Annotated in this window: 51 protein-coding genes and 1 tRNA gene (1 of these 52 running past the window's edge); 26 read left to right on the forward strand and 26 right to left on the reverse strand. The window is 68.7% G+C overall.

What is annotated here, in order from left to right; genetic code table 11:
* Positions 1-159: 159 nt before the first annotated feature.
* Together B2515_RS08775 and B2515_RS08780 are read right to left on the reverse strand one after the other, a co-directional pair.
* Positions 160-1,119, reverse strand: coding sequence for an IS481 family transposase (locus tag B2515_RS08775; protein ID WP_293875836.1), 960 nt, complete (start codon positions 1,117-1,119; stop codon positions 160-162).
* 57 nt (positions 1,120-1,176) lie between these two features.
* Positions 1,177-2,757, reverse strand: a complete 1,581-nt coding sequence (locus B2515_RS08780; protein ID WP_293875837.1) for a lysine--tRNA ligase — start codon at positions 2,755-2,757, stop codon at positions 1,177-1,179.
* A gap of 55 nt (positions 2,758-2,812) precedes the next feature.
* On the opposite strand from B2515_RS08780, the gene B2515_RS08785 reads away from it, so the two are divergent.
* The 4 genes from B2515_RS08785 to B2515_RS08800 all read left to right on the forward strand — a co-directional run bounded on the left by B2515_RS08785 (position 2,813) and on the right by B2515_RS08800 (position 8,062).
* Entirely contained in the window at positions 2,813-3,379 is a 567-nt protein-coding gene (locus B2515_RS08785) for a Uma2 family endonuclease (protein ID WP_293875838.1), read from the forward strand.
* Between the two features lie 163 nt (positions 3,380-3,542).
* A complete protein-coding gene (locus tag B2515_RS08790; protein WP_293875839.1) occupies positions 3,543-6,275 on the forward strand; it encodes an ATP-dependent DNA helicase in 2,733 nt (910 codons plus the stop codon).
* Positions 6,272-6,811, forward strand: a complete 540-nt coding sequence (locus tag B2515_RS08795) for a SixA phosphatase family protein (protein WP_293875840.1) — start codon at positions 6,272-6,274, stop codon at positions 6,809-6,811. The genes B2515_RS08790 and B2515_RS08795 overlap by 4 nt, the downstream gene beginning before the upstream one ends.
* A gap of 135 nt (positions 6,812-6,946) precedes the next feature.
* A complete protein-coding gene (locus B2515_RS08800; RefSeq protein ID WP_293875841.1) occupies positions 6,947-8,062 on the forward strand; it encodes an AI-2E family transporter in 1,116 nt (371 codons plus the stop codon).
* 54 nt (positions 8,063-8,116) lie between these two features.
* Here B2515_RS08800 and B2515_RS08805 read toward each other — a convergent pair whose 3' ends face one another.
* Together B2515_RS08805 and B2515_RS08810 are read right to left on the reverse strand one after the other, a co-directional pair.
* Positions 8,117-8,638, reverse strand: coding sequence for a DUF177 domain-containing protein (locus B2515_RS08805; protein ID WP_293875842.1), 522 nt, complete (start codon positions 8,636-8,638; stop codon positions 8,117-8,119).
* Positions 8,635-9,189: a ubiquinol-cytochrome C chaperone family protein gene (locus tag B2515_RS08810; protein WP_414711378.1), complete on the reverse strand. Its 555-nt coding sequence runs from the start codon at positions 9,187-9,189 to the stop codon at positions 8,635-8,637. The genes B2515_RS08805 and B2515_RS08810 overlap by 4 nt, the downstream gene beginning before the upstream one ends.
* 73 nt (positions 9,190-9,262) lie before the next feature.
* Here B2515_RS08810 and B2515_RS08815 point away from each other — a divergent pair, with 73 nt between their 5' ends.
* A complete protein-coding gene (locus tag B2515_RS08815) occupies positions 9,263-9,751 on the forward strand; it encodes an outer membrane protein assembly factor BamE (protein ID WP_293875843.1) in 489 nt (162 codons plus the stop codon).
* 190 nt (positions 9,752-9,941) lie between these two features.
* Here the strand turns inward: B2515_RS08815 and pbpC are convergent, their stop codons facing one another.
* Together pbpC and B2515_RS08825 are read right to left on the reverse strand one after the other, a co-directional pair.
* Positions 9,942-12,062, reverse strand: coding sequence for a penicillin-binding protein 1C (gene pbpC, locus B2515_RS08820; RefSeq protein ID WP_293875844.1), 2,121 nt, complete (start codon positions 12,060-12,062; stop codon positions 9,942-9,944).
* Between the two features lie 234 nt (positions 12,063-12,296).
* Positions 12,297-18,026, reverse strand: coding sequence for an alpha-2-macroglobulin family protein (locus B2515_RS08825; protein WP_293875845.1), 5,730 nt, complete (start codon positions 18,024-18,026; stop codon positions 12,297-12,299).
* Positions 18,027-18,267: 241 nt separating this feature from the next.
* On the opposite strand from B2515_RS08825, the gene B2515_RS08830 reads away from it, so the two are divergent.
* The 5 genes from B2515_RS08830 to B2515_RS08850 all read left to right on the forward strand — a co-directional run bounded on the left by B2515_RS08830 (position 18,268) and on the right by B2515_RS08850 (position 24,146).
* A complete protein-coding gene (locus tag B2515_RS08830) occupies positions 18,268-19,656 on the forward strand; it encodes a glycosyl transferase family protein (protein WP_293875846.1) in 1,389 nt (462 codons plus the stop codon).
* Entirely contained in the window at positions 19,653-20,675 is a 1,023-nt protein-coding gene (locus B2515_RS08835; RefSeq protein ID WP_293875847.1) for a hypothetical protein, read from the forward strand. The genes B2515_RS08830 and B2515_RS08835 overlap by 4 nt, the downstream gene beginning before the upstream one ends.
* A 47-nt stretch (positions 20,676-20,722) precedes the next feature.
* On the forward strand, positions 20,723-21,637 hold the full coding sequence (locus tag B2515_RS08840) for a sulfite exporter TauE/SafE family protein (RefSeq protein WP_293875848.1): 915 nt from the start codon (positions 20,723-20,725) through the stop codon (positions 21,635-21,637).
* 35 nt (positions 21,638-21,672) lie between these two features.
* On the forward strand, positions 21,673-22,395 hold the full coding sequence (locus B2515_RS08845; RefSeq protein ID WP_293876030.1) for a TIGR02186 family protein: 723 nt from the start codon (positions 21,673-21,675) through the stop codon (positions 22,393-22,395).
* Between the two features lie 68 nt (positions 22,396-22,463).
* A complete protein-coding gene (locus B2515_RS08850) occupies positions 22,464-24,146 on the forward strand; it encodes an ATP-binding protein (RefSeq protein ID WP_293875849.1) in 1,683 nt (560 codons plus the stop codon).
* Positions 24,147-24,283: 137 nt separating this feature from the next.
* Here B2515_RS08850 and B2515_RS08855 read toward each other — a convergent pair whose 3' ends face one another.
* Complete coding sequence (locus B2515_RS08855) at positions 24,284-25,777, reverse strand: M23 family metallopeptidase (protein ID WP_293875850.1); 1,494 nt, start codon at positions 25,775-25,777, stop codon at positions 24,284-24,286.
* A 441-nt stretch (positions 25,778-26,218) separates the two neighbouring features.
* Between B2515_RS08855 and B2515_RS08860 the strand changes: the two genes are divergently transcribed.
* The 7 genes from B2515_RS08860 to B2515_RS08890 all read left to right on the forward strand — a co-directional run bounded on the left by B2515_RS08860 (position 26,219) and on the right by B2515_RS08890 (position 32,668).
* On the forward strand, positions 26,219-28,699 hold the full coding sequence (locus B2515_RS08860; RefSeq protein ID WP_293875851.1) for a helicase-related protein: 2,481 nt from the start codon (positions 26,219-26,221) through the stop codon (positions 28,697-28,699).
* A complete protein-coding gene (locus B2515_RS08865) occupies positions 28,692-28,985 on the forward strand; it encodes an RNA-binding S4 domain-containing protein (protein ID WP_293875852.1) in 294 nt (97 codons plus the stop codon). The genes B2515_RS08860 and B2515_RS08865 overlap by 8 nt, the downstream gene beginning before the upstream one ends.
* Before the next feature lie 83 nt (positions 28,986-29,068).
* Positions 29,069-29,410, forward strand: coding sequence for a ferredoxin FdxA (fdxA, locus tag B2515_RS08870; protein ID WP_163957239.1), 342 nt, complete (start codon positions 29,069-29,071; stop codon positions 29,408-29,410).
* Positions 29,411-29,628: 218 nt separating this feature from the next.
* Positions 29,629-30,162: a CarD family transcriptional regulator gene (locus B2515_RS08875; protein ID WP_038664094.1), complete on the forward strand. Its 534-nt coding sequence runs from the start codon at positions 29,629-29,631 to the stop codon at positions 30,160-30,162.
* A gap of 157 nt (positions 30,163-30,319) precedes the next feature.
* Entirely contained in the window at positions 30,320-31,045 is a 726-nt protein-coding gene (locus B2515_RS08880) for a head GIN domain-containing protein (RefSeq protein ID WP_293875853.1), read from the forward strand.
* Positions 31,046-31,110: 65 nt separating this feature from the next.
* On the forward strand, positions 31,111-31,845 hold the full coding sequence (locus tag B2515_RS08885; RefSeq protein WP_293875854.1) for a head GIN domain-containing protein: 735 nt from the start codon (positions 31,111-31,113) through the stop codon (positions 31,843-31,845).
* Between the two features lie 121 nt (positions 31,846-31,966).
* Entirely contained in the window at positions 31,967-32,668 is a 702-nt protein-coding gene (locus B2515_RS08890) for a GIN domain-containing protein (RefSeq protein WP_293875855.1), read from the forward strand.
* 7 nt (positions 32,669-32,675) lie between these two features.
* On the opposite strand, the gene B2515_RS08895 is transcribed toward B2515_RS08890, so the two are convergent.
* A complete protein-coding gene (locus B2515_RS08895) occupies positions 32,676-33,077 on the reverse strand; it encodes a DUF1489 family protein (RefSeq protein ID WP_293876031.1) in 402 nt (133 codons plus the stop codon).
* 187 nt (positions 33,078-33,264) lie between these two features.
* Positions 33,265-34,668: a magnesium transporter gene (gene mgtE / locus B2515_RS08900; RefSeq protein ID WP_293875856.1), complete on the reverse strand. Its 1,404-nt coding sequence runs from the start codon at positions 34,666-34,668 to the stop codon at positions 33,265-33,267.
* Between the two features lie 128 nt (positions 34,669-34,796).
* Here mgtE and B2515_RS08905 point away from each other — a divergent pair, with 128 nt between their 5' ends.
* Complete coding sequence (locus B2515_RS08905; protein ID WP_293875857.1) at positions 34,797-35,255, forward strand: peptidylprolyl isomerase; 459 nt, start codon at positions 34,797-34,799, stop codon at positions 35,253-35,255.
* Between the two features lie 155 nt (positions 35,256-35,410).
* On the opposite strand, the gene B2515_RS08910 is transcribed toward B2515_RS08905, so the two are convergent.
* Positions 35,411-36,295, reverse strand: a complete 885-nt coding sequence (locus B2515_RS08910) for a LysR substrate-binding domain-containing protein (protein ID WP_293875858.1) — start codon at positions 36,293-36,295, stop codon at positions 35,411-35,413.
* Positions 36,296-36,552: 257 nt separating this feature from the next.
* Between B2515_RS08910 and B2515_RS08915 the strand changes: the two genes are divergently transcribed.
* Together B2515_RS08915 and B2515_RS08920 are read left to right on the forward strand one after the other, a co-directional pair.
* Positions 36,553-38,844 carry a CDC48 family AAA ATPase gene (locus B2515_RS08915; protein ID WP_293875859.1) on the forward strand — a complete coding sequence of 764 codons (2,292 nt, stop codon included), beginning with the start codon at positions 36,553-36,555 and terminating at the stop codon, positions 38,842-38,844.
* 114 nt (positions 38,845-38,958) lie between these two features.
* A complete protein-coding gene (locus B2515_RS08920; protein WP_293875860.1) occupies positions 38,959-40,041 on the forward strand; it encodes a metallophosphoesterase in 1,083 nt (360 codons plus the stop codon).
* On the opposite strand, the gene B2515_RS08925 is transcribed toward B2515_RS08920, so the two are convergent.
* Both B2515_RS08925 and B2515_RS08930 read right to left on the reverse strand, forming a co-directional pair.
* A complete protein-coding gene (locus B2515_RS08925) occupies positions 40,038-41,327 on the reverse strand; it encodes an MFS transporter (protein WP_293875861.1) in 1,290 nt (429 codons plus the stop codon). The genes B2515_RS08920 and B2515_RS08925 overlap by 4 nt on opposite strands.
* Positions 41,324-41,647 (reverse strand): antibiotic biosynthesis monooxygenase family protein, encoded by a 324-nt coding sequence (locus B2515_RS08930; protein WP_293875862.1) that lies wholly within the window; start codon positions 41,645-41,647, stop codon positions 41,324-41,326. Before B2515_RS08930 ends, B2515_RS08925 begins: the two co-directional genes overlap by 4 nt.
* A gap of 183 nt (positions 41,648-41,830) precedes the next feature.
* Here B2515_RS08930 and B2515_RS08935 point away from each other — a divergent pair, with 183 nt between their 5' ends.
* Together B2515_RS08935 and B2515_RS08940 are read left to right on the forward strand one after the other, a co-directional pair.
* A complete protein-coding gene (locus B2515_RS08935) occupies positions 41,831-42,442 on the forward strand; it encodes a class I SAM-dependent methyltransferase (protein ID WP_293875863.1) in 612 nt (203 codons plus the stop codon).
* Positions 42,443-42,531: 89 nt separating this feature from the next.
* The gene (locus tag B2515_RS08940) at positions 42,532-43,017 is read left to right on the forward strand and encodes a MarR family winged helix-turn-helix transcriptional regulator (protein WP_293875864.1); all 486 of its coding nucleotides are present in this window, start codon (positions 42,532-42,534) and stop codon (positions 43,015-43,017) included.
* Between the two features lie 10 nt (positions 43,018-43,027).
* On the opposite strand, the gene B2515_RS08945 is transcribed toward B2515_RS08940, so the two are convergent.
* Positions 43,028-44,197, reverse strand: coding sequence for a phospholipase D-like domain-containing protein (locus tag B2515_RS08945; RefSeq protein WP_293875865.1), 1,170 nt, complete (start codon positions 44,195-44,197; stop codon positions 43,028-43,030).
* Between the two features lie 134 nt (positions 44,198-44,331).
* On the opposite strand from B2515_RS08945, the gene rpoZ reads away from it, so the two are divergent.
* On the forward strand, positions 44,332-44,676 hold the full coding sequence (gene rpoZ / locus B2515_RS08950) for a DNA-directed RNA polymerase subunit omega (RefSeq protein WP_254288973.1): 345 nt from the start codon (positions 44,332-44,334) through the stop codon (positions 44,674-44,676).
* A gap of 387 nt (positions 44,677-45,063) precedes the next feature.
* On the opposite strand, the gene B2515_RS08955 is transcribed toward rpoZ, so the two are convergent.
* Together B2515_RS08955 and B2515_RS08960 are read right to left on the reverse strand one after the other, a co-directional pair.
* A complete protein-coding gene (locus tag B2515_RS08955; RefSeq protein WP_293875866.1) occupies positions 45,064-45,735 on the reverse strand; it encodes an RlmE family RNA methyltransferase in 672 nt (223 codons plus the stop codon).
* Between the two features lie 49 nt (positions 45,736-45,784).
* On the reverse strand, positions 45,785-46,819 hold the full coding sequence (locus B2515_RS08960; protein ID WP_293875867.1) for a Ppx/GppA phosphatase family protein: 1,035 nt from the start codon (positions 46,817-46,819) through the stop codon (positions 45,785-45,787).
* 173 nt (positions 46,820-46,992) lie between these two features.
* On the opposite strand from B2515_RS08960, the gene B2515_RS08965 reads away from it, so the two are divergent.
* Positions 46,993-47,066 (forward strand) — tRNA-Gln (locus B2515_RS08965).
* 118 nt (positions 47,067-47,184) lie between these two features.
* Here B2515_RS08965 and B2515_RS08970 read toward each other — a convergent pair.
* Genes B2515_RS08970 through B2515_RS08980 form a run of 3 tightly spaced genes read right to left on the reverse strand, consistent with a single transcriptional unit; the run spans position 47,185 to position 47,878 of the window.
* Positions 47,185-47,382: a hypothetical protein gene (locus B2515_RS08970; RefSeq protein ID WP_293875868.1), complete on the reverse strand. Its 198-nt coding sequence runs from the start codon at positions 47,380-47,382 to the stop codon at positions 47,185-47,187.
* Positions 47,379-47,573, reverse strand: a complete 195-nt coding sequence (locus B2515_RS08975) for a hypothetical protein (protein WP_293875869.1) — start codon at positions 47,571-47,573, stop codon at positions 47,379-47,381. Before B2515_RS08975 ends, B2515_RS08970 begins: the two co-directional genes overlap by 4 nt.
* Positions 47,570-47,878, reverse strand: coding sequence for a hypothetical protein (locus B2515_RS08980; protein WP_293875870.1), 309 nt, complete (start codon positions 47,876-47,878; stop codon positions 47,570-47,572). The genes B2515_RS08975 and B2515_RS08980 overlap by 4 nt, the downstream gene beginning before the upstream one ends.
* 448 nt (positions 47,879-48,326) lie before the next feature.
* On the opposite strand from B2515_RS08980, the gene B2515_RS08985 reads away from it, so the two are divergent.
* Positions 48,327-48,488, forward strand: coding sequence for a hypothetical protein (locus B2515_RS08985; RefSeq protein ID WP_293875871.1), 162 nt, complete (start codon positions 48,327-48,329; stop codon positions 48,486-48,488).
* A gap of 4 nt (positions 48,489-48,492) precedes the next feature.
* On the forward strand, positions 48,493-48,669 hold the full coding sequence (locus B2515_RS08990; protein WP_293875872.1) for a hypothetical protein: 177 nt from the start codon (positions 48,493-48,495) through the stop codon (positions 48,667-48,669).
* 203 nt (positions 48,670-48,872) lie between these two features.
* Here B2515_RS08990 and B2515_RS08995 read toward each other — a convergent pair whose 3' ends face one another.
* The 8 genes from B2515_RS08995 to B2515_RS09030 all read right to left on the reverse strand — a co-directional run.
* Positions 48,873-51,026 carry a hypothetical protein gene (locus B2515_RS08995; RefSeq protein ID WP_293875873.1) on the reverse strand — a complete coding sequence of 718 codons (2,154 nt, stop codon included), beginning with the start codon at positions 51,024-51,026 and terminating at the stop codon, positions 48,873-48,875.
* Positions 51,026-51,691, reverse strand: a complete 666-nt coding sequence (locus B2515_RS09000) for a hypothetical protein (protein WP_293875874.1) — start codon at positions 51,689-51,691, stop codon at positions 51,026-51,028. The genes B2515_RS08995 and B2515_RS09000 overlap by 1 nt, the downstream gene beginning before the upstream one ends.
* Positions 51,692-51,700: 9 nt before the next feature.
* The gene (locus B2515_RS09005; protein WP_293875875.1) at positions 51,701-51,967 is read right to left on the reverse strand and encodes a hypothetical protein; all 267 of its coding nucleotides are present in this window, start codon (positions 51,965-51,967) and stop codon (positions 51,701-51,703) included.
* A gap of 4 nt (positions 51,968-51,971) precedes the next feature.
* The gene (locus tag B2515_RS09010) at positions 51,972-52,658 is read right to left on the reverse strand and encodes a hypothetical protein (RefSeq protein WP_293875876.1); all 687 of its coding nucleotides are present in this window, start codon (positions 52,656-52,658) and stop codon (positions 51,972-51,974) included.
* A gap of 6 nt (positions 52,659-52,664) precedes the next feature.
* Complete coding sequence (locus B2515_RS09015; protein ID WP_293875877.1) at positions 52,665-52,982, reverse strand: hypothetical protein; 318 nt, start codon at positions 52,980-52,982, stop codon at positions 52,665-52,667.
* Positions 52,979-54,451 carry a hypothetical protein gene (locus B2515_RS09020; RefSeq protein WP_293875878.1) on the reverse strand — a complete coding sequence of 491 codons (1,473 nt, stop codon included), beginning with the start codon at positions 54,449-54,451 and terminating at the stop codon, positions 52,979-52,981. Before B2515_RS09020 ends, B2515_RS09015 begins: the two co-directional genes overlap by 4 nt.
* Positions 54,448-54,846: a hypothetical protein gene (locus B2515_RS09025; protein ID WP_293875879.1), complete on the reverse strand. Its 399-nt coding sequence runs from the start codon at positions 54,844-54,846 to the stop codon at positions 54,448-54,450. The genes B2515_RS09020 and B2515_RS09025 overlap by 4 nt, the downstream gene beginning before the upstream one ends.
* Before the next feature lie 171 nt (positions 54,847-55,017).
* On the reverse strand, positions 55,018-56,966 hold the 3' portion of the coding sequence (locus tag B2515_RS09030; protein WP_293875880.1) for an AAA family ATPase. 181 nt of this gene lie beyond the right edge of the window; 1,949 of the gene's 2,130 nt are visible here — the last part of the coding sequence; the start codon falls outside the window, past its right edge — the gene reads right to left on this strand; it ends in the stop codon at positions 55,018-55,020.

Consider the following 56,966-nt stretch of genomic DNA (forward strand, 5'->3'; position numbering starts at 1 on the left):
AGAAAGTGTCTGTGGGAGAAAGAATGAAAGTTCCTAACTGATAGGTGCAATAGTGATGCCAACTAAAGCGGCTAGACTCGCTCTCCTCCCAAAAAGAGAACCTAGCCGCACAGTCTCAAGTCAACGGTGACGAAACTGCTAACGCCGTATTCCTTGAGGTTAGGTGTTTAGTCCCGGCATCTGGTGGATCGGGTTGACGATGAACCGGTCTGGCTCTGACGTCCAGATCTTGGCGATGTATTCGTAGGGTGTGAGGCCGCTGAGCGTCTTGAGCCGGCGGGCAAAGTTGTAGGCAGCCATGAAGTCGGAGAGGTGCGTCCGCAGCTGGTCGTGGCTCTCGTAGTGGAAGCGTTTGACGGTCGCCTCCTTGATGGTGCGGTTCATCCGTTCGACCTGTCCGTTGGTCCAGGGGTGGTTCGGCTTCGTGAGCCGGTGCTCGATATCGTTCGCCTCGCAGATCATGTCGAAGCGCATCTGGCGCGACCAGGCGGTGTTGCGATTACGCGGCTGCTCGGCGAACTGGATTCCATTATCGGTGAGGATCGTGTGGATGCGGTAAGGCACAGCTTTCAGCAGGTGTTCCAAGAACTCCCACGCTGTCCGCCTGTCAGCCTTCTCAACCAGTTGGGTGACCGCGAACTTGCTGGTGCGGTCGATGCCGACGAATAGGTACAGTTTGCCTTCGGCGGTCTGCACCTCGGCAATATCGACGTGGAAGAAACCGATCGGGTAGCGCTTGAAGCGTTGCCGCTTCGGTTTGTCGCCTTCGATATCCGGCAGGCGGGAGATGCTGTGCCGCTGGAGGCAACGATGCAGCGCTGAGCGCGTCAACTGCGGGATCGACGGCTGCAAGGCGTAGAGGCAGTCGTCGAGAGGTAGTAATGTGTGGCGCCGGAACGCCACTACCATCGCCTCCTCCGCTTCGGACAAGGTCGTTGAATGAGGGGCCTTCGGCCCGGTCTTCAGATCCTCGACCGTCGCCCTTTTACGCCACTTCGCCACCGTCTTCGGGTTGATCCCCAGCTCACGGCTCAGCGTCGCGAGCGAAGCTTGCGATCGCTGTATTGCTGCTCGGACGGCGTGCGTGGTCGTGGCGCACCCATGACGAACCTGTCCCATACGGCTTCCTTCCATTCCAACGAAAGGATCGCACCATCAAACCGTGGGATCAAACACCTAGGCGGCTTTCGCCAGCGCCTCGCCGATCAGCGCGCGGCTGTTCGCCACGCCGTACAGCGCGATGAAGCTCCCCATCCGCGGCCCCTGTTCGGACCCGAGCAGCGTCTCGTACAGCGCCTTGAACCAGTCGCGCAGATTGTCGAACCCGCCGGTCTTGCCGATCTCGTAGACGATGTTCTGGATATCCTCCGCGCCCGCCCCGTCCGGCAGAGCGGCGAGGTCCGCGTCCAGCCGCCGCAGGGCCTCGACCTCGACACCCTCGGGCGCACGACGGTTCAGCGTCGGCGCGACGAAATCGCGGGCATAGGCGAGCGCATAACCGATCAGCCGGTCGAGTTCGGGATCGCGCTCGGGCGTCGCATCGGGCACGTAGTTGCGCAGATAGCCCCAGACCTGCTCCTTGCTCGCCTCGCCCATCACGCCGACGAGGTTGAGCAGCAGCCCGAACGTCACCGGCAGCGTCGCCTCCGGCACCGTGCCGTCGTGGATATGGTGCACCGGATTGCCGAGCCGCTGCTTGACGTCCTGTCCCGCATAATTGCCGCGGAACTGCCAGTAATCGTCGACCGCGCGCGGAATGACGCCGAAGTGCAGCGACTTGGCCTTCTTGGGTTCGCGATACGCGAAGAAGGCGAGGCTCTCTTCCGGACCATAGGTCAGCCACTGGTCGAGGCTGAGGCCGTTGCCCTTGGACTTGGAGATCTTCTCGCCCTTTTCGTCGAGGAACATCTCGTAGTTGAACCCCTCGGGTGGGCGCCCGCCGAGCACGCGCGCGATCTTCGACGACTGCGTCACCGAATCGATCAGGTCCTTGCCCGCCATCTCGTAATCGACGCCGAGCGCGACCCAGCGCATCGCCCAGTCGACCTTCCATTGCAGCTTGCTGAGGCCGCCGAGCGCCGACTGGACGATCCGCTCGCCGCTTTCGTCCGTGAAGGCGATCGTCCCGGCGTCGGCGTCGACCACCTCGACCGGCACCTGCAGCACGACGCCCGTCACCGGGCTGACCGGCAGCACCGGCGAATAGGTCCCGCGCCGCTCCGCGCGCAGCGTCGGCAGCATCACGTCGAGGATGCCCTGATAGTGGCGCAGCACGCCCTTGATCGCATCGTCGAACCGGCCGCCCTCGTAATAGTCGGTGGACGAGGCAAATTCATACTCGAACCCGAACCGGTCGAGGAACTGGCGCAGCATCGCGTTGTTGTGCGCGGCGAAACTGTCGAACTTGCCGAACGGATCGGGGATGCGGGTCAGCGGCTTGCCGAGGTGTTCGCGCAGCATGTCGCCGTTGGGAACGTTGTCCGGCACCTTGCGCAGGCCGTCCATGTCGTCGCTGAACGCGATCAGCCGGGTCGGCTGGTCGGACAGCGCATGGAAGGCATTGCGCACCATCGTCGTGCGCAGCACCTCGTTGAACGTGCCGATATGCGGCAGGCCGGAGGGGCCGTAGCCCGTTTCGAACAGAACGGGCGCGCCGCCGGGCTTGCCGTCGGGATAGCGCTTCAACAGCTTGCGCGCCTCCTCATAGGGCCAGGCCTTGGAGTCGAGGGCGGCGGAGCGCAGGTCGGTATCGGTCATAGTCCCGCGCATCTGCCGCTTCGCGCGCCGAAGCGCAAATGCTATAGGTGGGCCCATGAACATGCTGGCGCCCGAAGACCTGCGGCCGTTCAAGCTGCGTATCGAGGATTACGAACTGCTCGACGGGGCGGGCGCGTTCGCGATGCAGCGCGTCGAACTGATCGAGGGGGTCGTCGTCACCGTGAATTCGGAGCATTTGCCGCACACCCGCCTGAAGAACGAACTGATGTTCCGGTTGCGGATCGCGCTGCGGGACCAGACGATGGCGTTCGACGCCTTCGTCGAGGCGAGCCTCGCACTGCCGCCGTATGACATGCCCGACGCCGACATCGTCGTGGCCGACAGCGGCGCGCGCGGCACCTATCTGGGCACGGCGGATGTCGCGATCGTCATCGAGGTGGCGGCCTCGTCGCTGCGCACCGATCTGGGCGTCAAGAAGCGCCTGTATGCGACGCACGGCATTCCCGAATATTGGGTCGCCGACGTGACGGGCCGGCAGGTGCACCAGTTCTGGGCGCCGCACGACGGCGACTATCGCGACACCCGCATCGTGCCGCTCGCCGGCCCGATCGCGAGCGTGACGCAGCCCGACCTCGTCATCGACGGCACCGGCATCCTCTAGAACCACGATCCCGTGCCGGTGTCCTGCACGGCCGATCGACACAGATAGCGAAACGACCGGAGCCGATCGCTTCCGCCAGAGTGCTCCTGTCGTCCATGTCGCGCGCCTCTGCCGTCGGACATCGCGCTGGCGTATCCGGTTCGTTCCGCGGTAAGGAGGCGGCGTGATCCCCTATCCCGCCATCCACGCCAGCCATGGCGGCATCTGGATCGCCACGGCGGACGGGACGCGGCCGATCGGGCGGGGCGAGGCGATCCGCATCGCCGCCGATACCCCGGTGATCCTGCTCAACGCGCCGCTGGTCGGGCTGCGGCTGGGCTATCCCGAACTGTCCGGGCTCGACCTGCTCGAACTCTTCGCCTTCCTCTATCCGGCGCGCTTCGCGGTGCCGACGCCGGGCGGCCTCGCCCGCGCGGTCGACCTGTCGCCGCCGGACAAGGATGAGGATGTCGCCGCCTTCCTGCGCGAAGCCGCCGCCGCCTTGCTGGCGGTGCCGGCGGGCGATTGGCCCGAGCGCGAGGGGGCCTGGACCGCGGTGCAATCGCTCGGCCGGCTGCGCTGGCCGTGGGCACCCGCGATCGGGCCATTGCTCGCCAAACCGCAGGTCAACGAACGCTGGCTGTTCGCGCGGCTGCCCGAATGGGAGGAGCAGGCGCCGCGCCCCGCGCCGCTGACCGCGGTGATCCCGCCCGCCGATGCCGAGGCGCGGCTCGCCGAGCTGACCGGCCATGGCGCCGAGGAGCGGCTCGGCCAGCGCGCCTTTGCCGCCGCGGCGACCCATGCCTTCGCGCCGCGCGCGATGCGCGATTCGCCCAATCTCGTGCTGGCGGAGGCGGGCACCGGCATCGGCAAGACGCTGGGCTATCTCGCCCCCGCCTCGCTCTGGGCGGAGCGCGCCGGCGGCGCGGTGTGGATCAGCACCTATACCAAGGCGCTGCAACGCCAGCTGTCGCGCGAGACCGAGCGCGTCTATCCCGACGCCGCGGTCCGCCGGCAGAAGGTCGTGACGCGCAAGGGCCGCGAGAACTACCTGTGCCTGCTCAACCTCGAGGATGCGTTGCAGGGCGGCTTCGCGGGCCGTGCCGCGATCCTCGCGCAGCTGGTTGCGCGCTGGGCGGCGTATAGCGCCGACGGCGACATGGTCGGCGGCGACCTGCCCGGCTGGCTCCCCACATTGTTCCGTCGCAACGGCCCCGCCGCGCTTACCGACCGGCGCGGCGAATGCGTCTATGCCGGCTGCCCGCATTACCGGAAATGCTTCATCGAGCGCGCCGCCCGCGCCAGCGCCGAGGCGGACGTGGTGATCGCCAACCACGCCCTCGTCATGGTCAATGCCGCGCGTGGTCGCGAAACCACGACCCGCCCGACCCGCTACGTCTTCGACGAGGGCCATCACCTGTTCGAGGCCGCCGATTCGATGTTCGCGACCGCGCTGACCGGGCAGGAGACGATCGAGCTGCGCCGCTGGATCCTGGGTCCCGAAAGCGGCGGACGCGGCCGCCGTCGCGGTTTGCAGGCGCGGCTGTCGGACGTCGCCAGCTATGACGAACAGGGCGGCATCGCGATCCAGGACGCGGTCGAGGCGGCGCGTCACCTCGCCGCCGACGGCTGGCTGGGGCGGATCGCGGAGGGCGCGCCGTTCGGGCCGATCGAGCATCTGCTCGCCGCCGTCCGCGGCCTCACCTATGCGCGCGCCGAGCAGCCGGGCGATGCCGGCTATGGCCTCGAAACCGAACTCGCCGAACCGACGCCCGAACTGATCGAGGCCGCCGCCCCCGCCGCCGCCGCGCTCGATGCGCTGGTGCGGCCGCTGGTGACGCTCGGCCGGCGGCTGGAGGCGGTGCTGGCCGAGGCGCCCGACTGGATGGACGCACCGGCGCGCGCGCGCGTCGAGGGCGCGATCGCCTCGATCGGCTGGCGGGCGGAGACGGTCGCGGCATGGCTGTCGCTGCTCGCCCGCGTCGGCGGGCCGGTCGATCCCGCGCATGTCGACTGGCTCGCGGTCGACCGCGTCGAGGGGCGCGAATACGATATCGGCCTGCACCGCCACTGGCTCGACCCGACCCGGCCCTTCGCCGAGATCGTGCTCAAGCCCGCGCATGGCGCACTGGTCACCTCCGCGACGCTGACCGGCGGCGGCGCCAATGAGTCGGAACGATGGGAGACGGCGGAGGCGCGCGTCGGCGCGCCGCATCTCGCCCGCGCGCCGTCGCGGTTCGAGGCGAAGAGCCCGTTCGACTATCCCGCGCATGCCGAGGTGCTGATCGTCACCGACGTCAAGCGCGGCGACCTGCCCGCGCTCGCCAATGCCTATGCGCGGCTGATCCTCGCCGCGGGTGGCGGCACGCTGGGGCTGTTCACCGCGATCCGCCGGCTGCGCGGCGTCCACGGCCGCATCGCCGACCGGCTGGCGCGCGAGGGGCTGCCGCTCCACGCCCAGCATGTCGATCCGATCGATACCGGCACATTGGTCGATATCTTCCGCGACGATCCCGCCGCCAGCCTGCTCGGCACCGACGCGCTGCGCGACGGCGTCGACGTGCCGGGAACCTCGCTGCGGCTGGTGGTGATGGAGGGCGTGCCCTGGCCCAAGCCGAGCGTGCTCCACGCCGCGCGGCGGCTCGCGGGCGGGGGCTCGGCCTATGACGACCGGATCGTGCGGGCGCGGCTGGCGCAGGCGTTCGGGCGGCTGATCCGCCGCGCGGACGATCGCGGCGCGTTCGTCATGCTGTCCGCGGCGATGCCGTCGCGGCTGCTCACGGCCTTTCCGGCCGGGGTGGGGATCACGCGGGTGACGCTCGACGAGGCGGTGGCGCGGGTGCAGGCACGGCTTTCCTTCTCCCGGACGATCGGGCAAGAGGCGCCTCTCGCGATCGATCACGGAGACGCCGGTTGAAGACGCTGACGCTGCTGCGCCACGCCAAGTCCGGCTGGGACGATCCGGTGACCCGCGATTTCGACCGCCCGCTCAATGCCAAGGGCAAGCGCGCCGCACAGGCGGTCGGCCGCCACCTGCGCGACCTCGGGCTGGAATTCGACCATGTCGTCGCCTCCCCCGCGATCCGCGTCGGCGAGACGCTGGACGCGGTGACCGCCGGCTATGGGCGCAAGCTCGCGCCGGTCTGGGAGCGCCGCATCTATCTCGCCTCCGCCGCGACCCTGCTCGACGTGGTGCACGAACTGCCCGCCGATGCGGAGCGGGTGCTGATGGTCGGCCACAATCCCGGGCTCGAGGATCTGGTGCTGATGCTGGTGCCGGAGGCGGCGGACGGCCTGCGCATGCTGGTCGAGGAGAAATATCCGACCGCGACGCTCGCGGAGATGACGCTGGCGGGCGAAAGCTGGGATGCGGTGGCGACCGGCGCCGCGACGCTGACCCGCTACATCCGCCCGCGCGACCTCGACGCGACGCTGGGGCCGGACGAGGAATGATCGCGGCGTTTCCCTCGCCGCGAGGGAAGCGTGTCGGGTTCGGACCCGAAACGGCTCCGATGTGTTCTGCCCTCGCCACGCGCATCGGCGCGCGCGGGGGCTGGACACGCGCATCGCGCGCGAGGGGGAAATGACGTGATCGACAGACGACGGCTCGAATCGGGCGGGCTTATCCTGTTCCTGGCGCTCGTCACGCTGGGGCTGATGCTGGTCGTGTCGTCCTTCGCCGGCGCGCTGCTGTGGGCGGTGCTCGCGGCGATCCTGTTCCAGTCGCTGTTCCAGTGGCTGCTCAAGCGCTGGCCCGGCCGGCGCAACGCCGCCGCGGCGGCGACGTTGCTCATCATCCTCGTCGCGGTCATCATCCCGGCGCTGGCGATCGCGGGCATGGTCGTCGACCAGACCGCCGGCGTCTATGCCAAGGTGCAGACCGGCCAGATCGACTTCGCGACCTATTTCCAGCAGGTCCACGACGGCCTGCCTGAATGGGTGCAGCGCCCGCTCGACCGGTCGGGACTCGGAAGCTTCGACCGGGCGCAGGCGCGGATCGCCGAAGGTTTCCGCAACAGCTTCCGTTCGATCGCCAGCCAGGCGCTGTCGATCGGCCGCAACGCCGCGGCGTTCCTGCTCGCGTTCGGCGTCGGCCTGTACGTCACCTATTTCCTGCTGCGCGACGGCGAGAAGCTGGCGCCCGCGCTGCGCGACGCGCTGCCGCTGGACCGCGACGTCGCCGACCGGCTGCTCGGCAAGTTCGTCTCGGTCGTCCGCGCGACGATCAAGGGATCGGTGGTCGTCGCGCTCGTCCAGGGTGCGCTCGGCGCCGTCACCTTCTGGATCGTCGGCGTCCCCGCGGCGCTGCTCTGGGGCCTGTTGATGGCGCTGGTCGCGCTGCTGCCCGCGGTCGGGCCAGCGCTCGTCTGGGTGCCGGTCGCCATCTATCTGCTCGCGACCGGCGCGGTGTGGCAGGGCGTCGTCGTCATCGTCTCGGGCGTCGCGGTGATCGGGCTCGCCGACAATATCCTGCGCCCGATCCTGGTCGGCCGCGACACCGGCATCCCCGACTGGCTGGTGCTGGTGACGACCCTGGGGGGGATCGAGGTCGCCGGGCTGAGCGGCATCGTTGTCGGCCCGCTGGTCGCGGCGCTGTTCATCGCCGGCTGGCAGATCCTGACCGAACAGCGCGCGGGCCGGCGCATCGCCAACCCAGATGCGGACGATGCGCCGCCCGAGGACGCCGGGACGCCCGCGGGCTGACGCCTGTTTCTTTTCCAGCCCTGTTTCTTCTCGAGCCCTGTTTCTTCTCCAGCCCTATTTCTTTTCCAGCATCGCCTTCAGCCCGTGCAGCGCGCCGAGCGGGCGGTGCTCGTCCTCGCTGACGACGCCCGCCGCGCGCAGCACCGCCTCCGCCTCGGGACTGCGCGGGAAGGGATCGAGCGCCAGCGCCATCGTCTCCGCCGCCGCCTCGCCGAGGTCGACCGCGCCGCCCTCGATCTCGACCGTGTCGAGCGCGCCCGCGTCGAGTTCGATCTCCTCCTGCTCGTCGAGCGTTTCGACGAACAGCAGCGCGACCGGCTCGTCGATCGTCGCGTCGAGCGGCACGCCGGTGACCGAACAGGCCTGCACCACCGCACCGGTCACCCGGCCGCGCACCGCGATGCCGGCAGCCTCCTTGCGCACGGCCACCACCGCCTCCAGCCGTTCGACCGACAGCACACCGAACCGCGCGGCAAGCGCCGTCCGTTCGGCATCGGTCGCGGCGACCCGCACCTCGCGCTCGCCCGCGCCGATCGCGTCGAGCCGCTCCGGGCGGCTGAATTCGGGTGGGGTCATGGCAGCTCTCCCGCAGTGAGCCGGTCGAGCGGCATCGCGTCCAGATCGGTGCGCAGTGCGGTCAGCGCCGCCGCGACATGGGCGGTCGCCTCACCCGCGGGCGCGTCGCCGCGGTAGAGGTTGCGGACCAGCGCCGGCATCAGGTCGCCCGCGGCGAGCCCGTCGCGATACGCGCCCAGCCGCCCGCCGAGCATGCTCATCATCTTGCCGATATGCTTGCCGACGACGATATCGCCCATCCCCATCTGGCGCAGCTGCCCGTCCATGTCGTCGACGAAGCGCTCGGTCAGATGCGCCGACAGCGCCGCCGCCTCGGGCTGCGTCTCCAGCCGCAGCAGCACCATCGCCAGCACCGCGGCGATCATGTCGAACCGGCCGTCGACCGTGTCCGGCACCGCGCCCGCCACGTACCAATGCTCCGCGCGACCGCGCGTCACCACCGCATTATAGAGCGGCAGCGCCTCGTCGCGCCTCTCGCCGAACAACCGTCCCCACCAGCCCACGTCGCGTCCCCGTCCTGTGCGCGGCGACAGCCGGCGCTTGATGCTCATCCGTTCCTCGCATATCGAGGCGATCGGCGGGCGATGCAATCGACCATGCGCGCCGATGCCGCTGGAGATAGTGATGAGCGTATCCTTTGCCCGTGCCGGCCTGCTGTTCGGCCTCGGGCTGACCATCGCGAGTGGCGCCTGCGCGCCGCTGCGCTCGCACCAGGGCTATATCATCGACGCCGATCTGGTGAATTCGGTGCAGCCGGGCGTCGACAACCGCCAGTCGGTGGCGCAGGTGCTGGGCCGTCCGACGATCGCCAGCCAATTCGGTGCGGAAGACTGGTATTATGTCGCGCGCGACAGCCGCAACCTCAATTTCCAGAAGCCCAAGCCCAAGGACCAGATCACGCTGAAGATCAGCTTCGATCCCAACGGCACGGTGAAGTCGGTGACGCGCACCGGCGTCGAGCAGATCGCCAAGGTCGACACCTATGGCAAGACCACACCGACGCTGGGCAAGAAGCGCGGCTTCTTCGAGGATCTGTTCGGCAATATCGGCACCGTCGGCGCGGCAGGCGCGGGTGGTCCGGGCGGCGGCGGCGGCGGTCGCGACACGCCGTAAGACGGTTTCCGCTACACGAACGCTTCTTCCCGGCGCGGTTGGCCGCGCCGCATGCTACGCATCGACGCGGCCGTGCCGTGCTTGGACCGGCACTGATCCCGAAAGGGGAAGGGATCAGTGACGGCAAACGCGCCGCCGCAGGAATGGTTCTGGTCGTCGCACCGATTTTCGCGCGACGGCGGCGGGCGCGTCAGCGAACGGTGAACATCACCTGATCCACCACCCGTCCGGCGAGGTCGACCAGCCGCAGCCGGTGCACGCCGGGCCCGGGCAGGATCAGCGGCGCATGGTCCGCCGGGCCGAGGTCGCGGGCGTCGAGCAGCACGCGATACGCCGCCGCCGCGCCGCTGACGCCGATGCCGAGCCGCTGGCGATCGATCGGGATATCCGGGTCGAGCGCATAGACGCTGCCAGCGACCGGCGTGGTGAAGCGCGGCCGCCGCGCGGCGGCGGGCGCGGCGGCGATCAGCGTCTGCGCGGTGCCGCGCAGGAACCAGTCGCGACGCGGCTCCTCGGTGCCGTCGGCGAAGGCGATGCGGACGGCCTCGACGTTCGCCGGCGGCGCGGGCTCGCGGCTGGGGCTGCGGGCATGGAGCGCCATCATGATGTCGCGCCACACCGGCGCCGCGCCACTGGTGCCCGACACTGCGCGCATCGGGTCGCCCTCGGCATTGCCGACCCAGACCGCGACGGTGAAGCGATCGGAATAGCCGACGCACCAATTGTCGCGCATCGCCTTCGACGTCCCCGTCTTCACCGCCGCCCAGAACGGCAGGCGCAACGCCGAATCGAGGCCGAAGGTGGCGGCGCGGGCGTTGGGATCGGCGATCATGTCGCCGACGATCCATGCCGCCGCCGGCGAGACGATCGCGCGGGACGACGCGGCGGGCTGGTCGTGCGTCAGCCGCAACGGGCGCCACCAGCCGCCCTGCGCGAGCGCGCGATAGGCGGCGGCCTGTTCGAGCAACGTCACCTCCGCCGAGCCCAGCGCGAGCGAGAAGCCGTAATAGGCGCCGTCTTCGACCAGCCCGCGATAGCCGAGGTCCCACAGGCGGTCGCGGAACGGTTCGACCCCGACCAGCAGCAGCGTGCGCACCGCCGGCACGTTGAGCGATCCGGCGAGCGCGGTGCGCGCCGACACCGGCCCCTTGAAGCCCCGGTCGTAATTCTGGGGGACGTAGAGGCCCGAGGCGGTGTCGAGCTGCACCGGCGAATCGTCGAGGATCGAGGCGGGGGTGAGATAACGGCGCTCGATCGCCTGCGCGTAGAGGAAGGGTTTGAGCGTCGAACCGGCCTGGCGGTAGCTCGCGGCATTATCCACCGCGGGCGCGGTGGAGGCGCCGCCGATACCGCCGACATAGGCGAGCACGTCGCCGCTCGCATTGTCGACGACCACCGCGGCACCGTCGCGCGCGCGCGTGCCACCGAGGCCGAGCAGCTGGCGACGCAGCGCCGCGGCGGCGAGCCGTTGCAGCCCGGCGTCGAGCGTGGTGGTGACGCGCAGCCCCGCTCTGGTCAGCAGCCGGTCGGACAGGTGCGGCGCGAGCCCGGGATCGAGCGCAAGACTGCGTGCGGGGCCGAGCATCGCCGCGACGGCGGCGGGAAAGCGCGCGCAGTCCCGCCGGCCGGCGAGCGCGCAGGCGCGGCGGGCGAGCGTCGCGGCGTCGGCGCGCGGATCGGGCAGCAGCGCGGCGAGCAGCAGCGCATCGTCGCGCGACAGGCTGGCGGGCGTCTTGCCGAACAGGCCAAGCGCGGCGGCGCCGATCCCCTGCGCCTCGCCGCGATAGCCGGCGAGGTTGAGATAGGCTTCGAGAATCTGGTCCTTGCTCCACCGCTGCTCGAGCGCGCGGCCGGCACGGATCTGGCGCAGCTTGTCGAACCAGCCGCGCGCGCCGGGGCGGGCGAGGCCGGGGGACAGAAAGGCGGCGAGCTGCATCGACAGCGTCGACGCGCCACGCGGACGATGGCGCGCGATCCGGTCGCGTGCGGCGCCGCCGAGCGCGAGCCAGTCGACGCCGGCATGGTCGGGGAAGCGATGGTCCTCCGCGGCGACGATCGTGTCGCGCGCGGCGGGGGCGATCGCGGCGAGCGGCGTCCAGGCGAGCCGGCGCACGGCGAAGTCGACGCGGGCGCTGTCGATCAGCGCGCCGTGGCGGTCGTAGAGCCACGCTTCGGACGGATGCCACCGGCTGCGGACGGCGGCATAGTCGGGCAGAGGCGGTGGCCGGGTGACGTAATCGAGCGCACCGCCCGCCACCGCGACGACGCCGACGAGCGCCAGGGCGCGGCGGGGGGTGAAGCGAAACGCCATGTCAACGCTTCGGGGCGGCACACTCGCGGCACCGCCACACCGCGCGCCCTGAACATATCGTCATCCCGGACGTATTCCGGGTGCCACGCCGTGCCGAGGCGCGCCGCTGTCGATGCGCATCGCTCCTCCAGCCCGACAGCAGGCCCCAGAACGAGCCCGGGGTAACGGGGAGATCCCGTCCGGTCGCACCACGCCGCATCAGGCGCCGCCGTCCGCGCGCGGACACCGCCCCCCTCACCGCTGCGCCACCACCATCGGCTGGTTCGGCACCTGCGCGCGGATCGCCGGCGCATACATCGCCTCGACCCGCGTCGGCGGCAGGCTGAAGCGACCGGCGCCGTTCAGCCGCACCGCATAGCTGACCGTGAACCGCCCGCGCGGCACCCAGGCGAAATAGCCGCGCCAGCCGTCGTTGCCGCGCTCGACATAGGAGGGCTGGACGCCTTCGTTCGCACCGCCCTCGCCCAGCATCTGCGACTGGTTGGCGAGGTCGCCGATGATCGTCGCGCCCGCCGGGATCGGATCGTCGACCACCACCCAGTTGCGCTCCGCGGTGGCGTCGACGGTGATCGTCACGCGCAGCACGTCGCCGCGGGTGAGCTGCCCCGCCTTGCGCACCTGCACGGGGGTGACGCTGCGCGTCGCGCGATAGCCGGCGAACAGCGACGCTTTCAGCGGCACCGCGGCGCGCACCGACACCATCGCCCACGGGCCGCTGCCGCCGCTCTGGCGAAGCAGCAGCGGCGTCGCCGCGGCGGGCAGCGGCAGGCTGACCGACCGGGCCTCGGCGGCGAGCGGCCACGCCCGCGACACGCTGGTCGCACCGAGTTGCAGCATGGTCGTGCCGGCGATCGCCTGCGCCGGATAGAGGCCGGCGAACCGGCGAACCGCGACCGCGCCCCAGGCGTTGGCGGTGGTCGTGTCCCAATGGCCGCGCGACTGGCGTGAGCCGACGCCAACCATCATCCTCGCCGCCTCGTCCTGCCAGCCGGGACGGCCGAGCGTCACCAGCAACGCCTTGATCGACGCCTCGTCGCCCGACGACATCAGCCACCACGACTGGTTCGCCGCATCCGACAGGTCGAGCCGCGTGCCCTCATAGACCAGCCGGCTGCGCAGCACGCCCTCCGCCTGCCCCTTCAGCGCGGCGGCGTTGGCGAGGGGGACGCGGTCGAGCGCAGCGATGTAATCGCTCAGCAGCGCGGTCGGCATGTCCTGCGCCGCCAGCCCGACCTGCCCGAGCATCGCCGGCGTCGCCTCGCCGGCGCGCGCGAGCGCGGCAAAGGCGACCAGCCGCTGCTGCCGGGGATCGCCGTAGGTTTCGTGGCGGACGCGGCCGTCGAGCACCGCCTTCAGCCCCTCCACCATCCGCGCACGCGGCGCGGGCGGCAACGGCAACCCGGCCTCGCTGGTCAGCGACAGCACGTAGGCGGTGAGCGCCTCCGACCCCTCCAGCGATTCGCTCGGCCAGTAGCGGAGCAGGCCGTCGGGCGCCTGATAGGTCGGGATCGCTCCCGCCAGCGCCGCCCAGCGCGCCGTATCGCCGAGCGCGACGATCCGGCTCAACTGCTGTTCGAAGCAATTGTACGGATAGTCGCTCATGTAGCGCCGCACGCCGGCAAGCGGCGGCGCGAGCGTGTCGGTGAGCTGCACGTCGACCGATCCGCGTCCCGGCAGCGCTCCCGCGGGCGGGGCGATCGGCAGGTTGGTGTCGCCGACGCGGGTCAGCGCCGCCGCCCATGTCTCGACCGGCACCGCCGGCACCACCTCCTGGCTGACCGTCAGGCGATCGGTCGCCTTGCCGTCCGCGCTGCGCGCGGTGACCTGCCAGCGGAGCGTGCCGCTCGCCTGTGGCGCGGTGAGGTTCCACGCGACCGGCGCGGCGCCGCCCGCCGGGATCGTCACGGTCAGCGGCTTGCCTTGGGCAATGCGGGGGAAGACCGCGACCTCGGCGGTGACGGTCATCGGCCGGTCGCTGCCGTTGCGCAGCGTGAAGCCCGCCGCATACCAGTCGCCGCTGCGCACCAGCGGCGGCAGGCCGGCGTAGAGCGAAAGGTCCTGCGCGGTGCGGATCGCGGTGCTGCCGGTGCCGAACAGGCCGTCGCCATCGGTGGCGATCGCGACCAGCTTGAACGACGACAGCGCATCCGACAGCGGCACGGACAGGCGCGCGCGGCCCTGTGCGTCGAGCGCGACGCGACCCTGCCACAGCAGCACCGGCTGGAAATTCTCGCGGTTGAGCGCCGCCGCGGCATCGCCGCCGCCGCCGCCGGCCTCCACCGCCTTGCGGCCGTAATGGCGCTTGCCGACCACCTGCATCTGCGCGGTCGCGGTCAGCACCGACAGCGGCCGGTCGCCCATCATCGCAGGCAGCACGTCCCAGCTGGCGTTGGGCGCGAGCTGCAGCAGCGCCTCGTCCACCGCGGCGAAGGCGACGTCGGCACTGGCGGCGGGGCTGCCGTCGGGGCGGCGGACCTGCAATGCGACATCGGCGGTGCCGCGCGGGCTGAACCGTTCGTGGTCCGCCTTCACCGTCACGCCGAGCGTGTGTCCCTCCCAGCCGACCTTCACCCGGGCGATGCCGAGGCGATAGGCGGGCTTGGACAGGTCGACCAGCGCGGTCGGTTCGGGCGCAGGCTCCGCCTTCACCAGCCCCAGGCTCCGGCCGATTCCGCGCAGCCAGCTGGTCCAGCCGCTCTCGATCCGCCCGCGCACGACCATCACCGAGACATAGACGTCGGGCGCATAGCTGCCCGGCATCGGCACCTCGACGACGGGATCGGTGCCGGAGAGTTGGGTGACGAAGCTCGACAGCACGCCCTCGCGCTCGACCGTCACCAGCGCGGTGGCGGACCGGAACGGCATGCGCACCTGAAAGCGCGCGGTCTCGCCCGCCTTGTAGGCGGTGCGTTCCGGCACGACGTCCATCCGGTCGCCGTTGTCGCCGCCGAACCACCAGGCGTCGTTCCCGGCCAGCCACACCGACCGCACCGCGCGCGCGACATGGCCGTCCGCATCCGCGCTGGTCGCGACGACATAGACCTCGCCCGACACGCCGGGATCGACCGCGCACTGCGCCAGCCCCTGGGCATCTGTCGTCGCAGTGCAGGTGGCATCGAGCTTCGTCGTGCGCATCTGGTTGTCATAGGCGTAGAAACCGCCGATCAGCCGCCGCCGCGCGGTGAGGATCTGGCGGCTGTACAGCGCGACGCTGATCGTCTGGTTCCTGATCGGCTTGCCGTCGGTGTCGAGCGCGACGAAGCGCAGGCGCAGATCGTCCTGCTTCATCAGCCAGCCGTCGGTCCTGACCCCCAGCTGCACCGCGGAGGCGAAGATCGGCACGTTGCGGCTGGCGGTCAGCACCTCGCCGTTAGCGTCCTGATAATCCATCTCGACGCGCATGTCGGCGAGGCCGTCGAGCGCGGGCACGTCGACGCTCGTCCGCGCCGTGCCGCCCGCCCCCAGCGTCACCGGCAGCGTCTGCGTCGGCGGCAGCGGCGTCTGCTGGTCGTCGCCGTCGCCGTTCATCGGCCTGACGCCCTCCTCCACCTTCGCGCCGCCGAAGGTATAGCCGTCATAGCCCTCGGGCGTCGCACTGTGCGCGAACCAGCCGACGCGGACGTCGACCGGCAGGCCGCCCGCACCGCCGCCGGACAGATAACCGACATAGAGGTCGAGCGGCAGCGACTTCGGCCGCACCGCCGCCGCCTTCGGCCCGGTGACGCTCGCGCGCATCGTCGGCAGTTTGTATTCGTCGACCTTGAACGACTGGTCGGTGTAGGTGACGTCCTCCCCCCGCACGATGCGCAGGTCGTAATCGCCCATCGGCGCCCCCTGCGGCGCGGTCCATGTCGTCTCGCCGGTCCCGCGCGCGTCGATGCTGAGCGGCAGGTCGAACTGCGTGTCCGATCCGCGGTGCGCGAGCCGCAGCGTACCGGTGAAGCCCGCGGGAATCGCGAAGCCGCTGCCGTTGGGGCGGCGGACGATATGCTTCATGTGGATCGTCTCGCCCTGCCGGACGAGCGCGCGATCGAAGACGGTGTGGAACGTCTCGGCCGGGGCGGAATAGCCATAGGGCAGCTCGAAGTCATAGGGCCGGATGCCGTCGCCCCAGCTGGTCAGCGCGAAGCTGAAATCGTCGCCGCTGCGCGCCGAGATCATCAACGGATGCGCGGTCGATCCGTCCTGACAGCCGCCATAGGTTTCTGGTTCGGGCAGACCCGCGGGGATCATCAGCCCGCCGCTGCGATCGGTCGCGCCGCGCGCCAGCAGCCTGCCCGTGCAGCTGTCGCTGATCTGCACGGCGGCATTGGCGACCGGCTTGCCGGAGCCGAGCGAGGTTACCCAGGCGAGGCTGCGCTCGCGGCCCCATTTGAAATGCACCGCCATGTCGGTGACCAGCGCCGCGGTCGCGACATAGCGCGGCGCATTGCGTCCCAGCAGCGCGCGCCCCAGCGCGGGGCTGGCGAGTTCGACGACATAGAAGCCGGGCTTGCCCAAGGGGATGCCGACGACCTCGAAATCGCGACCCTTGCCCGGCAGGCCGATCGTCATGCCGGCGCCCTGATTGCCGAGGATCGAGCGGTCGCCGGTGTGGTTGATCCGGCGGATCACCGCGTCGCCGCGCTTCACCTCCTCGACATCGGCATCGTCGGCGGCATCGACGGTGCGCAACCATTCGGCGACCGTCGCGTCGCTGTCGCCGACCTTGAGCGTCCGCCCGCCGATCGGCAGGCTCTTGCCCTGCAACGCGGGTTCAACGTTGCGCACGGTGACCGGCAGCACGCCGCCCTGCGTCGCTTCGAGGATGCCGAAGCCGGCCGCGAACTTCACCAGCGGCGGTGCGGCGTCGACGCGCACGTCGAGCGGGAAGCGTTCGGCGTTCGACAGGCCGCGGCCGCTCTCGTCCTTCAGGCCCGCGGGCAGCGTCAGCTTTGCGGTGGTGTCGTAGGGCAAGGGCGCCTTGAAGGTGACGTCGGCGATCGTCGCCTTCTTCCTCTCGTCCTCGTCGAAGGTCGGTGCGATCTGCCTGCCGTCCGCCAGCGTCAGGCGGATCGCCGCCGCCTGGCTCATCGGCACCGGGGCGGTGAAGCGCACATAGGCCGGCTGGACCGGGCTGCACCCCGCCTGCGGGTTGGTACGGCTGCATTCGAAGCGCGCCGCGAACGGCTTGCGGACGGTATAGTCGAAGCGCTGGTCGCTACCGGCGAGGCGGCCGGACGCCGACGCGATCCCCTGCGGCCAGACCAGCGCCATGTCGCGCCCCGGCGGCAGCGCGCGGCGGCATTTCAGCGCGGTGACGCCGGCATAGAGCGCCTGCCGCTCGGCGGGTTTCTCCGGAATCGTCTCGGGCAGGCCGGCGCTGTCGAGGAAGCTGCGCACCGACCAGGTCTGCGTCCCCATCCCGCCGATCAGCCTGCCGGGCAGGTCGGCGGGCAGGACGTCGACCGGGATCTTCTCGCCGATGCCGTCGACCGCGCAATAGGCGTTGGCGGCGACCGAGGCGCGCGTCGGCGCGAGGGTCGCGGCGACGAGGAAGACCTGACCCTCCTCGATCTCGTCGCCATCGCCCGACGGCAGCACCGCCCGCGCCGACGGACCGCCGGCATCGACGGTGTAGCGGGCGCGGCCGTTCAGCGCATAGCCGGCGACGCTCTTCAGCCCCTTGGCCGCATCGAAATGGCATGTCGTGTCGCCCGACAGCGGTGCGGCGAAGTCGAACACCCAGGTCTGCTGATCGACCCAGCGCCCGGTGCCGGTGCAGGCGGTGGTGAAGGGGGCGGGGCTGCGAGGGTCGCCAAGCGGCACCATCGGCTGGTTGAAGCGGATGGTATAGCGCTCGACCGCACCCGCCGCGCCGCCGACGCCGGGCTGGGCAAGCACGACCTGCGGGCTGTTGTCGCCGAACGCCGCCACCGGCGCGAGGGCCAAGGCCAGCACCGCCCACCGCATCGCCCCACGCATCCGCCGTCTCCCCGTAACGTCGGCGAGGTTAGGCTGGCGCTGGCCGCGAATCCAGCGCGCAGATGTCCGGCGTCGCCCCGCGCCGGAACTTCAGCCCTTCTGTCCGATTCGGCCTGAATCGGGCGAAGACTGGTCCGGGCGGCGCGACAATGGCGCAGGACGCCCGCCGCTTAGCGGAATCGACTTGTCCGATTAAATCCGTTTCGGACATGATGGCGATGAACGGGGCGGGGGGCTGCTCATGGACGTGCTGACGCTGGGCCTCGATGCGGCCGCACGGGAAACGATGCTGTTCGCGGCGACCGGATTGCTGATCGGCGGGATCGACGACCTGCTGATCGATCTGTGCTTCATCGGGCATCGCCTGTCCGGTCGCGACGACCGGGGCCTGCGCACCGACACGCTGCCGGTGCCGGCGACGCCCGCCACCTTTGCGGTGTTCGTCGCCGCCTGGGACGAACAGGCGGTGATCGGCGGGATGCTGTCTGCGGCGGTCCGCCGGTTCGAACATCCCGATTACCGCATCTACGTCGGCGTCTATCCGAACGATCCGCGGACGATCGCCGCAGCGCGGGCGGTCGCGGCGACCGACGCGCGTATCCGCGTCATCGTCGGCGCGCGCGCCGGCCCGACGACCAAGGCGGACTGCCTCAACACCCTGTGGACGGCGCTGGTCCGCGACGATCGGGCGGAGGGACGGACGACGACCGCAGTGGTGCTGCACGACGCCGAGGACGTGGTGCACCCGGCGGAGCTGATCGTCTTCGATTCGCTGATCCGCGGGCAGGCGGTGGTGCAATTGCCGGTGCTGCCGCTGATCCGGCGCGGATCGCTGGTGTCGGGTCATTATGCGGACGAGTTCGCCTATGCGCACAGCGTCCAGCAACCGGTGCGCGCGATGCTGGGCGCGGCGATGCCGCTCGCGGGCACCGGCTGCGCGATCGCGACGGCGATGCTGGCCGGTATCGCCGCCGAACGGGGCGGGGCGCCCTTCGACGCGAGCAGCCTGACGGAGGATTACGAGCTCGGCCTGCACGTCGCCGCGCGGGGCGGGGCCAGCCGCTTTGCCCGCGTCCGCGATTCCCGCGACGGCAGCCTCGTCGCGGTCCGGGCCTATTTCCCCGATACCCTGACCACCGCGACCCGGCAGAAGGCGCGCTGGATGACGGGGATCGCGCTCGCGGGATGGGACCGGACCGGCTGGGGGGAAACCGGCGCGCTGGCCGATCACTGGATGCGGATGCGCGACCGCCGGGCGCTCGTCTCTGTGCTGGTGCTCGCCGTCGCCTATGCCGCGGTGCTGCTGTGGCCGCTGGCGGCGGGGTGGCGCTGGCTGCGGTCGATGCCGCCGGCGGACGACCGGCTGGCGGACTGGCTGTTGCTGACCACCTCGCTGCTGCTCGGCTGGCGGCTGATGATGCGAATCGTCTGCACCGCGCGGGCCTATGGCCGGGCCGAGGCTTGCTGGTCGCTGCCGCGATTCTTCATCGGCAACCTCGTGTCGCTGATCGCCGCGCCGCGGGCGTTGCACCGTTACCTCAAACTGCTGCGCGGCGAGACGCTGGTCTGGGACAAGACGGCGCACGTCTTTCCCGATCTGGTCGATCCCCGGACGTCCGTGACCGCGTGAGGGGCGGCAGGCCGTTACGCTTTCTGGCGATCCTGCTGTGCGGCTGGTCGGGGGCGCGCAGCCTCGACCTCTATCGACGCAGCGGGGACGTACCCGGGGTCGGGGTCGGAGCCAGGACCGCAAGCGGGCCGATCGACCACCTCGCCGCCGCGATCGGCGTGCCGAAAGCCGCAGCGGCCGCGCGGTCGTTCGTCGCGCCCGTCGCGCCCGCGCACGCCATGATCGCGATCCCGACCGCCGTCGCATCGCATCAGTTCGTCCGTCCGCCGACACCGGCCGGGTTCGCGCAGGCGACGGTGCGGGAGCCGGAACGACATCAGGACCCCGCCCCGGCGGCGATGCCGGCGCCGCCGCTGTCCCCCGCGGTCCTGCCGCCGCCGGTCAGACGGACCGGCGGGCGGCTGACCGGCAGCGCGTGGCTGATCGCACGCGACGGCGCCGCGGCCGGCATATCGAACGGCCAGCTCGGCGGATCGCAGGCCGGCGCGCGGATCACCTATGCACTCGGCACCCGCCGCCGCCTCGCGCTCGCCGCGCGGGTGTCCGCGCCGCTGTCGGGGCGCGGCAGGGAGGCGGCGATCGGGTTCGACTGGCAACCGACGCGGGCGCCGGTCCACGTCATCGCCGAACGGCGCATCGCGCTGGATGGCGGGCGCGGCGGGCCGACCCTCGGAATCGTCGGCGGATACGGTCCGGCGGAGGTCGTGCGCGGCGTCCAGCTGGAGGGATACGGTCAGGCCGGCGTGATCGCGCGCGATGGCGGCGAAGCCTTTGCCGATGGCGCGGTGCGCGTCGCGCATCCGCTCGGGCGGGTCGGCGCGCTGCGCATCGACGTCGGCGCGGGGCTGTGGGGCGGCGCGCAGCGTGGCGCGGCGCGGCTCGACGTCGGGCCTTCCGTGGGCGTCGTCGTGCCGGTCGGCCAGACCGCGTTCCGCCTGACCGCCGACTGGCGCGAACGGATCGCCGGGGATGCGCGGCCGGGATCGGGCCCTGCGCTGTCGCTCGGCACCAACTTCTAGGATCGGCGGTCTAGCCGGTCGCTGCCAGCGGCCTATAACGCTGCCCCGTGGACCTGTACCTTCCCATCGCCAATCTGTCGGTCAACGCGCTGGTCATCATCCTGCTGGGCGGCGGCGTCGGGCTGCTGTCGGGGATGTTCGGGGTCGGCGGCGGGTTCCTGACGACGCCGTTGCTCATCATCTACGGCATCCCGCCGACCGTCGCCGCGGCCTCGTCGGCGAGCCAGGTGACGGGGGCGAGCGTGTCGGGGGTGATCGCGCATTTCCACCGCAACGGCGTCGATACCAAGATGGGCGGCGTGCTGGTCGCCGGCGGTATCGTCGGCAGCTTCGCTGGCGCGTGGATCTTCCGCCTGCTCCAGGCCAGCGGGCAGATCGATACCGTGATCGGCGTCGTCTATGTCGTCATGCTCGGGTCGATCGGCACGCTGATGGCGCGCGAATCGATCGCCGCGATCGGCGTGTCGCGCGGGCGCCGCGTCGCCCGGCCGCGCAAGCGCCGCCACCATCCGCTGGTCGCCGCGCTGCCGCTGCGCACGCGCTTCTACGCCTCCGGGCTCTACATCTCGCCGCTGGCGCCGTTGCTGCTCGGCTTCGGCACCGGCATCCTCACCATCCTGCTCGGCATCGGCGGCGGCTTCATCCTCGTGCCCGCGATGATCTACCTGCTCGGCATGGCGACCAGCGTCGTCGTCGGCACCTCGCTGTTCCAGACGCTGTTCGTCACCGCGGTGGCGACGATGGTCCACGCGACCACCACCAAGGCGGTCGACATCGTCCTTGCGGGCCTGCTGCTGATCGGATCGGTGATCGGCGCGCAGCTCGGCGCGCGCTTCGCGACCAAGGTGAAACCCGAATATCTCCGCCTCGCGCTCGCCGTCATGGTGCTGCTCGTCGGGTTGCGCATCTTGCTCGGCCTCGTCTGGCGCCCCGAAGACATCTTCACGGTCGAGCTGACGTGACGCGGGCGGCCGTCCTGCTGCTCGCGCCGCTATTGATGGCGCAGGCGCCGAAACCGGTGCTCGTCCCCGACGTGTCGCAACGCGATATCGAGATCGCCTACAGCTTCACCGGCGCCGAACTGCTGCTGTTCGGGGCGATCCTCTACCCCGGCGGGCGGTTGCCGCGCGGCGAGGCGCCGACCGACATCGTCGTCGTCGTCAAGGGGCCGACGCAGCCGGTGCTGGTGCGCGAGAAGCAGAAGGTCGCCGGCATCTGGGTCAATGCCGAGCATCAGCGCTACAGCTCGGTGCCGAGTTTCTATGCGCTGGCGTCGTCGCGGCCGATCGGGCGGATCGTCGACGCGCGGACGCGTGCGATCTACGAACTGGGGCTCGACAGCCTGCAATTGTCGCCCGGTTCCAGCGCGATCAGCGCGGTCGAGCATCGCTTCCAGCAGGGTCTGGTCGGGCTGAAGCGGCGCACCGGGCTGTACGTCGAGGCGCCGCATGCGGTCGAGATCACCGATGGCGTGCTCTATCGCGCGCGGCTGACGATCCCGGCGCGCGTGCCGGTCGGGCGATTCACCGCGGAGACGTTCCTGATCCGCGACGGCCGCGTGCTCGCCGCAGCGGTGCGCGACATCGACATCCGCAAATCGGGGTTCGAGCGATTCGTCGCGCGGGCGGCGGATCGCGATTCGATCGCCTACGGCCTCGTCGCGGTCGCGCTCTCGGTCGGGCTGGGGCTGGCGGCGGGATGGATCGCGCGCCGGCTTTAGTCCAGCGCTGACGGTATCTTAACCGCTCCCGCCTAGATCCCGGCGGCTATGGACAGGAATCTGCCGTGATGACCGATATGCCGGTACCGGGTGCGTTTGCGGGCGCGACGCCTATCGCCGCGGGGCAGATCGCCGGGCTGGACCTCGGTCCGACGCCGGTCGGCTGCGTGCTGGCGGTCGCCGGCGGCAGCAGCCGCGTGCTGTTCGACCGCCACGCGCTCGACCTCGTCGCGCAGGATGCCGACCCGGTCGTCGCCGCCGCCGGGCAGGTCGGCGGACAGATCAAGATGCGCGTCGGCGGATCCTGGCTGATCGCCAACATCCGCAGCCTGGCGTTGCAGGACGGCCAGAGCGACTGGATCGCCGCCGACATCGATTTCCTGGGCGAGGGCGACGAGGAGCGGCTGACCGGCAAGCTGTACAATTTCCGCCGCGGCGTGACGCGCTATCCGCTGCCCGGCTGCGAGGTGTTTCCGATCGCGACGATCGACCTGAAGCAGATCTATTCCGCCGCCGACCAGCCGCATATCCAGATCGGCACCGTCTATCCGACCCGCGACGTGCGCGCCTCGCTGTACGTCGACGCGATGCTCGGCAAGCATTTCGCGCTGGTCGGATCGACCGGCACCGGCAAATCGACCAGCGCCGCATTGATTCTCCACCGCATCTGCGAACTGGCGCCGCAGGGCCATGTCGTGATGATCGACCCGCATGGCGAATATGCCGCGGCGTTCCGCGGCAACGGCGCGATCTACGACGTCAACAACCTGCAGATGCCCTATTGGCTGATGAACTTCGAGGAGCATTGCGAGGTCTTCGTCACCTCCAGTGGCGCCGAGCGGCAGAAGGATGCCGACATCCTCGCCAAATGCCTGCTGATGGCGCGCGCCAAGAACCGGCTGGGGCAGGAAATCGCCAAGCTGACCGTCGACGCGCCGATCCCCTATCTGCTCAGCGACCTCACCAACCTCATCAACCTCGAGATGGGCAAGATGGACCGGGCGGGGGATACCGCGCCCTATCTGCGCCTCAAGACCAAGATCGACGAGATCAAGGCCGATCCGCGCTACGGCTTCATGTTCTCGGGCATGCTGGTCGCGGACACGATGGCCGATTTCCTCGCCCGCATCTTCCGCATGCCGGGCGACGGGCGGCCGATCTCGATCGTCGACGTATCGGGTGTGCCGTCGGAGATCACGTCGGTGGTCGTCGCGGTGCTGAGCCGGATGACCTTCGACTTTGCGATCTGGTCGCGCAACGAACCGCAGCGGCCGATCCTGCTCGTCTGCGAGGAGGCACACCGCTACATCCCGAGCAGCGCCAGGACCGAGGGGCGCAGCGCCTCGGTCGGTCGAATCCTCAGCCGGATCGCCAAGGAAGGGCGCAAATACGGCGTCAGCCTGGGTCTCATCACGCAGCGGCCGTCCGATCTGGAGGAAGGCGTGCTGTCGCAATGCGGCACGATCATCGCGATGCGCCTCAACAACGAACGCGACCAGGCGTTCGTACGCGCGGCGATGCCGGAGGGCGCGCGCGGGTTCCTCGATGCGATTCCGGCTCTGCGCAACCGCGAATGCATCATCTGCGGCGAGGGCGTCGCGGTGCCGATCCGGGTGAGCTTCGACGGGCTCGACGAGAGCAAGCGGCCGGCCTCGGGCGATCCGCTGTTCTCGACCCTGTGGCGCGACGTCGGCGGCGAGGATGCGATCATCCAGCGCACGATCATGCGGTGGCGCGCGCAGGGCCGGTAGCCCGACCGATCTCAACGAGATTAACACGTGTGTGGATACGCGGGGCCTTGTCCCTGCGCAGCACGCAGGACGGACGATGCTAGCTTGGCCTGCGCCGTCAGCGACCTGACGCGCGGTCGATCCGGCACACCCGGCGGTCAGCCGCCGTGGCCGACCTTCACCGCGAGCAGGCCCGACACCCGCGCCTTGAAGCGGCGCAGCGATTCGCCCGACAGCGCCGCGACGCTGGCGAAGCTGATCGAGCGCGGGTTGATCGTCTGGCCGTTGCGCCAGACCTCCCAGTGCAGATGCGGCCCGGTCGACATGCCGGTCGACCCGACATAACCGATCACCTGTCCCTGCCGGACGTGCGCGCCGCGCGCCACCGCGATGCGGCTCATATGGCCATAGCCGCTGGCGAGGCCGCCGCCGTGCACCAGCTTGACGAAATTGCCGTAGCCGCCCGAACGCCCCGCGCCCTGCACGACGCCGTCGAGCGCGGCATAGATCGGCGAGCCGTAGGGCGCGGCGATATCAAGCCCCTTGTGCATCTTGAGATAGCCGAGCAGCGGGTGCATGCGATAGCCGAACGACGAGGTGATGCGGCCGGCGACGGGCATGCCCATGAAGCCGCGGCGTTCGCTCTGCCCGCTGGCGTCGAACCACGCCGCCTTGCCCGCATCGTCCCAGCGGACAAGCTGCACCTTGCGACGGCCCTGGTCGATGCCGGCGAACAGCAGGTCGCCGATCCGGGTTTCGCCGGTCGCGGCGCGCTGCTGTTCGACGATCAGGTCGAAACTGTCGGCGGCGGTGACGTCGCGCCCGATCGACAGCCGGGTCGCCAGCGCCTTGATATAGCTTTCGACGACACGCGCGGGCGCGCCCGCCGCCCGCGCGGAACGGTAGAGGCTGGAGCCGACGAGGCCCTGGATGCGCAGCGGCGTCGCGTCGATCGCGATCGGCTGGCGCGTCATCACCAGCCCGTTGCCGACGCGGTCGAGGCTGAGCGCGAGATCGAACCGGGCGCGCAGCGCGAGCTTGTCGAGCGGGCGCGCCACCGTCTTCGCCGGGCGACGGCCGAGCGTCAGCGCGATGCGGGTCCCGGGTTTGATGTCGCCGAGCGACACCGCCTGCGCGACCAGACCGGCGGCGGCACGCGCATCGCCACGGCCGACGCCGGCGCGCAGCAGGACATGGTCGAGATCGTCGCCCTCGCCCAGCGTCGCGCTGAGATCGACGATCGGGCGTTCGGGCGCCTCGGCGAGCGGCGCGACGAGGTCGTTCGCCGCCATCCGCCGCCCGGTGTCGCCGCCCCAGGCGAGCGGGGCGATCGCCTGTCCGCGCGCTTCCTCCCAGGCGATGCCGTCGAGCGGCGCGGGGGTGGCGCCGACCAGCGGCGGCAGGCCCGGCGCCAGCGCCCAGACGGCGCCGCACAGAACGGTGACGGTGGCGACGCCGCGCCACCAGTCGCGGCTGCCGATCTGCGCGCCGAGATCGGGCGCCCAGTCGATCGCCGCGGCGGCGCCGCGCAGCCGGTCGATGCGGCCGAGGTCGGGTTTTACCACGGGCGCGCGGCCGAACGGGCGCGCGCCGAGGCCGCGTGCGGCACCGCCGCCGGCCAGCTCCAGACCCTGATCGTTGCGCAGGAACACGCGGTACGGCGCCTCTTCGTTATCCGCCGTCTTCCCCCCGGCGCTGGGTGGCAGCGTTGTGGGGGACAAAATCTAAAGTCAAATTAACCGGAGGGGCCGGTGGGTTACGCTGCGACGGGGCGTTTTGCCGGTGCGGTGGTCGGTCGGGTCGGGTTGGATTCACGCGAAGGCGCGACGAGAAGGAAGAAGGGGGGGTCGCGCGGAGACGCGGAGACGCGGAGGGGGTTACGCTCCGGGCCGGAGGCCTTTTTCCCCCGACACGGACGTTGCCCGCTGCCGGCGTGATCGGACGATACGGCTGCGCCGAACGCAACTCTCCGCGTGCCACCCCTTCTTCTCTTCGCGTCTTCGCGGCTTCGCGTGAACCAATCCGGCCAGCCTGCGACGAACGTGTTGATTCAACGCATTGCGTCCAGCGGCGGCAGACCCGATGTTGGCGTCATGAAAGCGGCGGTCACCGCGGTCCTCGGGCCGACCAATACCGGGAAGACGCATCTCGCCGTCGAACGGATGTGCGCCCATTCGAGCGGGATCATGGGCTTTCCGCTGCGGCTGCTCGCGCGCGAGGTCTATGATCGCGTCGTCCGGCTGAAGGGGCCCGAGCAGGTCGCGCTGGTCACCGGCGAAGAGAAGATCATGCCGCCGAACGCGCGCTGGTTCCTGTGCACCGCCGAATCGATGCCCGAGCACGATGCCGCCTTCGTCGCGCTGGACGAGGCGCAGCTGGGGACCGATGCCGAGCGCGGCCATGTCTTCACCGACCGGCTGCTGCGGCGGCGCGGGCGCGAGGAGACGATGATCCTGGGATCGGAGGCGCTGCGGCCGATGATCCGCGATCTGGTGCCGGATGCCGAGATCGTCGGGCGGCCGCGCTTTTCGAAGCTGACCTATGCCGGCGCGAAGAAGATCAGCCGCCTGCCCAAGCGATCCGCGATCGTCGCGTTCAGCGCCGAGGAGGTCTATGCCGTCGCCGAGATGCTGCGGCGGCTGCGCGGCGGTGCGGCGGTGGTGATGGGCGCGCTCTCCCCGCGCACCCGCAACGCGCAGGTCGCGATGTTCCAGGCGGGCGAGGTCGACTATCTCGTCGCGACCGACGCGATCGGCATGGGGCTGAACATGGACGTCGCGCATGTCGCCTTCGCCGGGCTCCACAAGTTCGACGGGCGGCGCAACCGCCGGCTGACGGTGGCGGAAATGGCGCAGATCGCCGGCCGCGCCGGGCGCCACCAGCGCGACGGCACCTTCGGCGGGGTGGTCGAGGAAGGGCCGGGCGCGTTCCTGCCCGAGGAGGTGTTCGCGATCGAGGAGCATCGCTTTCCGCGGATCGAGCACCTCTACTGGCGCAACGGCGAGCCCGATTACGCCAGCATCGACGCGCTGATCGCCAGTCTCGAGCGACGCCCCGAACCGGGCGTGCTGCTCGCCGCGCCGCAATCGACCGACCTTGCGGTGCTGAAGCGGTTGGCGGACGAGCCATGGGTGCGCGACCGGGCACGCGCGCCGGCGATGGTCAAGCGGTTGTGGGCGGCGTGCGGCCTGCCCGATTTCCGCAAGCTCGGGATCGACCCGCATGCGCGCTTCGTCAGCCGCGTGTTCGGCTATCTGTCCGAAGGGCGCGGGGTGGTGCCGAACCAGTGGTTCGCCGACGAGGTGTCGCGGCTCGACACGATCGCTGGCGATGTCGAGACGATCGCTGGCCGCATCGCCGCGATCCGCAGCTGGGCCTATATCGCGCAGCGGCCCGACTGGCTCGCCGACCCCGCGCACGGCGCCGAACGCACCCGCCAGATCGAGGAGCGGCTGTCCGACGGCCTCCACGCCAGCCTGACGCAGCGCTTCGTCGACAAGCGCACCACCGCGCTGATCCGCCAGATCGGCGCCGATGCCAGCCTGTTGCCGGTGGTGATCGGGCCGGAGGGCGAGGTGCTGGTCGAGGATCATCCGATCGGGCGGCTGGACGGATTCCGCTTCACCGTCGATCCGGCAGCGCGCGCGGGCGACCGCCGGCTGCTGCTCGCCGCGGCGGAGAAGCGGCTGACCGGCGAACGCACCCGGCGCGCCGAGGCGCTGGTCGCGGCGGAGGATGCGGCGTTCGCGCTCGATGGGCCGCGGATCGTGTGGAGCGGGCATGCGGTGGCGCAGTTGACGCCCGGACCGTCGCTGGCGCGGCCGCAGCTGAAGCTGGACCGCGATCTCGATTGCCTCGGCAAGGCGCAGCGCGAGGCCGTGCAGGCGCGGCTGGCGCGCTGGCTGGCGGCGGCGATGGCGCGCCATGTGCCGGCGCTGGCCGCGTTGGCCGAGGCGGCGCGCGATCCGCAGGCGACGCCGGCGCTGCGCGTCGTCGCGGGCGAACTGGAGGCGGCGGGCGGGCTGTTCGCGCGGCTTGCCCTGCGCGACCCGCTCGACGCGCTGGATCATGACGAACGTAAAAGGCTACGGCGGATCGGCATCACGATCGGCGCACTCGACCTGTTCGATCCGCGGCTGCTCAAGCCCGGTGCGGCGCGCTGGCGGCAGGCGCTGCTGGCGATCCGCGGCGCGGTGCCGCCGCTGCCGCGCGAGGGCGCGAGCGTGCTGCCGCGCGGTGCGCCGGGGGCGACGCTCGCCACCGGGTTCCGGCCGCTGGCGGCGCAGGCGGTGCGCGTCGACCTGATCGAGCGGATCGCGCGCGCGGCACATGACGCGCGCCAGGGCCGCAAGCCGTTCGCGCCCGATCCGGCGCTGGCGACGTCGATGGGCGTCGAGCCGGCGACGTTCGAGCGGCTGATGGCGGAACTGGGGTTCCGCACGATCCGCGGCGACGGCCAGGCGGCGCCGGCCTGGGTCTGGCACGGCCGCCGTCCGCCCAGACGCGACGAACGACCCGCGCCGCGGCCGACCGGGGCATTTGCGGCGCTAGCGGGCTGGAACCGCCATGGCTGAACCAAGCATGCGGCTCGACCGCTTCCTGTGGTTCGTACGGATCGCCAAGACCCGACAACGCGCGCAGGAGATCGCCTGCGACGGCCGCATGCGGATCGACGGCCGCGTCGTCGACCGTAGCGCGGCACCGGTGCGGATCGGCAATATCCTGACCTTTGCAGACGGCAACCGCGTTCGCGTGCTGCGGGTCGAGGCGCTGCCGACCCGGCGCGGCCCCGCCCCGGAAGCGCAGGCCTGCTATCAGGAGCTGGTCGCAAACGTATCGCAATCGCCCCCTATCGATTGACGTGGAGGGGAACGGGGCATAGCAGCCTCGCGTTCATACCCGGCCTCGCGTGAGGTCGCGCTATAAGGCCGCAAGGAACCCGCATGACCTACGTCGTCACCGATGCCTGCATCCGCTGCAAGTATATGGACTGCGTGGAGGTGTGTCCGGTCGATTGCTTCTATGAGGGCGAGAATATGCTCGTCATCAACCCCAGCGAATGCATCGACTGCGGCGTGTGCGAGCCGGAATGCCCGGCCGAGGCGATCCTGCCGGATACCGAATCCGGGCTGGAGCAGTGGCTGGAGCTCAATACCACCTTCTCCGCGCAATGGCCGAACGTCACGCGCAAGCTGGACCAGACCCCGCCCGACGCGGATGCGATGAAGGGCGTCGAGAACAAATACGACCAGTTCTTCTCCCCCGAACCCGGCGCGGGCGACTGAGGGCCGGAAATCTGCGGGAAAAAGCCGATCTGCGTCAGTCTGACTGACCGATCCGCGCTGGTAATTTTATTGCGAGTGTGTTAAAAGGGTCCATGACGGGCATGACGAGTCATGCCTGCTCAGGAGACACTCGTACCAACCATCCTCGTCGGTCCCGACCAGCGCTGTGCCGCCACGGACCGTCCACGACGAGCGATGCGACCCAGAAAGGCCCGTTCATGGCTGCCAAGGCATTGTCCTTCGATGTCGGTGATTACGTCGTTTATCCGAAGCATGGCGTGGGCCGTGTGATCGAGCTGCAGAAGCAGGAGATCGCCGGAACCAGCCTCGAGCTGTACGTGCTCCGTTTCGAAAAGGAGCGCATGACGCTCCGCGTCCCCACCAACAAGGCCGAGTCGGTTGGCATGCGCAAGCTGTCGTCGGACAAGACGATGCGCGAGGCGATGGAGACGCTGAAGGGCAAGCCCAAGGTCAAGCGCACCATGTGGTCGCGCCGCGCGCAGGAATATGAGGCGAAGATCAATTCGGGCGACCTCGCGTCGATCGCCGAAGTGGTCCGCGACCTGTTCCGGGCCGACGACCAGCCCGAGCAGAGCTATTCGGAGCGCCAGATCTTCGAGGCGGCATGCAGCCGCCTCGCCCGCGAACTCGCCGCGATGGAAGAGGTCGACGAGCCCAAGGCGCAGGAGAAGATCCTCGACATCCTCCGCGCCGCGGCGGCGATCTACAACAAGGAGAAGGTGCCGGCATAAGTCCGGCACCTCATCTCGAGGTTGCGACAGGAGGCGGTCCCGCGAGGGGCCGCCTTTTTCGTACGCGCCGATACCATCCGCCACCGTGGCGAAAAAGCCGTTTACACGTGTAGGCGACGCGCCGTATCATCCGGCTACCACAGTAGAGGATGGCCCCATGAAGTCGCTCGCATTCGCCCTGATTCCGCTTGCCGCCGTCGGCGCGATGGCTGCGGAGCGCGACCGGGGGCCGGGGCTGCAGGGGCAGCGGCAGGGCGAGGCGCTGGTCTATCCGGCACGCGGGTTCGACACGGTCAGCCTGGCGGGCGCCGCCCGTGTGATCGTCCATGCCGGCCCGGGCTTTTCGGTGCGCGCCGACGGACCGGCGGCAGCCTTTGCTAACTTCCGTGTCGCACTCGACGGGCGGACGCTGGAGGTCGGGCGCCGCTACGACGGGCGCGACAATCCGCTGGAGCGGCGCATCACCGTCCATGTCACGCTGCCGACGCTGGCGGCGGCGAGCGTCGGCGGATCGGGCAGCATCGACGCCGATCGCGCCGCCGGCCCGCGCTTTTCGGGGTCGGTCGGGGGATCGGGCAACCTGCGAATCGCGCGGATAGACGCGCAGGATGCGGAGCTGAGCATCGGTGGTTCGGGCGCGATCCGGGCCGCCGGCACGGTCGGCGCGCTGAAGGCCAGCATCGGCGGTTCGGGCACGCTCGACGCGCCGGCACTGCGCGCCACCCGTGCCGATGTCTCGGTCGGCGGATCGGGCGGCGTCCGTGCGGCCGTGACGGGCGACGCCCGCGTCTCGATGGCCGGCAGCGGCAGCGTCGATCTGGGGCCTCAGGCGCGGTGCCGGGTCAGCAAGGTCGGCAGCGGCAAGGTGCGCTGCGGCGGCTGATCGGCCGCACTTGCCTGTCCTCTTGTTGTGTATTATACGGACAACACACAACAAGAGGATCGGACATGCGCTACGGGGCGATCGTGATGCTGGCGGCGACGGGATCGCTCGCCGCCTGTTCCATGGGCAGCGACGACGGGCCCGGCATCGCGCCGACCGGCAGCGGCACCACCCGCAGCTATGCCGCCGACGGTTTCTCGAAGATCGCGCTCGGCGGCAGTGACGATGTCGACGTGCGCGCCGGCACCGGCTTTTCGGTACGCGCCGAGGGACCGAGCGACGAACTGGACCGGCTGCGCATCGCCCGGGACGGCGAGACACTGGAGATCGGCCGCAAGCGCAACACCTTCGGCTTCGGCTTCGGCCGGGGATCGAAGGTCAAGGTCTATGTCACCCTGCCCCGCCTCGCCGAGGGGAACGTCGCCGGATCGGGCACGATGGCGGTCGACCGTATTGAGGGCGGCAGCTTCGAGGCGAATATCGCCGGATCGGGCGACCTCAACATCGCCGCGCTGACCACCGACGAGGCCGAGGTGTCGATCGCCGGATCGGGCAACGTCCGCGCCGGCGGCGCGGTCAAGCAGCTACAGGTCGGCATCGCCGGATCGGGCAGCCTCGATGCCGCCGGTCTGCGCGTCGAACGGGCGAAAGTATCGGTCGCCGGATCGGGCAATGTCCGCGCGGCCGTGTCCGGCGAGGCGAAGGTCGAGCTGCTCGGATCAGGCGACGTCGATTTGGGTGCCACGGCGACGTGCAAGGTCGAGAAGATGGGGTCAGGCTCGGTGCGCTGCGGGCGCTAGTGTCGACGTTCCGGCGTTGCGCGCGCCCCTCTTCCGCCGGGAGAGGGACGGGATGGCGAACGGGGTCAGCGCAGGACGATCCCGACTTGCCCCCGCGTCGTGCCGGTGCGACCCTCGCATCATGCTTCGCCTCCTCCCTGCCCTTCTCCTGCTGGTCCCCGCCGCCGCGTCCGCCGACGAGCGCCGCGTCAATCTGGGGAGTTTCGAGAAACTGCGCGTGGATGGCGCGTTCGACGTCACCGTCACCACCGGGGGATCGCCCGGCGCTACGGTGACCGCGGATCGTGGGGTGATCGGTGACATCGACCTGCATGCCGAAGGCACGACGCTGACCGTCCGGCGCAACACGACGGGCCGGTGGAGCGAACAGTGGCAGGCCGCGGCGACGTCACCGGTGAAGATCATGCTGACCACCCCGCGGCTGGCCGGCGTCGCCGTGGTCGGCGGCGGGCGGGTCGCGGTGTCGCGGCTGACCGGTACGCGGATCGATCTGGTGGCGACCGGCAGCGGTGCGATCGCCGCCGGCACGGTGGCGGGCGACCAGCTCAACGTCCAGCTGGTCGGCGAGGGCAAGGTTACCGTCGCCGGCCGCGTCGCGACAGCGCGGCTGCTCGCCAACGGATCGGGCGCGATCGACGCCGGCGCGCTGGATGCGGGCGACCTCACCGCGCATCTCGATGGACTGGGATCGATCGCCGCCCGCGCGCGCTACACTGCGCAGCTGTCGAGCAGCGGCCTCGGAACGATCAGCGTCGCCGGGCGACCGAAATGCCGCGTTGCCGCCAGCGCCGGCGCGCCGGTGACCTGCGGCACGGCGCCCTAACCGCCGGTCAGATCAGCGCGAGTTCGGCCAGCTTGCCGACTAGAGCCGGGGGCATCGCGGCAAGGCCGTCCGCCTCGCCGCCCAGATCGGCCGGGGCATCCGCCGCCTCGAGATAACGCCAGCCCTGATGCGCGCGCTTGGGGCGGGCCTGTACCAGCACGAGCACGGGATCGATGTGGATCGCGACGCGGCCGCCCTCCGCCTCGCCGAAGCCGAGGATCGGCGAACGGGCGACGAGCTGGTGCTTCAGGATCCAGAACAGGGAGCCCTGCCCCGCCACCTCCTCGTGCCGCTTGGGCAAATAGCGCGTGGTAAGGAACACCGGGCCGTCGGCGGCGCGCAGGGTCAGACGCTCGGCGAGATGCTCGACGCTGGTCGCGCCGAAGGCCACTTTGGTGAGGTGCAGCATGGACATGGCGATGTGGGTCATGCCCGCACCGCCCGCAAGGCGCCTAGGGCCGATCGCCATTCAGAAGATGGCGTGCCGAAAACGGTGGTTTCGTGTGACCCGGAGCACAGCGTACTTCCGGTACGCGAGCACCGGAAGCGCGCGAAACCGCCGTTTGCAGGCCGTCAGGGCTGAATGTCAAACGCCCCTAGGCGCCCAGCCCCCACAGGGTCGCCAAGCCGAGGAACGAGAAGAAGCCCATCACGTCGGTCATCGTCGTCACGAACACCGCGGAGGAGACCGCGGGATCGATGTTGAACCGGTCGAGCGTTACCGGCACGACCACGCCGGTGATCCCGGCGATCAGGCTGTTGATGACCATCGCCATCGCGAACACGAGCGACAGATCGGCATTGCCGAAGATGATATAGGTGCCGAGCGCGCCGATCATGCCCAGCGACAGGCCGTTGGCGATCGCGATGCGGAATTCGCGCACCACCATCCGCCACGTGTTCGAACTGGTCAGCTGGTTGGTCGCGAGCGCGCGGACCATGACCGCCAGCGTCTGCGTGCCGGCGTTGCCGCCCATCGCCGAGACGATCGGCATCAGCACCGCGAGCAAGGCGAACCGCGCGATCTCACCCTGGAATAGGCCGACGACCGAGGCGGAGAGCATCGTCGTGCCGAGGTTGATCGTCAGCCAGATCAGCCGCGTGCGGACGGTGAAGCGGATCGGTTCGTTGATGTCGCCGTCGCCCGCACCGGACAGCAGCAGCGTATCCTCGCCCGCTTCCTCCTGGATGATGTGGACGATGTCATCGACGGTGATCATGCCGACCAGCCGGTTCGCCGAATCGACCACCGCGGCGCTGATGAGCGCATATTTCTGGAAGCGGAGCGCGACCTCTTCCTGATCCATGTCGACCGGGATCAGCGTCTGTTCGCGCTTCATCACGTCGCCGATCGCGATGCTGCGCGGCGTGCGCAGGATCCACGACAGCTGGCAGGTGCCGACCGGGTGATGGCCGGCATCGACGACGAAGATTTCCCAGAAGTCGGTCGTCAGCTCTTCGTGATGGCGCAGGAAATCGATCGCGTCGCCGACCGTCCAGTGATCCGGCACCGCGATCAGCTCGCGCTGCATCAGGCGGCCGGCGGATTCCTCGGGATAGGACAAAGCCTCCTCGATCGCGGCGCGATCATCGGGGTCCAATGCGCGCAGCACCGCGCGCTGGTCCGCTTCCTCCATGTCCTCGATGATCGCGACGGCGTCGTCGGTATCGAGTTCGGACGCGAGGTCGGCGACCTGCGTCGGGGTCAGCGCATCGATCAGGTCCTCGCGGACGTAATCGTTCATCTCGGCGAAGACGTCGCCGTCGAGCAGGTCGGTCAGCGCCTTGGCGAGGCTGCCGCGATCCTCGTGCGGGGTCAGTTCGAACAGGTCGGCGATGTCGGCCGGGTGCAGCGGCTCGACCAGTGCGCGCGCCGCCTCGTCGTCGCCGTCGGCGACCGCGTCGAGCACCGCGCGGACGAATTCGGGACGCAGCCGGTCGTCCTCGTCCAGTTCGTCCTGTTCGACGACGGGGGCGTCGGGAAGCTCGGTGTCGCTCATCGCTGCTCCTTCCCGGTCTGGCGTGCGTGGAGGGCGTCTAGCCCGCGACGGAACGAATGGCCACCCGCGGAAATTTGCCCTTCGGCACTTGCGACACTAATTGCGCCATCAACCATAAAGGACACACCATGGCCGATACCTTCAACACCCTGACACTCAGCCTGGATGATGGCGACGTGACCATCAAGCTGCGCTCCGATCTTGCCCCCAACCATGTCGCGCGCATCGCCGAGCTCGCCAACGAGGGCTTCTACGACGGCGTCCCCTTCCACCGCGTCATCCCCGGCTTCATGGCGCAGGGCGGCGACGGCGGTCGCGGCGACGGCACCGGCGGGTCGAGCAAGCCCAACCTCAAGCAGGAATTCAGCAAGGAGCCACACGTCCGCGGCATCTGTTCGATGGCGCGCACCAGCGATCCGAATTCGGCGAACAGCCAGTTCTTCATCGTGTTCGACGACGCGCGCTTCCTCGACAACCAGTACACCGTGTGGGGCGAAGTGACGTCCGGCATGGAGCTGATCGACGCGCTGCCCAAGGGCGAGCCGCCCCGCGCACCGGGCAAGATCGTCAAGGCCCGCGCCGAGTGATGTGACTTGGGGGAAGGGTTCACGCCCTTTCCCACCCGTCATCCCGGCGAACGCCGGGACCCATGGTGGCGAGCGGCTGATGGCAGGAACCACCCCCGCCCGATCGTATCCATGGATCCCGGCGTTCGCCGGGATGACGAGATTGGGGTTCGTTCTTAAACCTCCCCCAGCGTCCGGATCAGCCAGTCGTGGAACATCCGCACCGGCCGCTGTTGCAGCGCGCGGGGGCGGCAGACGAACCAGTAGCTGTACGGGCTCTCCACCACGATATCGAACAGCCGCACCAGCCGCGGGTCGCGTGCGTCCTGGAAATGGCTTTCGTGCATGAAGGCGACGCCGAGGCCCTGCGCCGCCGCCTCGAGCATCAGCGCACCCGAATCGAAGAAGTCGATCGCCAGCGGCTCGACGTCGTGCACCCCCGCCGATTCGCGCCATGCGGTGAAGGTGTCGGGCATCTCGCGATGGATCAGCGCGGTGAGGCCGGCGAGCTGTTCGGGCCGCGTCACCGCATCCGGCCCCTCCAGCAGCGTCTTGGCACCGATCACATAGACCGAATTGCGGTCGAGCCGCTTGGCATAGAGCGTCGGCTCGATCTCGCGCGACAGCGCGATCACCGCGTCCAGCCCCTCGCCGAGCCGCGCGACGCCATGGCCCGCGGTGTCGATGTCGAGGTGGAGTTCGGGATGCGCGGCGCGCAACTCGCCGAGCCGCGGGAACAGCCGCTGCGAGGCGAACAGCGGCAGGATGCCGAGCCGCAACCGCAGCACCTCGACCGTCCCCGTCATCCCCTCGACCGCGTCCGACAGGCTGTCGAGCACCGGCGCGATCTGGCCAAGCAGCCGTTCGCCGTCGGCGTTGAGCACCATCGCCTGGTGACGGCGTTCGAACAGCGGACGGTCGATGAACCGTTCGAGCGACTGGACGCGGCGGCTGAGCGCGGGGGCGGACAGCGCGAGCTCGGTCGCGGCCGCCTTGACCGATCCCAGTCGCGCGACCTGTACGAAGGCTTCGATCGCGCCCAGCGGCGGCAGCCTGCGCATCACTCTCCTCCTTGCCCGTCGTGCGGGTCAACGAATGCAACTTCTGCAATCGTACCGGATCTTTTCGCACTTGCAACATAAAGCTGCCGGCGACAAAAAGCCCGTGCCTTTCAGGCATCCTCTCCTAAAACTTTCACGGGCTGGCGCTTCATGCGCCGGCCCTTTTTTTGTCCTGTCCCGGGCAAGGGTTACCCTCGCACAGCCGGAACCGGCTTCCTATCTCGCGCGCTTCGAACGAGCTTCGAGGAACGTATTTGATGGCCGACAGCGATACCCCCACCCGCAAGATCCAGGTGGCGAACAGCCGACCGGAGGATTCCGGCCGCGGCCTCGCGCACCTGCCGCGCAGCCTGATGGCCGCGCTGGGGGTGGGCGAGGGCGACGTGATCGAGATCGTCGGCAAGCAATCCACCCCGGCGCGCGCGGTCGGCCCCTATCCCGAGGACGAGGGGATCGAGATCCTGCGCATCGACGGCCTGCAACGCGCCAATGCCGGCGTCGGCGCAGGTGACTTCGTCGAAGTGCGCGCGGTCGAATCCAAGCCCGCGACGCGCGTCGTCTTCGCGCCGGCGCAGGCCAACCTGCGCCTGCAGGGCCAGCCGCAGGCGTTGAAGCGCACCTTCTTCGGCCGGCCGCTCTGCCAGGGCGACGTCGTCGCGACCGCCGGCCACCAGCGCGTCGGCAACATGCCGCCGGGCATCCAGCAGTTCATGAACGCGCCCGCCTATGCGTTGCAGGAAATTCGCCTCGCGGTCGTTTCGGCGAGCCCCAAGGGCGTCGTCCATATCGACGAGAATACCGAGATCGAGCTGCGCCCCGAATATGAGGAGCCGACGCAGCGCCGCGCCGACGTCACCTATGACGATATCGGCGGCATGGGCCAGACGATCGACCAGCTGCGCGAGATGGTCGAGCTGCCGCTCCGCTATCCTGAGCTGTTTCAACGCCTCGGCGTCGATCCGCCCAAGGGACTGCTGCTCTATGGCCCTCCCGGCACCGGCAAGACGCGCCTCGCCCGCGCGGTCGCCAACGAATCGGACGCGTCGTTCTTCCTCATCAACGGGCCGGAGATCATGGGCTCGGCCTATGGTGAATCGGAAGGCCGGCTGCGCGAGATCTTCGAGGAAGCGGCCAAGTCCGCGCCCTCGATCGTGTTCATCGACGAGATCGATTCGATCGCCCCCAAGCGCGGCAACGTGCAGGGCGAGGCGGAGAAGCGCGTCGTCGCCCAGCTGCTGACGCTGATGGACGGGCTCGAATCGCGCGCCAACCTCGTCGTCATCGCCGCGACCAACCGGCCGGAGGCGATCGACGAGGCCCTGCGCAGGCCCGGCCGCTTCGACCGCGAGATCGTCGTCGGCGTGCCGGACGAGCGCGGCCGCCGCGAAATCCTCGGCATCCACACCCGCGGCATGCCCCTGGGCGACAAGGTCGATCTCGCCGAGCTGGCGCGCACGACCTATGGCTTCGTCGGTGCCGACCTCGCCGCGCTGACCCGCGAGGCGGCGATCGAGGCGGTGCGGCGGATCATGCCGCGCCTCAACCTCGAGGAGCGCACCGTGCCGCCCGAGGTGCTCGACGAGCTGTCGGTCACACGCGAGGATTTCCTCGAGGCATTGAAGCGCGTCCAGCCGAGCGCGATGCGCGAGGTGATGGTGGAGGCGCCACGCGTCCGCTGGGACGATGTCGGCGGGCTCGACGCGGCGCAGAACCGGCTGAAGGAAGGCGTCGAGCTGCCGCTGAAAGACCCCGACGCCTTCCGCCGGCTCGGCATCCGGCCGGCCAAGGGCTTCCTGCTCTACGGCCCGCCCGGCACCGGCAAGACGCTGCTGGCCAAGGCGGTCGCGCGCGAGGCGGAGGCGAATTTCATCGCCACCAAATCGTCCGACCTGCTGAGCAAATGGTATGGCGAGAGCGAACAGCAGATCACCCGCCTGTTTCAGCGCGCGCGGCAGGTGGCGCCGTGCGTGATCTTCATCGACGAACTCGACAGCCTCGTGCCGGCGCGCGGCTCCGGCGCGGGCGAACCGCAGGTGACCGAACGCGTGGTCAACACGATCCTCGCCGAGATGGACGGGCTGGAGGAATTGCAGTCGGTCGTCGTGATCGGCGCGACCAACCGGCCCAATCTGATCGACCCGGCGCTGTTGCGACCGGGCCGGTTCGACGAACTGGTCTATGTCGGCGTCCCCAATACCGAAGGGCGGCGCCGCATCCTCGCGATCCAGACGCAGAAGATGCCGCTGGCGGGCGACGTCGATCTGGACGAGGTCGCACGGGCGACCGACCGTTTCACCGGCGCCGATCTGGAGGATGTCGTCCGCCGCGCCGGCCTGACCGCGCTGCGCCGCTCGCTGCAATCGACAGAGGTGACGATGGCGGACTTCACCGAGGCGCTCACCGAATCGCGCGCCAGCGTGACGCCGGAGATGGAGAAGGATTACGAACAGATCGCGGCACGGTTGAAGCAGGATGCGGCGGCGATCCAGCCGCTCGGCTTCATTTCGCCGGGGCAGTTGCAGAGCCGCGGCAGCAAGGCGGACGTCTAGATCCTCCCGCCCTCTCTCTTCCGGCGCCCGGCGCCGGCGGGGTGAGGATGAGTTGCGCCCCGTATCCGGAGACACACGATCTTCCATCTGATTTTCAGCCTGCCCGCGCTCCTCGTGCTCGCCCGCTTCGTCTGGCCGCTCGCGCTGCCGCTGGGGATCAAGGTGGTCGTCGCGCTGCTGCTGATCGCGGCGTCGCAATATCATCTGTGGAACCGGCTCTCGTCTGGATCGGTGTTCTCGCCCGAATTCCCGCGGCCGTTCGTCATCCTGTTCAACTGGGCGTTCGGCGGAATCCTGCTGCTCGCGATGCTGGTGCTGCTCACCGACGCGATCCTGCTGCTCGCCAGACCGGTGCTGGGCCATTGGCCGGTCGTGCCGGACGGAATGCGCTACGCCATGGCCGGCGTCGCTGCGGTGTTCGCCGGCCTCGGCGTCGCCAATGCGATTCGCGTGCCGCCGGTCGAGGAGGTCGAGATCGCGATCCCCGGCCTGCCGCCGCAGTTCGACGGCTATCGCCTGGTGCAGCTCACCGACATGCACATCAGCCGGCTGTTCCCGGCGCGCTGGAGCCGGGCCGTGGTGGATCGCACCAATGCGCTGGACGCCGACCTGATCGTCGTCACCGGCGACTTCATCGACGGCACGCTCGATGCCCGCCGCGCCGATGTCGAACCGCTGCGCGACCTGCACGCCCGCGACGGCGTCTATGCAATTCCCGGCAACCACGAATATTTCTTCGGCTACGAAGCCTATATGCGCCATTTCGCCGGCATGGGGATGACCATCCTCGCCAACCGTCATGCGGTGCTGACCCGCGACGGCGGACGGCTCGTGCTCGCCGGAGTCACTGACGCCTCCGCCCCGGCGACCGGGCGGCCCGGCCCCGATCTCGCCGCGGCGCTGGCCGGCGCACCCGCGGATACGCCGATCGTCCTGCTCGATCACCAGCCCAGGAACGCCCGCAACGCCGCCGCGCGCGGCGTTGCGCTGCAGTTGTCGGGGCACACGCATGGCGGGATGATCGCCGGTTTCGACCGGTTGTTCGCCGGCCCCAATGGGGGATTCGTGTCGCGGCGCTATGCGGTCGACGGCATGACGCTCTACGTCAACAACGGCACCGCACTCTGGCCCGGCTTCGCCCTACGCCTCGGCCGGCCGTCGGAGCTGACCCGCATCACCTTGCGCCGCGCCGACTAGCGCTCGCGCAACGCCGCCCAGGCATAAGCGAACAATACCACCAGCGCCGCCGCCGCGGTCAGATAGGGCAGCGGCCGCGAGATCTCGTACAGGCCGACCCCGATCGACGGCCCCAGCACGAAGCTGGCGCCGTTGACGCTCGTCACCTTCCCCGCGACCGACCCCTGCGCCGCCGCGCCGACCGCAAGGCTCGACCCCGCGGTGAACCCCGGCCGGGTGAAGCCGAAGCCGAGATTGGCCAAAGCGTAGGCGGTCGCGATCCCGTAGAGCGAGGTCGCCAGCCCGGTCAGCGCGACGCCCGCCGCCGCCAGCACCAGCCCGACCAGCACCAGCCGCCGCGGGCTGAGGCCGAGCAGCGGGATCACCCCCCATTGTACCAGCAAAGCGGCGCCCGCCCCCATCATCAGCACGATGCCGGTCGGCTCCAGCGCCAGCGCCGGGGCGATTCCGAGCCGGTCGATGACCAGAAACCCGATCGCCTGACTGGTCATCGCCTGCGCATGCCCCATCACCAACCCGGCGATCATCCAGCCGCGCACTCTCGGATCGAAATAGCCGACATGTTCGACATGCGGCTGCGTCGCGGCGGTGACGCTCGCGCCGGTGGGGGCACCGCCGATCGAGGGATAGGCGGAGGATGCGCCATGTTCGTGATGCGGCGACAGCCGGTCGTCGGGCAGCATCGTCCGCACCGTGATCCACACGCCGACGCCGAACAACGCGAAGACGAACGCCGGTCCGGCGAGCCCGATCTCGACCCCGCCGATGCTGCCGAGCAGCAGATAGGGCGCCACCGCCGGCCCCAGGATCGTCCCCAGCCCGAACGCGCTCGCCAGCAGGGTCAGCGCCCGCGTCCGCTCCTCGCGGCTGGTCTCGCCGGCGACCAGCGCCTGCACCGCGGGCGGCGCGGCGGAGCCGAAGGTGCCGTAGATCAGCCGCCCGGCGATGAAGAGGCCGAATGCGGCGGTGCCGCCGATCCAGCCGTTGATCCCCGCCGCCAGGAACACGCCGCACAGGCTCAGCGACACCGCGAACCCGCCCATGCCGAGCAGGATCATCGACCGGCGCCCGCGCGTGTCCGACCGGTTCGCCCAGAACGGCGCGGCGAGCACCCACAGCAGCGCCGACACCGAAAACGCCGCCGCCACCGCCCGGTCGGCGACGCCGAGCGACCGGCCGAGCGCCGGCAGGATCGATTGCAGCGCGGTATTGCCAGCCGCGATCGTCAGCATGACGAGGAACATCAACGCGAAGCGACGGTCGGTCGCCGCCCGGGCCGCGATCATGGCCGGGCCCAGTCGTAGCGGCGGCTGACGGTGCAGACGGTCACGCGATAGGAATCGTACCAGCGCGCCCGACCGGCATCGCGGATCGCGGCATGATCGGGATGGTCGCGCCACGCGATCGCCGCCGCCTCGTCCGCCCAATAGCTGATCGTGATGCCGGCGCCGTCCGCGTCGCGCACGCTCTCGACCCCGCGATAGCCCGGCTGGCGGGCGGCGAGCGCGTCCATCACGACCGCCGCGGCATCATAACCCGCCGGGTCCGCCCCGTTGCGCCGCGAGGCGAAGATCACCGCCACCTCGCCGACCTGCCGCTGCTCCATGCCGATTCCTCTCCGTTATTTCTCCTCCTAGGGCGCCTCGCCGACAGGGCAAGCACGGCCGGCGTGCGGCGAACCGCGGCGCTTTACGCAACCGCACGTCTTGAAACGCGTTCGGGAAACGTGGCACGGGTGTGTCACCCGCGTGTCCACGCGGGACGATCACGCGACAACGACAGGATTCCGATGCCCAGTCCGACCACCGCCGCCCGGCGCCATACCCGTCCTGCCGGCGTGCCGAGTCCGGTCGCGATGTTCTTCCAGGGCTTCCTGAAGCATCCGGTGATGGTCGGTTCGATCATCCCCTCGTCGGACAAGCTGATCCGCAAGATGCTTTCCCCGGTCGACTGGGGCGCGTGCAAGCTGTTCGTCGAATACGGCCCCGGCGTCGGCACCTTCTGCCGCCCGATCCTCGAACGGATGGCGCCCGACGCGATGCTGATCGCGATCGACACCAATGCCGATTTCATCCGCTACCTCGATCACACCATCACCGATTCCCGCTTCGTCGCGGTCGAAGGATCGGCGGCGGACGTCGAGCGGATCGTGCGCGAACACGGCCACGACCATGCCGACTACGTCTTGTCCGGCCTACCCTTCTCGACCCTGCCCGACGGCGTCGGCCCGGCGATCGCCGCGGCGACGCACCGCGTGATCCGGGTCGGCGGCGCGTTCCTCGTCTATCAATTCTCGCCCAAGGTGAAACACTTCCTCACCCCCCATTTCGACACGATCGATCACGACATGGAATGGTGGAACGTGCCGCCCGCCCAATTGTACTGGGCGTGGAAGGATTGATCGCAGCCGTTTCGTTCTGCGACATTATCGATCACCAAATAAGCAAACAGCGCTTTTCATTTATCGGGCGTTAAGGTAGCGGGTCCGTTATGGACGGACAAAAGCTATCCTCGGCCCTGTTCCTGCATGATTCCGCGATCCGGCGGGGTATGGAACTGATGATCTTCGCCCAGTCCCGTTTCGTCCGCAGCGCCGACGAGAAGTTGGCGGAAATGGGGTTGGGCCGCGCGCATCATCGGGCGATGTATTTCATCAGTCGCAAGCCCGACATCACCGTAGGCGAATTGCTGACATTACTTGGCGTTACCAAGCAGTCGCTGGGCCGGGTGATGAAGGATCTGGTCGACCGCAATCTCGTCCAGATGCGTCATGGCGATCTCGATCGCCGGCATCGCCTCCTCCGGCTGAGCGAAACCGGCTCTGCTCTGGAAAAGGCGCTGTACGAAGAACAGCGGGAAAAGATGGCGCAGGCCTATTCGCATGCCGGACAGGATGCGGTCGCCGGATACTGGACCGTGCTCGAAGCGCTGATCCCGGAGGCGGCACGCGTCCACGTCGACGCGCTGGGCCGCTAGACCGCTCCCGCTATTCGTCGATCCCGAAATTGAGCCCGCGCGACACGCCGGGATCGACCACCGCGATCATCAGATAGGCGAAGAACTGCCGCACGCGCTGCACCACGCCGGTATGCGCCTTGTACCATGCCTTGGTGATCGGTTGCGACCGCGCGATCTCTCCCTCAATATAGCCGCGGACATGGTCGGCAAAGGCGCGATCCTCGATCCGCAGCATCAGCTCCAGGTTGATGAACAGGCTGCGCATGTCGAAATTCGCCGATCCGACATGCACCGCGTCGTCGATCACGTACAATTTGGTGTGCAGCTTGGTCGGCTGGTATTCGAACAGCTGCACGCCCTTGCGCAGCAATCCGGCATAGGTGAAGCGCGCCGCGGCGATCGTCGCATTGTTGTCGGACTTGGACGCGGTGACGACGCGCACCTTCGCCTTGCGCCGTCCCGCCTTGTCGAGCCGGCGCAGGATCGTCGGCGACGGTGTGAAATAGGCGGCGATGATGTCGATACGCTTGCCGCGGCGCAGGTCGTCGCGCACCGCCCGCGCCCAGGGCGACAGCCGCCGCGTCGGGCCGCCGATCAGCCAGCGCGTCAGCCCCTTGGTTTCGCTCCATTGCGACAGCGCACGATTGAGCGGGCGGACCTTGCCCTTGGGGCTCTTCAACCAGTCGTGCAGCGCGTCGAAATAGCCCGCGAGCCGTCCAGCCGCCGGCCCCTCGACCAGCAGGCCGAGGTCGCGCCACGCCTCCTGCGCCGGGGTGCCGAAATAATCGTCCTCGACGTTGAAGCCGCCAATGATGATCCGCTGCCGTTCGGTATCGGCATCCGCCAGGGCCAGCTTCTGATGGTTGCGCAGCAGGTAGCGGCGGCCGAGCCGCGGCGCGAACCGGCAGACCGAGACGCCCGCGTCGCGCAACGGCGCGTAAAACGCCTCGTCGGTTTCGCTGCCGAAGCCGTCGACGACCAGCGCGGTGGCGACGCCGCGCTCCGCCGCCGCGATCAGCGCCGCATTGACCCGCCGCCCGGTCTCGTCGTCGGCATAGATGTAATAGAGGATGCGCAGGTCGACGCGCGCATGGGCGATGAGTTCGAGCAGCGCATCCAGCCGCCGCGGGCCGGTATCCAGCAGGGTCAGGCGGTTGCCGTCCACCGTGAACGTGGGTTGGGGGGCGGGCGCGTCCATCGGGCCATGCTGTGGCCGTTGGGGCGTGGCGGCACAAGGTGCCGGGGTGCGCGGGGCCGATTTTCTTGACTTCGCCGCCGTCCTTGCCTAGGCCCCCGCCTTCACTGCATCGGTATTTGCGAAGGAAAGCGTCCATGGCGCGCGTTACCGTCGAGGATTGCGTCGACAAGATTCCCAACCGCTTCGATCTGGTCCTGTTCGCCGCCCAGCGCGCGCGTCAGATCTCGGGCGGCGCGGAACTGCTGCTCGATCGCGACCGCGACAAGAACCCGGTCGTCGCGCTGCGCGAGATCGCCGACGAGCTGGTCCGCCCCGACAACCTCGAAGAGGCGGTGGTGAACAGCCTGCAGCGCGTCCAGATCGACGACGAGGACGAGGTCGACGCGGTCGGTTCGCTGTCGGCATCGGCCGAGGCCCTGCGCCTGACCGCCGCCGCCCCGCCGCGCAACCAGAATCTCGGCGCCGATTACGACGGATGACCGGTCAGCGGATTAGCGAAGCTAATCCGCGTCTCGGGCCGGTCCACGGCCAGCGGGCGCCAAGCCCGACTGACGACGCGGCTTCGCCGCGTCGTTTGCGTTTGGGGGATCGGTCACCCGAGCCGATCCGCGGGCCGCAGGTTCGGCTGACGGCGCGGCATCGCCCCGTCGGTAGTGCTTGGGCGATGTGTATCCCCGAATGCGTCATCCCCGCGCAGGCGCGGATCCAGACGCGCCGGCCGCGCCCTTCCTGAATCGGCGTCAGTGCTTCCGGATCCCCGCCTGCGCGGGAACGACGTAGGGGGAGGCCCGCCGCGGCGAAGCCGCGTCGTCAGTCGGACCTGCGGCCCGCTGGCCGGGGTCGCCACGCGACGCGGATTAGCGTCGCTAATCCGCTTGGCGACCTTTGAACCCCTGCGCCACCACGAACCATTCGACCGATCCCTTGCGGCTCGACGGCGGCTTGGCGTGCTTCACCGTCTTGAAGTTGCGCTTCATTTCCGCGATCAGCTGTGAATCGGCACCGCCGGCGAAGACCTTGGCGACGAACGATCCGCCCTTGTCGAGCACATCGACCGCGAAGGCCAGCGCCGTCTCGACCAGCGCCATCGTCCGCAGCGCGTCGGTCTGCGGGTGGCCCACCGTGTTCGCCGCCATGTCCGACAGCACCAGATCGGGCGCGCCGCCCAACGCCTCCATCAGCCGGTCGGGCGCGGCATCGTCCATGAAGTCCATCTGGAAGATGGTGACGCCGTCGATCGGATCGACCGGCAACAGGTCGATGCCGACCACGGTCGCCTTCGGCGCCTGCCGCCGGATCACCTGGCTCCAGCCGCCCGGGGCGATGCCGAGGTCGACGACCCGCCGCGATCCGCGGATGATGCTGAACCGTTCGTCGAGCTCGATCAGTTTGTACGCGGCACGGCTGCGATAGCCCTCCGCCTTGGCGCGCTTGACATAGGGGTCGTTGAGCTGGCGTTCGAGCCAGCGCGTCGATTGCGCGGTGCGCCCGCGCGCCGTCTTCACCCGCGTCCGCAGGCCACCACCGTCGCGGCTCATATTCTGTTCCTTGTTACGGTCGGGGTCACGGTCGGGGTCACCATCGGGGTCACGGTCGCGGACTGCCCATCAGGCGCCGCAAGATGCCCTCGCGGATGCCGCGGTCGGCGATGCCGAGCCGCTCGGCGGGCCACAGATCGAGGATCGTCTCGAGGATCGCGCAGCCGGCGACGACCAGATCGGCCCGCTCGGAGCCGATGCAGGCCAGCTGCGCGCGTTCGCGCACCGACTTTCGGGACAGGTCCGCGCTGATCCGCCGCATCGCCGCGGACGGCACGATCAGCCCGTCGACCTGCGCGCGGTCGTAATGGCTGAGGCCGAGATGGACGCTGCCGAGCGTCGTCACCGTGCCGCTGGTGCCGAGCAGACGCGGCCGCATCACCTTCTTCGGCAGGCGGGCGGCGAAACCGGCGAAGCTGTCCGTGACGATCCCGCGCATCCGCTCATAGGCCGCCAGCCGGGCAGCCTCGCCCCCCAGCACGTTATCGCCGCCGCCGGCATGTTCGGTCAGCGACACCACGCCCCAGGGCGCCGAATGCCAGTCGAGCACCCGCGGCATCGCGCCCCGCGTCGTGTCGATCAGCACCAGTTCGGTCGATCCGCCGCCGATGTCGAAGATCAGCGCGGGGTCGTCGCCCGGCTCGATCAGCGCATGGCAGCCGAGCACCGCCAGCCGCGCCTCCTCCTCGGCCGAAATGATGTCGAGGTGAATGCCGGTTTCGGCCAGCGCACGCGCGATGAATTCGGGGCCGTTGGCGGCGCGGCGGCACGCCTCGGTCGCGACCGAGCGCGCCAGTGTGACGTTCCGGCGCTTGAGCTTGTCCGAACAGACGCGCAGCGCCGCGATCGTGCGCTCGATCGCGGCATCGCTCAGCCGGCCGGTGGCGGCGAGCCCCTCGCCCAGCCGCACGATCCGCGAAAAGGCGTCGATCACCGCAAAGCCGTCGCCCTGCGGCCGGGCGATCAGCAGCCGGCAATTGTTGGTGCCGAGATCGAGCGCCGCGAACGCCTGCGCATCGGACCAGCGGCCGCGCTGCGGCCGGCCTGGCGCCGGACGGGCAGGGACATCCTGCCGGTACGGCATTCGGGCGGAACCGTCCCCCATAGCCGTGATAACTCTCTATTCTGTCTGCCTCACGGGACGATACCCGATCGGTGCTTGCCCCCTAGGTAGCGCGCGACAAGGCTTGCGACAAGCCGAGGCGGTTTGGCGTGTTGACAGCCCTGCGCCTGCACCCTAAATGCGCCGCCTGCGATTGCCCGATCCTCTAATGGTAAGAGAGCGGACTCTGACTCCGTCAATCAAGGTTCGAGTCCTTGTCGGGCATCCACTTACCAGCCGCTAAGGCGCTGGAAACATTCAACATTCTGTGATTCTCCGGGCGCCGGTTCCCACACGGGGCCACCAGCACGGGTAAAGCCCGCCCGATCGCACCGGGCGGGGATTGGTCAGCCTTCCGGGTCGGCCATCAAGAAAAGATCGTCAGACAATTTATCAATCAGCGCCGTAATGCCGCTTACAGCCTGAGCGGCCAATCCGGTGCGTGGCTCGATTGCCAGCGCTTGAGCAAGGTAGTGGCTCAACCCCGCGGCTTCTGACGCAGCGACCCCGAGACGAGAAACTGCGTCACGTTCGCTATCAGTCATGATTCGCTCCCCGCGTTCAGGATGTCATCCATTCGGGTCGACAGCTCGCCAAGCGTCTCCGAGATACCGCGCAAGGCGTCGGCCAGTTCGCCCGGCACGTCTGCGCCATAGCTTACCAATCTCGCGATTGCCGCCGTGTGGTCGAAGCGGCTGTTAAGGGCTTCCAGCGCTGCCCGATCGCCGGGCGTCACTGCCGCACCCAGCCGTTGGAGGGCTTGCGGTCGTTGAGGTGATACACCGTCAGGCCGGCTACACGCGCAGGGCGGCACCGGGTCCGCTGAATAAAGCGGGCGTGAGCGCGCCGGACTTCCGGCAGGTCGTCCTCCCGCTCGTCATCGCCGTAGTGCATCATCGTGCCGTATTCGAGCTGATCCTCAGCCCATGAACCCGGCTCACGATCGCTGTCGTCCGCTTCAAGGTCGTTGCCCTCTTCAAGGTCGGGATCGCCCCCAAGGTCGTCGAGGAACGCCATCAGGGCCTCGATCTGGTCGGCCACCTCCTTAGCGGCGGCACGCGGCCCAAGAGCGGCTGGTAGGTCGTATATCGGCAGGGGCTTAGCGCCCGCGATGATCTGCAATTGCAGCATGGTTGGTACTCTCGGTTTCGGCCTGTCACAGCCTTTCCCGGTATCGGACCGGGCGCCGGGAGGGTGACAGCCGGCCGAGAGACCGGTGGGACGATTTTACCCGAAGGCTATTGCATGGCGCCCCACTCCCGGACATAAGGGTCCGGTCAGCCGCGGACGCCAATCCACGCTGTCTACTTCGGCGCTTATCCCTCGCCAAAGGGAAAGCTGCCTATCTCGGTCCGAGCTGTCACACTCAGCGACCTAGATGCACTTAACCAAATCGTTGCGCAAGTCCTCACCTCGCCAAAGGGGAGGCTTTCGCGCGTCTGCGATCCTGATAGGCTAGCGTCCTGTTCGTTCATCAGGAGATGCAGCTTTGACCACCGGGATTCGAAACGAGGTGCTTCGCCTCGCCAAGGAAGGGCACGACCCTAAGGACTTCTCCCCCGGCAGCTTGGAGACGGTGAAGGTCGAGAGCAGCGGCGACGGTCCGACGATCGTCACTTTCCGCTTCAGGCCGATGAACCCGAAAGGCTGAGCGCATGTTGGTAACTCTCACCCGCCTTGATGGCGGCCCCACCTCCGTCAACCCGAGCTTAATCAGATTTGCTCGGCCGCAAAGCGGCAACGATAATGCGACTATGCTCTACTTCGACAAGGAGCATTACATGATCGTGCAGGGTGATCTGGCGACTATCACGGATGCGTTGTCACGGTAGACCCGCTCCCCAAATCTGGGGACACCCCTCCCCTCAAAGTGAGGTAAAGGGTGTACGCTTAAGATACACCCCTTCAGGGTGAGGGGGTCGGTTGAGATGGACACCCCTCGGCTTGTCCGGTTTCGGAAAGTATTGAGGCCGGGGCGACCGCGAAACCTACCCCGGCCTCTACGCAGCAGGTTTCCCGACCCGCCGCGATCTCGTCACGTCACCGTCGCGCTTACCGGGCCGGCAGGGCTGGCCTCGATCGCTGCGCCATCGGTGGCGACAATCCAATAATTCCACACGCCCGCGGCGACGGTATCGGTGACGGACTGGACCTGTCCTAGCCCGCCTCCGAAGCTGTCGAATATCTTGGTCGCGGCGGCGAAGTCGGTCGACGCGCCACGCCACACGTCGGACGAAAAGAACCGGGCGTCGGTCGGGTTCTTCCATGTGACGATCGCCTGCCCCGCGCCGCCACCGGCCGTCAGGTTCGTTGCTGGCGGTAGGACAACCTCAGGCTCGATCACCGCATATTCGTAGCCGGGTCCGCGTCCCGCCGTCGTCACATAGCGATACCGGACGGTGTAGCTTACCCCGGCCGGCACGCTGCCGCTAACCGCCGTCGCGTCGTTGATCGCCATGGGCGTCCACGGACCGCTGTCGCTGCCGGTGATGGCCGAAGTCGGGATATACTCGGCAATATAGGTCGCGTCGTCGCGCGCCAGCGGGGGCAGGTCTATGCGGATCGTGCCATCGCTGTAGGTGACGTTCTCCCCGGTGATGGCGGGATAGGCGGGCGCCTCCGTGCCGCCATCCACGACGGGCTTCGGCTGCTCTTCGCCCGGTAGCAGCGTCCAGCGGGTCGGCTCGATCGGCACGACGGCAAGTGCGGTGATGATACCCCCGGCGCCAAGCTCAACCGGCGTCGCAATCTCATAGTCACCGGCAAAGGTGTTGTCGTACCGGATCTCCACAATCCGTTCGTGCCGCGCCTGAAGGCCACGCAGGTTAACCGTAGGCCCGAGCTTATGGCGAGGCTGTGACCTAAGCCCGATACCCTTTGCCAGCCGCATCGCCTGATTATGGTTCTGACATGCCTGGATCTCGACCGTCAGAAACTTGGGCGTCGTCAGCGGGTCGTAGTACAGAGGGTTGAGCCAAGCGGCCGATGCCTGCACGCTGTAGTTAGCGCCCGGCTCGGTATAGCGGACAATCACCCCCTGAGTCTCACTCTCGCCGTCCTGCGCCTCATTTGAGGACATCGTCATGATGTCGCGATTCCGTGAGAAAGAGAGGGTCGGCGTGTAGTAGTGGCCGACGCGCAGCCATGACTTTCCCGTCTCATCGAACACTATCTGGCCATCGCAGGCACGCATGATTTCCATTTCACCGTCGACGCGCCGCTTGCTGTCGACGATCGATGCCGACGCCTCATACCGCGGCTGGTCGCCTTCAATGCCCGTCACGACCTGATCGCAGATGTCGGCTTGCTCGGCCATGCGTTGCCAGTTGATCGAGCTTTCGGGCTTTCCACGCCCAAAGCGGTGCGTGCGGAACCATGCCCACAACAGCGCAGCGTTTTTCGTCGGTTTGTACGTCGACCGGTTGCCCAGCACCTGCGCCGGGTCGCGCGGATCGTAGACGTTCGCCCACTGCCCCAGGACACTAACCGCCGGCTCGCCAAGCCCGAACGGGCCTCGCCAGCGGTAGATTTTGTACCGGTGTTCGACTGGCAAGGCGTCCATGCAGACGACGGTGTAGGTCGTGCCGGCCAGTAGGTGTTCCGGCGTCCACAGCGTCCCGAGCGCCGCGTCCAGCTCGGGAATGCGGGGCGGGATCGGGTCGGCCTCCGTGTAGGTCGTCGTCCACAACCTGATATAGCCGCGCCCCTGTCCGTCGACGTCGGCCGGATCCTTTTCTTTGTTCGTGCGCAGGCGAAACGCCTTGTTCAGCACGTAGTGGTCCGCCCCCAGCGTCACCGCTTCGTCGTCGAGGTAATGGCTAAAGGGCGCGTGCAGGATCTCTTCGCTGTTGATGATGAGATACCAGAGCCGGCCTTGGCTATCGAACTCCCCGAACACCGCACCGCCGCCCGACCGGGCAAGGCCGGCGTGTAGCCAGCGCGGGGGGTTGCTGATCTTCACGTTCGTCTTGCCCGCTTCCATCGCGGGAGCGCGCGAGCCGCCCAACAACGTCTGGATCGCGAAGCTGCCGGCCGCGATGATGGTTGCGCCGATCGCGCTCACGACAAAGGCATTGCTGCCCGCGCCGATCGATCCCGCCAAGGATGCAGCCCAGCCGCCCGTCCCGCCCGTGAAATAGATGAGGGCGGCGACGGCGACCAGCGCTACTAATTTCTTGAGAAAGCCCATCAGGGAATCTGATACGTGCGGTTCGCGAGGCCGGCGAGGAACTCGCAGCCGCGGTCTAGCGGGACGCCAAGCTGCGCCGCGCGGCGCTTTTGCATCGAATCCTCGTAGGTCCGGTCCGGCGTTTCGCTGCGCCCGTGGTTGTTGTCCTTCGCGGTGATCGTCACCGAATAGTTTTTGACGATCGCACCCGAAGATGTCCGCTCGACACTCTCCGAGAACTTCGGACTAAACATCGTCATTTCTTTGTAGAACGACAGCGGGGTGTTGGGGCGGACGCCCTCGCCTTCGATGAACAACACCAGATAGCAGGTGAGCGTGCGGCCGAAGACGTTCGCCTGTTCCGACTTCAGTCCGTTATACAGGTCGAGGATTTCAGCTTCACGGCCAGGCAGGGTCGGTATCTTGAACGAGAAGTTGTAGGTCGCGCTGCTGCCGTCTCGCCCATCTTGAAGGGAGGGGGCATTGTGAATGTTCGCGCCGTTCGCGTCGATCGTGCCAAGCCATTCGCGGCCATCACTGTCGATGAATGTGCCTTGGCCATCCCACAGGTAGACCGGCTCGTTCGCGAAGTCGTAGTGCCAGCACTTGCGGACGCAGGCGACGATATCCGTCACCTCGTCGGCGCGACCCATGACCTCGTCAATCTGGTCGTAGAAGGCGCTCATGGTGATCTCCTACTTAGCCGCGGTGCCGACGTAGACGGCGGCGGTGTCGCGGATTGCCTTGGCGTAGACCCTCACCCCCGCCGCAACGCGCTGGCGGCTGATCTCCCGCACCAGCGGCGGGACGGGCGGCATGACCATCGTGGTCGCGCCTGCGTCGGTCGCGGTGTTGAAGCTGACAAGGAACTGCCCCTGCCGCGGCACCACGTCCATGTCGTCGGTGCCGCCAACGGGGACGATCTCGGTCCAGTCGGTAGGCGTAAGCGTGAAAAGCGGCATGATCTTATCCCAACACTTCGGGGGCGTCGGGGACGCCCAAGCCAAGGGTATGCGCGGCCTGCACGGCGGCGCTGTGGCGGGCGCTGAGCTGCTGGCGGATCGAATAGGTACGGGCGACGGCCTTCTCGTCCTCTTCGCGCTGCTGGTGGCGCGCTACAGCCTCAGCGAGGGCTTCGATCTCGGCAACGTCGGCGGCTGCCGCGAACCTATACTCGTCCAGCGTCCGACGCGCCTCGCTCAGACGACGGTGTTCGTCGGCCTCCGCGCTCGCCGCCGCCTTTACCTCCAGCTTGCGGAGGTAGCCGCGCAGATGACAGGCCTCGGCCATCAATTCGGCCTCGCCCTCGACCATGCGCCCCAGTGGGCTTAGCTCGTTGAGGCCAAGGTGATGCCATGGCGATCCGGTGCGGCGGAACGTCGCGGAAAAGTGCTGATCGCGCTCGTCGGGCGTCGGCGCGCGCAGTGTACCGGGTCCCCGGTTCAGATACTGCCCGATCGCCTGCAACCGCTGCTCAGCGCCGACCTTGCCGCGCGGACCGTCGTAGCGCTGCGTGCCGGTAAGCGCGGGCCAGTCTGGGCAGGTCGCCGGATCGCGCCAGTAATCCTTCGGGTCGAGGATCTGGGTGCGATCGATCTTGGTCGACGGTTCCGGAACGGTGTTCGGGCCGGGCGGGATGAACTGGTGAAACATCGTAGGTTACTCCCCCTTCGGTGCGAGCGCGAGGCGATCCGCCAGCGGCTGGCGGCCATTGCCGACCGGGGCCGGATCATCCTTCGGCACGAGATACGCCCGGTTGGTCGTCGTCGGGGTGACGCCCTTTGCCGCCGCCTCGAACGCGGTGTTGATGACAGCGGCGAGCTTCTTCGGGTCGGTCGCGGCCTGCACGTCCTCCATCAGCGCGTTGACGACGCTGGCGAGCTGCGTGAACTCAGCGCGGGTGACGGGGGTGTCGGCATTGACGACGGGCTTCGCGCCCTTGGCGCGGTTGGCGAGGAATTGAGCGAAGGCGTTCATGGCAGATAACTCCGTGCGGTCGTGATGGCGTTGCTTTTCGGGTCGTCGTACCGGGTCCAAATCCAAGGGGCGGTGCTGCTCGCGTCGGTCGCGTTGGCGATCGCGCCGGCCACCGCGTTGGCGATGTCGTCGTGTCCGCCTGGGGCGTGATCGATGCTGTCTTTGCCGCCGCGCGCGGTGCGCCGCTCAAGCCCGACGATCTGGGAAACCAGCTTGTCGTCATCCAACAGGACGACGCGACCGCTATTCAGGACCGGCAACATGTCGCGGTAAAGGTCGGATCGGGTCTTGTCCGACACGATGTAGGACACGCCATGCTTGCGGAACTGTTCGCGCGGCCATTCGCCTGCATAGCGGTCGCCGGTGACTTCGCTGATGCCGTAGAGCTTCAAGAGGGTGCAGAATTCTTCCACCACGCCCTCAGGCGAGAACGGCGGCTTTACCTCGCGGGTCGCGTCGATGACTGTCAGGCCATCGTCGGTGTCGCCCTCGTGATGGCTGATCGCCAGTGTCATGCTGTCCTGCGAGCCGCCCGAGGGATCGACGAACGCGGAATAGGTGACGTCCGAACGCGGGCCGCGCTCATGCACGCCGGGAGCGACGCAGGCCTCGACCACCTCTAGGCTGACGAACGCCTCAACATCGGTGCGGAACTGCGCCCCATACTCAGCGGCGGCGGACGACGCATCGTTGGCGTACTGCTCAGTCAGGAACTCGCCATCGCGCTTGATATTCGGATTCATGCGCCATGTGGGGGCCTGCACCACCAGCACCTTACCGTCCTTGCCGTAATGCTTCTTGTGCTTGTTCCACAGGAGGCCGCGACGGGCGTAGGGGCTGCTGATCCCGAACAGCATCGCACCCGGCACAGTCGCCATCGCCGGCTTGACGGCGTTGTACACGTCCTGATCGGGGTTCGCGCTGTTCTCGGCAGACCAAAACGCCACCTCATCGAACACCGCGGCGACGACGGTAGGGCCTCGCGTGCCGCCCACATCGTTTGTGGTGATCTCGATCGTGATGCCGTTGGTAAGCTCGATCCCGGTGGCCGTGTCCTTCTCGACCATCTGCGCGAACAGCGGCTTGCGGAAATACGCCTTCATGTACCCTAGGCATACACGGGCCTGCCGGCGGTCCTTGGCAATGAGCTGCACCATGACCGTCTCACCCGGCACCACATGGTCGAGGAAGCCCATCTGCTCCGCGCCGAACGTGGCTAGGAACGTCGCTAAGGCGCTCGCCTTCACATCCTTGCCACTACGACGCCCGCAGATGAACCACCCCTCTGTAGCGGCCTCTGTAGGGGCCTCAGCGCGGCCGGTGATCTCGGTGAAGATGGCAAGCTCGTCCGCGCCGAGGGGTTCCCCAAACAGAGCCTTGTCGATGACGCGCCACACCGCCCATGTGTCCGCCTTGAACCAGTCCCCGAATAGCTCGGGATCGCGGCAGGCCTCAGCGAAGGTAATCATGCCGCCTTCGCCTTCTCAGCCGCGCGACGGGCCGCATACTCCGACAGGGTGGGCGTGATGTTGCGGGCGCGGCGCTCGATACCCAGCGTCTCTAGCAGCCGGCGCAGGGTGTTGCTGGCAGTCGTGTACGCCTTCACGTCGATCGGCGTCCCTAGCCCTGCCGCTGCGTCCTGCTGCTCGCACCAGATGGCCAGCATGGCGGCACGGCGCGCGATCTGGCCTTGCGCCTCGCTCGGCTCGCCTCCGATGTCCGACACCAGCTGCGTCAGGATCTCCCGGTAGCGGCGGAACTCGATCGATCGGCCATCAGGTGCCTGCAACACCGCGCTACCGTTCCCCACGCGCGTGCGAGCCTGCGGCTTCAGCGTTGCAGTGGTGGGGTTCGGTCGGGGCATTCTTGGCTCCGGTTGTGGGAACTAGCTGGGGTGCTGTCTGGAACGTAACGTGAAAAGCGGCGGAAAAGCAAGGGTTATGTGCGTAAGTATGGATGCTGTGGGAGGATTATCGGAGCCGCGTGCAGGGGCGGAGAAAAAGACCGCGCGCTCGGCTTTGCGAGGGGAGGGCAATTAACCCCCCTCTCCCCATCCTGTTGACCACTCCCGATCATCGCCCGGGAACATCACTCGTGTGAGGTCCGGCGCAGTCGGTGAAGGGGCAGGCGCAGAGGCCCCGAGGCCTGCGCCTGCCTCCCCCTTTAGGGTAGGTGTATGAGGGGGGTCGTTAGGGGTGAGAGGTTCGGGGGCGTTCGGGGACCGTTCGGGAAGCCGTTCGGGAAGCGTTCGGGAAGCCGTTCGGGGGGCGTCCGGGGGCGTTCGGCGCAGCGCCTTGATCGACACTCCCTTGCCCTTCTTTTCATGATCGAACACCTCGATCTCACCAATCTCTAGCAGGCGCTCCATCGCCTTTCGGAGGCGCACCTTGCCGATGCCCTTCGCCAACGGCATCGCCTCAAACTGCGCAGGCGCATAGTTCGGGGAGACGTTCGGGGAGACGACCATGCCATCCTTGGTTCTGGCGTCGAGGCACGCGAGAAAGGCAGCATTGTCGCCGCTGGTGGCGATGACGGCAGATAGCTCAGCACGCCGATCGGCCGGGAGTTCGTCGTCGCGGATCAGAGCGAAGTCATGCCAACGGAACGACAGGGAGTCCCCCATGCGGGCGTAGTTGGCCTTGCCGAGCTTGATCTCGCGAACATCGGGATCAGCCGCACCTTCGGGCTTCTCCAACACGATCTGCGAGCGCACGGCATTGAGCCACGCGGTAGAGCCGGAATAGCTATCGCCGCTCTTATTCGGGTGCCCGATCAGAACGACAGTCGTCCCAAGGTCAACGCAGAGAGAGTACAGGAGGTTGACGAACGCCGTCACCTGCCCGCGGTCATTCTCATTGCCGGCGAAGAGGTGCGCCACGTTATCCAGCACGACCAAACCGGCGCGGGTTGCTTCGATGGTAGCGCGGAGCGCGCCGAATGAGGGGGCGGCACGGATGCGACCTTCGCTATCGAACAAGGCCAGCTCATTCCCCAGCCGACCGCGCAGGCTTGTCAGATGAAGCTTCCCAGCCAATCCCGCCATCGGCACGCGCAGAGCCTTGCAAATATGCTCCTGCATCCAGTGCAGACGATCGTCGTCGTCCTCCGCGGTGATGTAGAGGGCAGGCCCGGAATGAACGTCTATGGCAAGCATAGGCACCCCGGCAGCAGCGCACGTTGCAAGTTGCTGCCCGAACGTCGACTTGTTTGCGCCGCCCGCGCCGGTCAACAAAGTGACCTCGCGCGAGGGGATGAGGCCAGCCAAAGCGAAGGCCTTGGGCGTCGCCCTGAGATTCGCCCACATCGTCAAGTCGGCTATCGGGAACGTGTAGGCCTCAGGCTTCGGTGCAGTGAACGCAGCCGCCGCCAAAGCCTCAAGATCCGCGATCGTGTTGCGAAACGCACCCTGAGCGCGCAGCCAATCCGACACGTCCCCCTTGGGAGGAAGGTCGGGCAGGCGAAGGATGGCTACCTCCGACGCGAGGCCGGTAAGTTTCTGCTCCACGTCCAGCGCGTGAGCCTCGCCAGCAGGATCGTTGTCGGCCAGAACAACGACACGGCGTCCCGCGAAGTGGGGGGCAAGGCCAGCTACAAACTTTCCAGCGCCTCCGCTATTCGTCGTCGCAACCAGTCCGTCGCGCGCCAGCCGGTCAGCATCCTTTTCGCCCTCGCACACGAACACGATCGCGGCCGGATCGGAGGCGAGCAATTCGGGCAGCCGGTAGGGGAGCGGCGCGACACCCTGCATGCAACCGCGAGCGGATCGGAAACCGCCGTTGCCGTCAGGGCCATGCTGAAGGAACGGAGGCGCCGCATCTTTGCCTCGCCGCTCGACCCGGTAGGCAACCGTGCCAGACGCATCGCAATAATCGTAGAACGTCTTTTCGCTCTCCCGCTTACTGCGTTCCTTCAGCCCCTTTTCCTCGAGCCATGACAGCGCCCCATGCATATTGCACCCGCGCTTGTGCTGGATCAGCTCCAACA

Origin of the sequence: Sphingomonas sp. UBA978, from assembly GCF_002292295.1 — a bacterium.
Taxonomy (GTDB): domain Bacteria; phylum Pseudomonadota; class Alphaproteobacteria; order Sphingomonadales; family Sphingomonadaceae; genus Sphingomonas.

Coding starts and splice junctions, on each gene's coding strand:
- B2515_RS08805 (WP_293875842.1), bottom strand. CDS start 8,638: ATGACCCCACCCGAATTCAGCCGCCCGGAGCGGCTCGACGCGATCGGC.
- B2515_RS08885 (WP_293875854.1), top strand. CDS start 31,111: ATGCGCTACGGGGCGATCGTGATGCTGGCGGCGACGGGATCGCTCGCC.
- B2515_RS08910 (WP_293875858.1), bottom strand. CDS start 36,295: ATGCGCAGGCTGCCGCCGCTGGGCGCGATCGAAGCCTTCGTACAGGTC.
- B2515_RS08815 (WP_293875843.1), top strand. CDS start 9,263: ATGAGCGTATCCTTTGCCCGTGCCGGCCTGCTGTTCGGCCTCGGGCTG.
- B2515_RS08955 (WP_293875866.1), bottom strand. CDS start 45,735: ATGAGCCGCGACGGTGGTGGCCTGCGGACGCGGGTGAAGACGGCGCGC.
- B2515_RS09005 (WP_293875875.1), bottom strand. CDS start 51,967: ATGCCGCTTTTCACGCTTACGCCTACCGACTGGACCGAGATCGTCCCC.
- mgtE (WP_293875856.1), bottom strand. CDS start 34,668: ATGAGCGACACCGAGCTTCCCGACGCCCCCGTCGTCGAACAGGACGAA.
- B2515_RS09020 (WP_293875878.1), bottom strand. CDS start 54,451: ATGATTACCTTCGCTGAGGCCTGCCGCGATCCCGAGCTATTCGGGGAC.
- fdxA (WP_163957239.1), top strand. CDS start 29,069: ATGACCTACGTCGTCACCGATGCCTGCATCCGCTGCAAGTATATGGAC.
- B2515_RS08865 (WP_293875852.1), top strand. CDS start 28,692: ATGGCTGAACCAAGCATGCGGCTCGACCGCTTCCTGTGGTTCGTACGG.
- B2515_RS08890 (WP_293875855.1), top strand. CDS start 31,967: ATGCTTCGCCTCCTCCCTGCCCTTCTCCTGCTGGTCCCCGCCGCCGCG.
- B2515_RS08785 (WP_293875838.1), top strand. CDS start 2,813: ATGAACATGCTGGCGCCCGAAGACCTGCGGCCGTTCAAGCTGCGTATC.
- B2515_RS08810 (WP_414711378.1), bottom strand. CDS start 9,189: ATGAGCATCAAGCGCCGGCTGTCGCCGCGCACAGGACGGGGACGCGAC.
- B2515_RS08860 (WP_293875851.1), top strand. CDS start 26,219: ATGAAAGCGGCGGTCACCGCGGTCCTCGGGCCGACCAATACCGGGAAG.
- B2515_RS08775 (WP_293875836.1), bottom strand. CDS start 1,119: ATGGGACAGGTTCGTCATGGGTGCGCCACGACCACGCACGCCGTCCGA.
- B2515_RS08915 (WP_293875859.1), top strand. CDS start 36,553: ATGGCCGACAGCGATACCCCCACCCGCAAGATCCAGGTGGCGAACAGC.
- B2515_RS08945 (WP_293875865.1), bottom strand. CDS start 44,197: ATGGACGCGCCCGCCCCCCAACCCACGTTCACGGTGGACGGCAACCGC.
- B2515_RS08780 (WP_293875837.1), bottom strand. CDS start 2,757: ATGACCGATACCGACCTGCGCTCCGCCGCCCTCGACTCCAAGGCCTGG.
- B2515_RS09015 (WP_293875877.1), bottom strand. CDS start 52,982: ATGAACGCCTTCGCTCAATTCCTCGCCAACCGCGCCAAGGGCGCGAAG.
- B2515_RS08825 (WP_293875845.1), bottom strand. CDS start 18,026: ATGCGTGGGGCGATGCGGTGGGCGGTGCTGGCCTTGGCCCTCGCGCCG.
- B2515_RS08935 (WP_293875863.1), top strand. CDS start 41,831: ATGCCCAGTCCGACCACCGCCGCCCGGCGCCATACCCGTCCTGCCGGC.
- B2515_RS08895 (WP_293876031.1), bottom strand. CDS start 33,077: ATGCTGCACCTCACCAAAGTGGCCTTCGGCGCGACCAGCGTCGAGCAT.
- B2515_RS08960 (WP_293875867.1), bottom strand. CDS start 46,819: ATGCCGTACCGGCAGGATGTCCCTGCCCGTCCGGCGCCAGGCCGGCCG.
- B2515_RS08930 (WP_293875862.1), bottom strand. CDS start 41,647: ATGGAGCAGCGGCAGGTCGGCGAGGTGGCGGTGATCTTCGCCTCGCGG.
- B2515_RS08845 (WP_293876030.1), top strand. CDS start 21,673: ATGGCGCAGGCGCCGAAACCGGTGCTCGTCCCCGACGTGTCGCAACGC.
- B2515_RS09000 (WP_293875874.1), bottom strand. CDS start 51,691: ATGAGCGCCTTCTACGACCAGATTGACGAGGTCATGGGTCGCGCCGAC.
- B2515_RS08850 (WP_293875849.1), top strand. CDS start 22,464: ATGACCGATATGCCGGTACCGGGTGCGTTTGCGGGCGCGACGCCTATC.
- rpoZ (WP_254288973.1), top strand. CDS start 44,332: ATGGCGCGCGTTACCGTCGAGGATTGCGTCGACAAGATTCCCAACCGC.
- B2515_RS08830 (WP_293875846.1), top strand. CDS start 18,268: ATGGACGTGCTGACGCTGGGCCTCGATGCGGCCGCACGGGAAACGATG.
- B2515_RS08940 (WP_293875864.1), top strand. CDS start 42,532: ATGGACGGACAAAAGCTATCCTCGGCCCTGTTCCTGCATGATTCCGCG.
- B2515_RS08970 (WP_293875868.1), bottom strand. CDS start 47,382: ATGACTGATAGCGAACGTGACGCAGTTTCTCGTCTCGGGGTCGCTGCG.
- B2515_RS08995 (WP_293875873.1), bottom strand. CDS start 51,026: ATGGGCTTTCTCAAGAAATTAGTAGCGCTGGTCGCCGTCGCCGCCCTC.
- pbpC (WP_293875844.1), bottom strand. CDS start 12,062: ATGGCGTTTCGCTTCACCCCCCGCCGCGCCCTGGCGCTCGTCGGCGTC.
- B2515_RS08925 (WP_293875861.1), bottom strand. CDS start 41,327: ATGATCGCGGCCCGGGCGGCGACCGACCGTCGCTTCGCGTTGATGTTC.
- B2515_RS09025 (WP_293875879.1), bottom strand. CDS start 54,846: ATGCCCCGACCGAACCCCACCACTGCAACGCTGAAGCCGCAGGCTCGC.
- B2515_RS08875 (WP_038664094.1), top strand. CDS start 29,629: ATGGCTGCCAAGGCATTGTCCTTCGATGTCGGTGATTACGTCGTTTAT.
- B2515_RS09010 (WP_293875876.1), bottom strand. CDS start 52,658: ATGTTTCACCAGTTCATCCCGCCCGGCCCGAACACCGTTCCGGAACCG.
- B2515_RS08905 (WP_293875857.1), top strand. CDS start 34,797: ATGGCCGATACCTTCAACACCCTGACACTCAGCCTGGATGATGGCGAC.
- B2515_RS08880 (WP_293875853.1), top strand. CDS start 30,320: ATGAAGTCGCTCGCATTCGCCCTGATTCCGCTTGCCGCCGTCGGCGCG.
- B2515_RS08990 (WP_293875872.1), top strand. CDS start 48,493: ATGTTGGTAACTCTCACCCGCCTTGATGGCGGCCCCACCTCCGTCAAC.